Source organism: Pseudoduganella sp. UC29_71, from assembly GCF_042693265.1.
Lineage (GTDB): Bacteria > Pseudomonadota > Gammaproteobacteria > Burkholderiales > Burkholderiaceae_D > Rugamonas.
In genome coordinates this window covers 3583194-3637425 of sequence record NZ_CP170549.1, presented here as the reverse complement: position 1 = coordinate 3637425, position 54232 = coordinate 3583194, and the positions used below count along the sequence as shown (strand labels likewise).

The 54232-nt window shown below is 66.0% G+C and carries 60 protein-coding genes and 1 pseudogene (2 of these 61 only partly in view); 27 read left to right on the top strand and 34 right to left on the bottom strand.

Features of this window, described 5'->3' with window-relative positions:
• From ACFJI2_RS15975 to ACFJI2_RS15950, 6 genes are all read right to left on the bottom strand, one after another.
• Window positions 1–74 carry the 5' portion of a hypothetical protein gene (locus tag ACFJI2_RS15975; RefSeq protein ID WP_377700920.1) on the bottom strand. Its footprint begins 430 nt before the window's first position, so 74 of the gene's 504 nt are visible here — the first part of the coding sequence; the start codon lies at window positions 72–74; its stop codon lies beyond the left edge, outside the window.
• A gap of 176 nt (window positions 75–250) precedes the next feature.
• Complete coding sequence (locus ACFJI2_RS15970) at window positions 251–382, bottom strand: hypothetical protein (RefSeq protein WP_377700919.1); 132 nt, start codon at window positions 380–382, stop codon at window positions 251–253.
• 49 nt (window positions 383–431) lie between these two features.
• Window positions 432–695 (bottom strand): hypothetical protein, encoded by a 264-nt coding sequence (locus ACFJI2_RS15965; RefSeq protein WP_377700918.1) that lies wholly within the window; start codon window positions 693–695, stop codon window positions 432–434.
• A gap of 25 nt (window positions 696–720) precedes the next feature.
• Window positions 721–1296 carry a GNAT family N-acetyltransferase gene (locus tag ACFJI2_RS15960; RefSeq protein WP_377700917.1) on the bottom strand — a complete coding sequence of 192 codons (576 nt, stop codon included), beginning with the start codon at window positions 1294–1296 and terminating at the stop codon, window positions 721–723.
• A complete protein-coding gene (locus ACFJI2_RS15955; RefSeq protein WP_377700916.1) occupies window positions 1290–1895 on the bottom strand; it encodes a YdeI family protein in 606 nt (201 codons plus the stop codon). The genes ACFJI2_RS15960 and ACFJI2_RS15955 overlap by 7 nt, the downstream gene beginning before the upstream one ends.
• A gap of 109 nt (window positions 1896–2004) precedes the next feature.
• Window positions 2005–2826, bottom strand: coding sequence for an outer envelope protein (locus ACFJI2_RS15950; RefSeq protein WP_377700915.1), 822 nt, complete (start codon window positions 2824–2826; stop codon window positions 2005–2007).
• Window positions 2827–2979: 153 nt separating this feature from the next.
• On the opposite strand from ACFJI2_RS15950, the gene uraH reads away from it, so the two are divergent.
• On the top strand, window positions 2980–3333 hold the full coding sequence (gene uraH, locus ACFJI2_RS15945; RefSeq protein ID WP_377700914.1) for a hydroxyisourate hydrolase: 354 nt from the start codon (window positions 2980–2982) through the stop codon (window positions 3331–3333).
• 7 nt (window positions 3334–3340) lie between these two features.
• On the opposite strand, the gene purF is transcribed toward uraH, so the two are convergent.
• Entirely contained in the window at window positions 3341–4768 is a 1428-nt protein-coding gene (gene purF / locus ACFJI2_RS15940) for an amidophosphoribosyltransferase (protein WP_377700913.1), read from the bottom strand.
• 184 nt (window positions 4769–4952) lie between these two features.
• On the opposite strand from purF, the gene guaD reads away from it, so the two are divergent.
• A complete protein-coding gene (gene guaD / locus ACFJI2_RS15935) occupies window positions 4953–6263 on the top strand; it encodes a guanine deaminase (protein ID WP_377700912.1) in 1311 nt (436 codons plus the stop codon).
• 18 nt (window positions 6264–6281) lie between these two features.
• On the opposite strand, the gene ACFJI2_RS15930 is transcribed toward guaD, so the two are convergent.
• Window positions 6282–7199, bottom strand: coding sequence for a LysR family transcriptional regulator (locus ACFJI2_RS15930; protein WP_132137479.1), 918 nt, complete (start codon window positions 7197–7199; stop codon window positions 6282–6284).
• 121 nt (window positions 7200–7320) lie between these two features.
• Between ACFJI2_RS15930 and mdcA the strand changes: the two genes are divergently transcribed.
• The 9 genes from mdcA to acs all read left to right on the top strand — a co-directional run bounded on the left by mdcA (window position 7321) and on the right by acs (window position 16321).
• Window positions 7321–8994, top strand: coding sequence for a malonate decarboxylase subunit alpha (gene mdcA / locus ACFJI2_RS15925; protein WP_377700910.1), 1674 nt, complete (start codon window positions 7321–7323; stop codon window positions 8992–8994).
• Complete coding sequence (locus ACFJI2_RS15920) at window positions 8994–10070, top strand: triphosphoribosyl-dephospho-CoA synthase (RefSeq protein ID WP_377700908.1); 1077 nt, start codon at window positions 8994–8996, stop codon at window positions 10068–10070. The genes mdcA and ACFJI2_RS15920 overlap by 1 nt, the downstream gene beginning before the upstream one ends.
• Window positions 10051–10350 carry a malonate decarboxylase subunit delta gene (locus ACFJI2_RS15915; protein WP_377700907.1) on the top strand — a complete coding sequence of 100 codons (300 nt, stop codon included), beginning with the start codon at window positions 10051–10053 and terminating at the stop codon, window positions 10348–10350. Before ACFJI2_RS15920 ends, ACFJI2_RS15915 begins: the two co-directional genes overlap by 20 nt.
• Window positions 10347–11213 carry a biotin-independent malonate decarboxylase subunit beta gene (locus ACFJI2_RS15910; RefSeq protein WP_377700906.1) on the top strand — a complete coding sequence of 289 codons (867 nt, stop codon included), beginning with the start codon at window positions 10347–10349 and terminating at the stop codon, window positions 11211–11213. The genes ACFJI2_RS15915 and ACFJI2_RS15910 overlap by 4 nt, the downstream gene beginning before the upstream one ends.
• On the top strand, window positions 11210–12118 hold the full coding sequence (gene mdcE / locus ACFJI2_RS15905; protein ID WP_377700904.1) for a biotin-independent malonate decarboxylase subunit gamma: 909 nt from the start codon (window positions 11210–11212) through the stop codon (window positions 12116–12118). The genes ACFJI2_RS15910 and mdcE overlap by 4 nt, the downstream gene beginning before the upstream one ends.
• A gap of 78 nt (window positions 12119–12196) precedes the next feature.
• A complete protein-coding gene (madL, locus tag ACFJI2_RS15900; protein WP_377700903.1) occupies window positions 12197–12598 on the top strand; it encodes a malonate transporter subunit MadL in 402 nt (133 codons plus the stop codon).
• A gap of 10 nt (window positions 12599–12608) precedes the next feature.
• On the top strand, window positions 12609–13373 hold the full coding sequence (gene madM / locus ACFJI2_RS15895) for a malonate transporter subunit MadM (RefSeq protein WP_107870344.1): 765 nt from the start codon (window positions 12609–12611) through the stop codon (window positions 13371–13373).
• 22 nt (window positions 13374–13395) lie between these two features.
• Window positions 13396–14322: a malonate decarboxylase subunit epsilon gene (mdcH, locus tag ACFJI2_RS15890; RefSeq protein ID WP_377700901.1), complete on the top strand. Its 927-nt coding sequence runs from the start codon at window positions 13396–13398 to the stop codon at window positions 14320–14322.
• 16 nt (window positions 14323–14338) lie between these two features.
• Entirely contained in the window at window positions 14339–16321 is a 1983-nt protein-coding gene (gene acs, locus ACFJI2_RS15885) for an acetate--CoA ligase (RefSeq protein ID WP_377705850.1), read from the top strand.
• Between the two features lie 31 nt (window positions 16322–16352).
• Here the strand turns inward: acs and pyk are convergent, their stop codons facing one another.
• The 5 genes from pyk to gcl form a co-directional block, all read right to left on the bottom strand.
• Entirely contained in the window at window positions 16353–17774 is a 1422-nt protein-coding gene (gene pyk / locus ACFJI2_RS15880; protein ID WP_377700900.1) for a pyruvate kinase, read from the bottom strand.
• Window positions 17775–17797: 23 nt separating this feature from the next.
• On the bottom strand, window positions 17798–19066 hold the full coding sequence (locus ACFJI2_RS15875) for a glycerate kinase (RefSeq protein WP_377700899.1): 1269 nt from the start codon (window positions 19064–19066) through the stop codon (window positions 17798–17800).
• Between the two features lie 130 nt (window positions 19067–19196).
• Window positions 19197–20084: a 2-hydroxy-3-oxopropionate reductase gene (locus ACFJI2_RS15870; RefSeq protein ID WP_107979089.1), complete on the bottom strand. Its 888-nt coding sequence runs from the start codon at window positions 20082–20084 to the stop codon at window positions 19197–19199.
• Between the two features lie 27 nt (window positions 20085–20111).
• Window positions 20112–20891: a hydroxypyruvate isomerase gene (gene hyi / locus ACFJI2_RS15865; RefSeq protein WP_377700898.1), complete on the bottom strand. Its 780-nt coding sequence runs from the start codon at window positions 20889–20891 to the stop codon at window positions 20112–20114.
• A gap of 10 nt (window positions 20892–20901) precedes the next feature.
• On the bottom strand, window positions 20902–22644 hold the full coding sequence (gene gcl, locus ACFJI2_RS15860; protein ID WP_377700896.1) for a glyoxylate carboligase: 1743 nt from the start codon (window positions 22642–22644) through the stop codon (window positions 20902–20904).
• A 127-nt stretch (window positions 22645–22771) separates the two neighbouring features.
• Between gcl and ACFJI2_RS15855 the strand changes: the two genes are divergently transcribed.
• Both ACFJI2_RS15855 and ACFJI2_RS15850 read left to right on the top strand, forming a co-directional pair.
• Window positions 22772–23683, top strand: a complete 912-nt coding sequence (locus ACFJI2_RS15855; RefSeq protein WP_107870330.1) for a LysR family transcriptional regulator — start codon at window positions 22772–22774, stop codon at window positions 23681–23683.
• 100 nt (window positions 23684–23783) lie between these two features.
• A complete protein-coding gene (locus ACFJI2_RS15850; protein ID WP_377700895.1) occupies window positions 23784–25724 on the top strand; it encodes a methyl-accepting chemotaxis protein in 1941 nt (646 codons plus the stop codon).
• Between the two features lie 117 nt (window positions 25725–25841).
• Here ACFJI2_RS15850 and ACFJI2_RS15845 read toward each other — a convergent pair whose 3' ends face one another.
• The 8 genes from ACFJI2_RS15845 to ACFJI2_RS15810 form a co-directional block, all read right to left on the bottom strand.
• The gene (locus ACFJI2_RS15845) at window positions 25842–26351 is read right to left on the bottom strand and encodes a Clp protease N-terminal domain-containing protein (RefSeq protein ID WP_377700894.1); all 510 of its coding nucleotides are present in this window, start codon (window positions 26349–26351) and stop codon (window positions 25842–25844) included.
• A 20-nt stretch (window positions 26352–26371) separates the two neighbouring features.
• Entirely contained in the window at window positions 26372–26584 is a 213-nt protein-coding gene (locus ACFJI2_RS15840; RefSeq protein WP_107870324.1) for a helix-turn-helix domain-containing protein, read from the bottom strand.
• A gap of 61 nt (window positions 26585–26645) precedes the next feature.
• Window positions 26646–28364 (bottom strand): PQQ-dependent sugar dehydrogenase, encoded by a 1719-nt coding sequence (locus ACFJI2_RS15835; protein ID WP_377700893.1) that lies wholly within the window; start codon window positions 28362–28364, stop codon window positions 26646–26648.
• Between the two features lie 93 nt (window positions 28365–28457).
• Complete coding sequence (locus tag ACFJI2_RS15830; RefSeq protein ID WP_377700892.1) at window positions 28458–29369, bottom strand: dihydrodipicolinate synthase family protein; 912 nt, start codon at window positions 29367–29369, stop codon at window positions 28458–28460.
• A 15-nt stretch (window positions 29370–29384) separates the two neighbouring features.
• On the bottom strand, window positions 29385–30659 hold the full coding sequence (locus tag ACFJI2_RS15825; RefSeq protein WP_377700891.1) for an FAD-dependent oxidoreductase: 1275 nt from the start codon (window positions 30657–30659) through the stop codon (window positions 29385–29387).
• The gene (locus tag ACFJI2_RS15820; protein WP_377705849.1) at window positions 30656–30856 is read right to left on the bottom strand and encodes a 2Fe-2S iron-sulfur cluster-binding protein; all 201 of its coding nucleotides are present in this window, start codon (window positions 30854–30856) and stop codon (window positions 30656–30658) included. The genes ACFJI2_RS15825 and ACFJI2_RS15820 overlap by 4 nt, the downstream gene beginning before the upstream one ends.
• Window positions 30857–31034: 178 nt before the next feature.
• Window positions 31035–32204 carry an NAD(P)/FAD-dependent oxidoreductase gene (locus tag ACFJI2_RS15815; RefSeq protein ID WP_377700890.1) on the bottom strand — a complete coding sequence of 390 codons (1170 nt, stop codon included), beginning with the start codon at window positions 32202–32204 and terminating at the stop codon, window positions 31035–31037.
• The gene (locus tag ACFJI2_RS15810; RefSeq protein ID WP_377700889.1) at window positions 32201–33133 is read right to left on the bottom strand and encodes a 4-hydroxyproline epimerase; all 933 of its coding nucleotides are present in this window, start codon (window positions 33131–33133) and stop codon (window positions 32201–32203) included. Before ACFJI2_RS15810 ends, ACFJI2_RS15815 begins: the two co-directional genes overlap by 4 nt.
• 112 nt (window positions 33134–33245) lie before the next feature.
• On the opposite strand from ACFJI2_RS15810, the gene ACFJI2_RS15805 reads away from it, so the two are divergent.
• Window positions 33246–33995, top strand: a complete 750-nt coding sequence (locus tag ACFJI2_RS15805) for a helix-turn-helix domain-containing protein (protein WP_377700888.1) — start codon at window positions 33246–33248, stop codon at window positions 33993–33995.
• 82 nt (window positions 33996–34077) lie between these two features.
• Here the strand turns inward: ACFJI2_RS15805 and ACFJI2_RS15800 are convergent, their stop codons facing one another.
• From ACFJI2_RS15800 to ACFJI2_RS15785, 4 genes are all read right to left on the bottom strand, one after another.
• Window positions 34078–35025 carry a hypothetical protein gene (locus tag ACFJI2_RS15800; protein WP_107870310.1) on the bottom strand — a complete coding sequence of 316 codons (948 nt, stop codon included), beginning with the start codon at window positions 35023–35025 and terminating at the stop codon, window positions 34078–34080.
• Window positions 35022–35879: an ABC transporter ATP-binding protein gene (locus ACFJI2_RS15795; protein ID WP_107870308.1), complete on the bottom strand. Its 858-nt coding sequence runs from the start codon at window positions 35877–35879 to the stop codon at window positions 35022–35024. The genes ACFJI2_RS15800 and ACFJI2_RS15795 overlap by 4 nt, the downstream gene beginning before the upstream one ends.
• Window positions 35876–36247 (bottom strand): GntR family transcriptional regulator, encoded by a 372-nt coding sequence (locus ACFJI2_RS15790; RefSeq protein ID WP_107870306.1) that lies wholly within the window; start codon window positions 36245–36247, stop codon window positions 35876–35878. The genes ACFJI2_RS15795 and ACFJI2_RS15790 overlap by 4 nt, the downstream gene beginning before the upstream one ends.
• 89 nt (window positions 36248–36336) lie before the next feature.
• Window positions 36337–37062, bottom strand: a complete 726-nt coding sequence (locus ACFJI2_RS15785; protein ID WP_377700887.1) for a DUF72 domain-containing protein — start codon at window positions 37060–37062, stop codon at window positions 36337–36339.
• Between the two features lie 74 nt (window positions 37063–37136).
• Between ACFJI2_RS15785 and ACFJI2_RS15780 the strand changes: the two genes are divergently transcribed.
• Both ACFJI2_RS15780 and ACFJI2_RS15775 read left to right on the top strand, forming a co-directional pair.
• Complete coding sequence (locus ACFJI2_RS15780; protein WP_107870305.1) at window positions 37137–37730, top strand: DUF1439 domain-containing protein; 594 nt, start codon at window positions 37137–37139, stop codon at window positions 37728–37730.
• Window positions 37731–37817: 87 nt separating this feature from the next.
• Window positions 37818–38561 carry a hypothetical protein gene (locus ACFJI2_RS15775; protein WP_377700886.1) on the top strand — a complete coding sequence of 248 codons (744 nt, stop codon included), beginning with the start codon at window positions 37818–37820 and terminating at the stop codon, window positions 38559–38561.
• Here the strand turns inward: ACFJI2_RS15775 and ACFJI2_RS15770 are convergent.
• Entirely contained in the window at window positions 38549–39076 is a 528-nt protein-coding gene (locus ACFJI2_RS15770; protein ID WP_377700885.1) for a carboxymuconolactone decarboxylase family protein, read from the bottom strand. The genes ACFJI2_RS15775 and ACFJI2_RS15770 overlap by 13 nt on opposite strands.
• A gap of 68 nt (window positions 39077–39144) precedes the next feature.
• On the opposite strand from ACFJI2_RS15770, the gene ACFJI2_RS15765 reads away from it, so the two are divergent.
• From ACFJI2_RS15765 to ACFJI2_RS15755, 3 genes are read left to right on the top strand one after another with little or no spacing between them, the layout of a single operon-like run.
• Complete coding sequence (locus tag ACFJI2_RS15765) at window positions 39145–39486, top strand: helix-turn-helix domain-containing protein (protein ID WP_107870299.1); 342 nt, start codon at window positions 39145–39147, stop codon at window positions 39484–39486.
• Window positions 39483–40061, top strand: coding sequence for a DinB family protein (locus ACFJI2_RS15760; protein WP_377700883.1), 579 nt, complete (start codon window positions 39483–39485; stop codon window positions 40059–40061). Before ACFJI2_RS15765 ends, ACFJI2_RS15760 begins: the two co-directional genes overlap by 4 nt.
• 17 nt (window positions 40062–40078) lie before the next feature.
• Window positions 40079–40741: a glutathione S-transferase family protein gene (locus ACFJI2_RS15755; protein WP_377700881.1), complete on the top strand. Its 663-nt coding sequence runs from the start codon at window positions 40079–40081 to the stop codon at window positions 40739–40741.
• Here the strand turns inward: ACFJI2_RS15755 and ACFJI2_RS15750 are convergent.
• Window positions 40720–41652 (bottom strand): LysR substrate-binding domain-containing protein, encoded by a 933-nt coding sequence (locus ACFJI2_RS15750; RefSeq protein WP_377700880.1) that lies wholly within the window; start codon window positions 41650–41652, stop codon window positions 40720–40722. The two genes, ACFJI2_RS15755 and ACFJI2_RS15750, sit on opposite strands and share 22 nt — an antisense overlap.
• 114 nt (window positions 41653–41766) lie before the next feature.
• On the opposite strand from ACFJI2_RS15750, the gene ACFJI2_RS15745 reads away from it, so the two are divergent.
• A complete protein-coding gene (locus tag ACFJI2_RS15745) occupies window positions 41767–42159 on the top strand; it encodes a RidA family protein (protein ID WP_377700879.1) in 393 nt (130 codons plus the stop codon).
• 41 nt (window positions 42160–42200) lie between these two features.
• Here ACFJI2_RS15745 and ACFJI2_RS15740 read toward each other — a convergent pair whose 3' ends face one another.
• The gene (locus tag ACFJI2_RS15740; RefSeq protein ID WP_377700878.1) at window positions 42201–43250 is read right to left on the bottom strand and encodes a LacI family DNA-binding transcriptional regulator; all 1050 of its coding nucleotides are present in this window, start codon (window positions 43248–43250) and stop codon (window positions 42201–42203) included.
• An 84-nt stretch (window positions 43251–43334) separates the two neighbouring features.
• Between ACFJI2_RS15740 and gudD the strand changes: the two genes are divergently transcribed.
• Window positions 43335–44666: a glucarate dehydratase gene (gene gudD / locus ACFJI2_RS15735; RefSeq protein WP_377700877.1), complete on the top strand. Its 1332-nt coding sequence runs from the start codon at window positions 43335–43337 to the stop codon at window positions 44664–44666.
• Here the strand turns inward: gudD and ACFJI2_RS15730 are convergent, their stop codons facing one another.
• From ACFJI2_RS15730 to ACFJI2_RS15710, 5 genes are all read right to left on the bottom strand, one after another.
• Window positions 44667–45500, bottom strand: a complete 834-nt coding sequence (locus tag ACFJI2_RS15730) for a substrate-binding periplasmic protein (protein ID WP_377700876.1) — start codon at window positions 45498–45500, stop codon at window positions 44667–44669.
• Window positions 45497–46240, bottom strand: coding sequence for a transporter substrate-binding domain-containing protein (locus ACFJI2_RS15725; protein ID WP_165930317.1), 744 nt, complete (start codon window positions 46238–46240; stop codon window positions 45497–45499). The genes ACFJI2_RS15730 and ACFJI2_RS15725 overlap by 4 nt, the downstream gene beginning before the upstream one ends.
• A 121-nt stretch (window positions 46241–46361) precedes the next feature.
• Window positions 46362–47129: a UDP-2,3-diacylglucosamine diphosphatase gene (locus tag ACFJI2_RS15720; RefSeq protein ID WP_377700875.1), complete on the bottom strand. Its 768-nt coding sequence runs from the start codon at window positions 47127–47129 to the stop codon at window positions 46362–46364.
• Between the two features lie 13 nt (window positions 47130–47142).
• A complete protein-coding gene (locus ACFJI2_RS15715; protein ID WP_107870281.1) occupies window positions 47143–47634 on the bottom strand; it encodes a peptidylprolyl isomerase in 492 nt (163 codons plus the stop codon).
• 69 nt (window positions 47635–47703) lie between these two features.
• Complete coding sequence (locus tag ACFJI2_RS15710; protein WP_377700874.1) at window positions 47704–48330, bottom strand: peptidylprolyl isomerase; 627 nt, start codon at window positions 48328–48330, stop codon at window positions 47704–47706.
• Between the two features lie 238 nt (window positions 48331–48568).
• On the opposite strand from ACFJI2_RS15710, the gene cysS reads away from it, so the two are divergent.
• From cysS to tilS (ACFJI2_RS15690), 4 genes and pseudogenes are all read left to right on the top strand, one after another.
• Window positions 48569–49957 (top strand): cysteine--tRNA ligase, encoded by a 1389-nt coding sequence (gene cysS / locus ACFJI2_RS15705; protein ID WP_377700873.1) that lies wholly within the window; start codon window positions 48569–48571, stop codon window positions 49955–49957.
• Window positions 49957–50616, top strand: a complete 660-nt coding sequence (locus ACFJI2_RS15700) for a DNA-3-methyladenine glycosylase (RefSeq protein ID WP_132137516.1) — start codon at window positions 49957–49959, stop codon at window positions 50614–50616. Before cysS ends, ACFJI2_RS15700 begins: the two co-directional genes overlap by 1 nt.
• Before the next feature lie 71 nt (window positions 50617–50687).
• The gene (locus ACFJI2_RS15695; RefSeq protein ID WP_107870275.1) at window positions 50688–51662 is read left to right on the top strand and encodes an acetyl-CoA carboxylase carboxyltransferase subunit alpha; all 975 of its coding nucleotides are present in this window, start codon (window positions 50688–50690) and stop codon (window positions 51660–51662) included.
• Window positions 51663–51879: 217 nt separating this feature from the next.
• Window positions 51880–52866: pseudogene (gene tilS, locus ACFJI2_RS15690) on the top strand (tRNA lysidine(34) synthetase TilS); the annotation flags it as partial.
• A gap of 119 nt (window positions 52867–52985) precedes the next feature.
• Here the strand turns inward: tilS (ACFJI2_RS15690) and ACFJI2_RS15685 are convergent.
• Entirely contained in the window at window positions 52986–53063 is a 78-nt protein-coding gene (locus tag ACFJI2_RS15685; RefSeq protein ID WP_377705848.1) for a hypothetical protein, read from the bottom strand.
• Here ACFJI2_RS15685 and tilS (ACFJI2_RS15680) point away from each other — a divergent pair.
• Both tilS (ACFJI2_RS15680) and ACFJI2_RS15675 read left to right on the top strand, forming a co-directional pair.
• Window positions 53041–53289, top strand: coding sequence for a tRNA lysidine(34) synthetase TilS (tilS, locus tag ACFJI2_RS15680; protein ID WP_377705847.1), 249 nt, complete (start codon window positions 53041–53043; stop codon window positions 53287–53289). The genes ACFJI2_RS15685 and tilS (ACFJI2_RS15680) overlap by 23 nt on opposite strands.
• Before the next feature lie 143 nt (window positions 53290–53432).
• On the top strand, window positions 53433–54232 hold the 5' portion of the coding sequence (locus ACFJI2_RS15675; protein WP_107870271.1) for an aspartate kinase. 448 nt of this gene lie beyond the right edge of the window; only the first 800 of its 1248 coding nucleotides appear in the window; the start codon lies at window positions 53433–53435; its stop codon lies off the right edge, out of view.

Below are 54232 nucleotides of genomic sequence, written 5' to 3'. Positions count from 1 at the left end.
AGGATGCTGAGCAGGCAAGGCTGGTTGGAATAGCGATTTTGACCGGAGATAAAACGTTGATCGATGATTTTCATGCATAAACCTTGGTAACTGAAGCAGGCCACATTATGCAAACGCCAAGATGCAAGCCACATCGGCGCACCCCCTGCCTCCATGTAAGACCAGACTGACACGCAACGCGATAAGCCGGGCCAATGCAAAACGGGCCGGCACTTTGCAGTACCGGCCCGTTTCTCAAGCTACTTGCGGCTTACAGGCAGCAGGCCAGCATCTTCAGGCAGCATTCGAGGCTTGCGCAGCAGTCCATATTGGCTGCGAAAGCGACGGCGGAAGTGGCCAGCAGGGCGGCGGCTGCGGCGGTTTTGATAGCGATGGATTTCATATTGTTTCCTTGATAAATTTGAAAGAAAAAGGGACGAAGCGGCTCGGGTTCAGTCGGGCGGCGTCCAGACTTCTTTTAATGGCAAGGGAAGGGCGATGGCGGGCATGTCAGGGTAATCCGCCGTGGCCGCCGGCAGCGGCAGAAGCGGCGGCGTGGCCGATATCATGGGCTGGGCGGCGGGCAGGCAGCCCATCGTGGCGCACATCGTCGGCGGACACGCATCTTCGCAGCAAGTGCGGATCGACGCGGCGCCAGCCAGGGCGGTCTGGAGCGCGAAGAACAGCATCAGCAGGAAGAAACGGATATTACGCATCCGGTGATTGTAGCGCGATTGCCGCCTACGTGCGCGGTGGGCGTGTCATCAGCCAGTAATCGGCGCCGCTCACGGGTTCGAAGTACTTTGCCGCCACCGCATAGCCCTGGCGCCGGTAGAACGGCAGGCTGCGTTCGTTAAAGGTCTCCAGGAAGCTGACGGCGCCGGCCCGGTCGGCCGCCGCCAGGCCGTGCGACAGCAGCCGCGTGCCCATGCCGCCGCCTTGCGCGCTCGGCTTGATACCCGCGATCGACAAGTACCACGCGGACGCCAGGCCGTGCGCAGCCAGGTTGGCTTCCATATTGGCGACAATGGCCTGGAAGTTGGCAAAGCCCTGTTCGCCCAGCAGCACGGCCAGCGCGCGTTCGCGGTCCGCGTAGGCTGCTGCCTTGCGAGCCGCATCGCCGGGAACGCTCCAGATGGCGGCGCCGCTGCCCTGGCCGTCGGCCAGGTCCACGCGGCCAGCCTGTTCACCCTCAATCAGCGCCAGTTCGACGTAACGCGGCATTAGCCGCTGCACGCCGCCAGCGACACAAACGGTGACGTAAAAAGGATCGTCGGCCAGCGCTTCGGCCACGGCTTGCGCTACAGATGTCAGCATTTCTCGTATTTCCAGTTGCGGGACTTGCCCTCGGCGATCCATTCTAGCGCCTGTTCCAGCCGGCGCAGGCGCGTCGCTTCGGTTTTGGCTTCCTCCATCCACTCTACGTAGTCGCGCTTCTTGCTGGTGCTGAAGGCGTTGAAATGGTCCAGCGCGGGCTGCCGCCGCGCCAGCGCCTCGGTCAGATAATCCGGCACCAGCAGCTCGCGCGGTGCGGCAGGCTTGGCGCGCGCAGGCGCCTTCACACCGTCGTCGTTGAGCTTCATCGCCCTCTTGATGTAGGACTCCAGCGTCTTCTTCGGCGGCAGATCCTTGACGGACGTGATGCGGCCGAACTGGCCCATGGCCTCCCTGGTCTTCGCATCCGCCGCCTCGACCAGCAGCTCGCCCTTCCAGAAGCCAAAGGCGCAATGCGCCTTGAACGACGCCATACTGCACAACATGCCGTTGTACTGGAAATGCGGGAAACTCCACTTCATCGTCTCTTCCACGTCCGGGCAAGCCGCGTGCACGACGGCGCGCAGATGCTCCAGGATAGGCTGGGCGAATTCAGCCGATTTGGCGATATACGCGTCTACGCGCGGGTCCAGGGTAGGCATGGCTGCTCTCGGTGACTTTCGGTACGAGCAATATAACCAAGCGCGCCGTGCTAGTCCAGTGCCGGGGGAGGGGCCAGCCCGTCAGGGCCGGCCGGTTTGCTGAGGAAGATTAGAAGTGGTATTCGGCGCGGACCATCGGGGTCTTGGCGGTGGCGCCGGGGATGTTGTGCGGGGTGCCGAACTTGTTGCGCCAGTATTGGTATTCCAGGCCGATGCGCAGCGTGTTCGGCTTCATGCCGGCGGCGCCGCTCAGGTCATACATCACTTGCGCGTCAAAGTTCACTTCCGGTGCGGTCGGGCCGCCGAATTCGTTCTTGCCCTTGTGGCCGATCCAGTTGGTGTAGCCCTCGAACGAGAAGCCCGACTTGCCCAGCGGGATACCCCAGGCGGCGTTCAGCATGGCGTGCGTGTCGTAGCTGTAGCGGCTCGTTACGCCCAGCGGGTGGTTGCTCTCCCAGACCGCCAGCAGGCTCACGTTCAGGAAGCCCGGCACGTCCAGCATCAGCGTCGGGCCGGCGACGACCATGTGCTTCTTGGAGTCGTAGCTGTGGTCGTTCTTGGTGTTCCAGTCAAAGCCGGCGGTCAGGCCCAGGCCGCGCACCAATCCGTATTTGAAGTCCTTGCCGCTTACCTTGCCCAGGTCCAGCGTGTGGCGGTACAGCACATAGGCTTCCTGCGCGTTGGCGTCGTCGCCGTCGGAGTTCAGGAAGTCCACGTTGAAGTAGTTGCTGCCGTACTTGTAGCCGCTGGCGTGCGTCACGTTCAGGACGTGCTTTTCCAGGTCCTTGCTGTTGTACGGCTCGGCGAAGCGGGTGCCGTAGCGGTAGCCGATCGACGTGTCGCTCCAGTCAGCGGCGCTGGCTTGCTGCATGCCGGTGGCGAAGGCCAGCACGGCCACTGCGCCGGCGGCGCCTACTCGAAATGCGTTCATATTGCGTCTCCCTCTTTTATTGTAATGGAGGCCCGATTATGTCCGCCGAGGTCATGGTTGTTATCCGTTCCCGCGTATATCCGACAGTGCTGTGCCGTATATGATTTTCATACAGGAGTTCCTGTTTCAACCCGATAAAGAAAGCGAGACACTATGGGCAAGCTGAGTACACACGTTTTGGACATCACGCAGGGCAAGCCTGGCGCAGGCGTACAGGTAAAGCTGTACCGCGTGGACGGCGGCGAGAAGGTGTTGTTAAAGGCAGACACCACCAACCAGGATGGCCGCTGCGAGCAGCCCTTGCTGTTCGGTGACGAGGTCAAGATCGGCAAGTACGAGCTGGTGTTCGGCGCGGGCGACTACTTCGCTGCGCAAGGCGTGACCGTGCCAACGCCGCGCTTCATCGATGAAGTGGTGATCGCCTTCGGCATCGCCGACCCAGGCCAGAACTACCACGTGCCTATCGTGGTGTCGCCCTGGGCTTATTCGACTTATCGCGGAAGCTAAGCCGCAGCTAAGCCGCATCAAAGCACGACGTCTCGAGCTGCTGCAGGGCTGGGGACGCGCTGGCGATGGCGGCCTTCAGGGCGGGCAGGGTCTGGAATACCAGCGCGTCGGCCGTCACGGTGCGGCGCATTTCTTCGCGCGTGCCGCCCATGGATGCGGGCTTGCGGCGCGCAGGCCAGTCCACGCCGTACACGTCCGGCTGCAGCACGGGCGGCGCGGTTGACGCCAGCGCCACGTAGCTCGCGCCCGCATTGCGCGCCAGCTGCACCACTTCGCGGCTGCTGGCGCCATCCACGATGGCGTCCTCCACCAGCAGCAGGCGCTTGCCCTTGAATTCAGCCGCGATGGCGTTCAGGCGCTGGCTGACTGCGCGCCTTGCCGCGCCGGCCGGCAGCTCGAAGCTGCGGCCGGGATAGCGGTTCTGGATGAAGCCTTCGCGGTAGTCGATGCCCAGCTTGAGCGCCAGCTGGATGGCGGCGGGACGGGAGATGTCGTCCACCGGCATCACCACATCGATGGCCTCCACATCAAGTTCGCTGAGTATCTGGCCGGCCAGCAGTTCGCCCAGCTTCAGGCGCGCCGCGTAGACCGACGCGCCGTCTATCACCGAATCGGGCCGCGCCAGGCTGACGAATTCGAAGGCGCTGGGACTTGCGGCAGGGTGGCCAGCGCCGGACACGACGCCGGCGGCGCGCCCATCGGCCGCGAGCCGGCGCGCGGTCAAGACGCCAGCCGTATCAATGAAGACCGCTTCGCCCGGCGCCACGTCGCGCAGGAAGCGGAAGCCCATGCCTTCCAGCGCGACCGACTCGCTGGCGACCATGTACTCGTCGCCGCCCGCCGCCGCGCGCGTGCCCAGGCAGAGCGGCCGCACGCCCAGCGGATCGCGGAACGCCAGCAAGCCCAGGCCTGCGACCTGCGCCACGGCCGCATACGACCCCTGCACCCGCGCTTGCAGCGCTCCCACGGCGGCAAACAGCGCATCGGCCGAGAAGGGCGCGCCCTGGCTGGCCGCATGCAGCTCGTGCGCCAGCACGTTCAGCAGTACCTCAGCGTCGGAAGCGGTATTCATGTGCCGCCGCCCGGCCACGGACAACTCGGCGCGCAAGCCGTCGCCATTGCTCAGCCATCCGTTGTGCGCCAGCGTGATGCCAAACGGCGCGTTGACGTAGAACGGCTGCGCTTCTTCGTCGCAAGACGGGCCGTAAGCCGCGCAGCTGCAATGGCCGATGCCCGCGTTGCCGCGCAGCGAGCGCATGTTCCGCGTCCGGAAGACGTCCGTCACCAGGCCGTTCGCCTTATGCATGGCGAACACGCTGTCGTTATCGGTAGCGATGCCGGCGGCCTGCTGGCCGCGATGCTGCAGCAGGAGCAGCGCATCGTAGATGGTTTGATTTGCAGGGGCGTGCGCAAGCACGCCGACGATGCCACACATGGTCGAACTCCTCGAAATTACAGGCGAGACAGTACCGCGCAACGCCGCAAGCAGGCGGGCGCCGCGTGCATAGCGCCCATAACGGCAGCGATATGAATCCGCGCATACCGGGTGATAGCCTTCCATGGCATGTGGTCAGAGTTCGTCTAACCCTGCCGCCAATCCTCCAACTAACAACACCATCATGAATAACAACGAGACAACGAAGGCCTTCCGCGCCAGCATCCTGCACTTCACCGGCGACCCCGCCTTCAGCGACCAGGCCCACAACTGGCACGAGGATGGCCTGCTGGTGATCGCCGATGGCCGCGTACAAGCCGCAGGCGAGTACGACCAGCTCAAAGACACGCTGCCCGAAGGCACGCTGGTGCGCGACTATCGTGGCAAGATCATCATGCCCGGCTTTATCGACACCCACATCCACTACCCGCAGACCGACATGATCGCGTCGCCCGCGCCGGGCCTGCTGCCGTGGCTGGACACCTACACCTTCCCCACCGAGCGCCAGTTCAAGGACCCCGTGCATGCACGCGGCGTGGCCGACTTCTTCCTGGACGAGCTGCTGCGCTGCGGCACCACCACCGCCATGGTGTACTGCACCGTGCATCCGGAATCGGTGGACGCCTTCTTCGGCGCCAGCGAGCAGCGCAACCTGCGCATGGCCGCCGGCAAGGTGATGATGGACCGGAACTGCCCCGACTTCCTGCAGGACACCGCCGAAAGCGGCGCGCGCGAGAGCGAAGAGCTGATCAAGCGCTGGCACAACAAGGGCCGCAATATGTACGCGCTCACCCCGCGCTTTGCTCCCACGTCCACCGAAGCGCAGCTGCAACTGGCCGGCGAACTGGCGCAAGCCTACCCGGACACCTTCGTGCAGACCCACGTGGCAGAGAACACCGACGAAGTGGCTTGGGTCAAGTCCCTGTTCCCGAAAGCGCGCAGCTACCTGGACGTGTACGACCAGTACGGCATGCTGCGTCCGCGCTCCATGTATGCCCACTGCATCTGGCTGGACAACGAAGACCGCGCCCGCATGGCCGCCACCGGCGCCGCCGTGTCCATGTGCGCCACGTCCAACCTGTTCCTGGGCAGCGGCCTGTTCGACTTCGCCGGTGCCGACAAGGCCAAGGTGGCGCTGTCGTTGGCCACCGACGTGGGCGGCGGCACCTCTTTCTCCATGCTGCAGACGATGAACGAAACCTACAAGGTGGCGCGCATGGGCGGCACCTACATGCCTGCGCTGCGCATGTTCTACCTGGCCACGCTGGGCGGCGCGCGCAGCATGCAGCTGGAAGGGACGGTCGGCAACTTCGTCGCCGGCGCAGAGGCGGACTTCATCGTAGTCGATCCGAAAGCGACGCCGCTGCTGGAGCGCCGCAGCACGCGCACCAACAGCCTGGAAGAACTGCTGTTCGCGCTGGCACTGCTGGGCGACGACCGCGCCATCAGCGCCACCTACGCGGCCGGCAAGCAGGTCCACCAGCGCGGCGAATAAGTAGAGGGCAGGCGCCGCCTATTTCAGCGGCGCCTGTTTGCCGTACATGCGGCACTCCGCAGCCAGTGCCAGCAAATTCGGGCTGCGCTCGCGGCTGCGCGGCACCAGCAGCGTAATCTGCTGGTGCGAGGCGTAGCGCGCCTCCAGCGGGATGAGTTGGATGCGCGTGCTGAATTCGGCCACGCGGCGCGGCAGCAGGCTGTAGCCGATGCCGCCGCTGACGAGGTTAATCAGCGAGAAAATATCCCCCACCTGCATCACGGTCTCCGGCACGAAGCCGGCTTGCCGGAACGCGTGCTGGAAACTGTCCGCCGTCACAAAACCTTCGCCCAGGGTGATGAATTTCTCGTTACGCATGGTTTGCAGGTCCACCCGCTCCATGTTGGCGTAGGGCGAGCCAAGCGGCGCGGCCAGCTGCACCTCGTCCTCGAACAGCGGCACAGCCACCAGTTCCTTGTCATCGATGGGCGATTGCACGCCGATCACGATGGCGTCCAGCCGGCCGTCGGCCAGGCTGCGCAGCAAATCCTCATTGGAACCCAGCGTCAGGTCGGGCTGCAGGTCGGGCTTGCGCATCTTGAGCGCGATCAGCAATTGCGGGATACAGCGCAGGGTGAGCGAGTAGAGCGAACCTATGCGGATGCGGCTGGCGTCGAAGCCCGCCAGTTCGCGCACCTTGCGGATGCCTTCCTCGCATTCGCCCACCGCGCGCTGCGCGTGCTTGGCAAAAGCATAAGCCGTGGGCAGCGCAATCAGGTTGCGGCCCTCGCGCTTGAACAAGGGGCAGCGCAGGCCTTCTTCCAGCGTATGCAGCGCGCGATGCACGCTCACCGTGCTCTGGCCCAGCTCCTCGGACACGCGCGCCAGGCTGCCCAGGCGCATAAACGCCAGGAACACTTCCAGCTTCTTCAGCGTGATTTCTTCGTCGATAGCCATGGACCGATTGTAGCGCAATGTTTACTCTGAGAGTAAACGTCAGACGGCCAGGTTGATTGTACGCCCCGGCCGCTCTTCCTATTCTATGGCCTGACACATGTAGAACCGGAGGAGACCAGACATGCAAGCCACCACACCATCCGCAGCCGCGCCCGCCCGGCGCTGGGACACGCGGAGGACCGAAAAGCAGCGCCGCATGGACGCCGTAGCCCACCTGTGCGACGGCCCCGTGCTGCGCAGCGACCGCATCGTCGAGGCGCTGGAACGGCTCGTTGTCAGCGGTGACCGGGTAGTACTTGAAGGTAATAATCAAAAGCAGGCGGATTTCCTGGCCCGTTCCCTGACCAAGGCCGATCCGGACCGGCTCAACAAGCTGCACCTGATCATGCCGGCCGTGAGCCTGCCCGAGCACCTGGACCTGTTCGAGCGCGGCATCGCCCGCAAGCTGGACTTCGCCTTCGCCGGCGCGCAAAGCCTGCGCATCTCGCAGTTCCTGCAGGACGGCCTGCTGGAGATGGGTGCCATCCACACTTACGTCGAGCTGTATGCGCGCCTGTTCGTGGACTTGTCGCCGAACGTGGTGATGGTGGCCGGCTACATGGCCGACCGCCAGGGCAACCTGTACACCGGGCCAAGCACCGAGGATACGCCGACGCTGGTGGAAGCCGGCGCCTTCCGCGACGGCATCGTGATCGCGCAGGTCAACCAGATCGTGGACGATCCGGCCGACTTGCCGCGCGTGGATATCCCCGGCTCGTGGATCGATTTCGTGGTGGAGGCGGACAAGCCGTTTTATATCGAGCCGCTGTTCACGCGCGACCCGCGCCTGGTCAAGCCGCTGCACATCCTGATGGCGATGATGGCCATACGCGGCGTGTACGAGCGCCACCAGGTGCAGTCGCTCAACCATGGCATCGGCTTCAACACCGCAGCCATCGAGCTGATACTGCCAACGTATGGCGAGCAACTGGGTCTGAAGGGCAAGATCTGCCGTAACTGGACGCTGAACCCGCACCCCACGCTGATCCCGGCGATCGAGAGCGGCTGGGTGGAAAGCGTGCATTGCTTCGGCGCGGAGCTGGGCATGGAGGCGTACGCCGCCGCACGGCCGGACGTGTTCTTCACGGGCCGCGACGGGTCGATGCGCTCCAACCGCGCACTGTGCCAGCTGGCCGGCCAGTATGCGGTGGACCTGTTCATCGGTTCCACGCTGCAGATGGACGGCCTGGGGAATGCCTCCACGGTCACGCGCGGCCGCCTGACCGGCTTCGGCGGCGCGCCCAATATGGGCCACGACCCGCACGGCCGCCGCCATCCGACGCCGGCCTGGCTGGACCTGATCGAAACCGACGACCCGCTGGCGCGCGGCAAGAAGCTGGTGGTGCAGATGGTGGAGACCTTCCAGGACGGCGGCCAGCCTTCCATCGTTGAAACGCTGGACGCTGTGGAGGTCGGCAAGGCGTCCGGCATGCCGCGCGCGCCGGTGATGATCTACGGCGACGACGTGACGCATGTACTGACCGAGGAGGGCATCGCCTACCTGTACAAGGCGCATTCGCTGGAGGAGCGCAAGGCCATGCTGGCCGCCGTCGCCGGCGTCACGCCGATCGGCTTGCGGCACAACCCCAAGGATACCGCCCGCCTGCGCAGCGAAGGGCTGGTCGCGCTGCCCGAGGATATCGGCGTGCAGCGCGGCGAGGCTACCCGCTCGCTGTTGGCCGCCAAGAGCGTGGCGGACCTGGTGGACTGGTCCGGCGGCCTGTATGAACCGCCTGCCAAATTTCGGAGCTGGTAATGAAACCCTTGCAACTGTTGAATGACCGCGCGGCCGCCGGGCGAGCTTTCGCCGGTTCGCCGGCAGGCACACCGGCAGATTCTCAGGCTGTTGCGCTGGCCGATGCGCTGGCCGATGCGGCCGTCGAAGCCCTGATCGACGAAGCCACGCTTACGCCCAAGCCCGGCCTGGTGGACCTGCGCGGCAACGGCGCCCACGAGGACTTGAACTGGCTGCTGATGTGCCGCTCGGCGCGTGCGCTGCGCCCAGCCTTCCACGCCATGGCGCTTGCCGGCCAGCGCATCGCTGACCATCAGGCCTTGCGCGAATACATCGGCGCAGCGGGCCGGGACGCAGAGCGCGCCATGATGCAGGCCACTGGCGGCGTGAACACCCATCGCGGCGCCATCTGGGCGCTCGGCCTGATCGTCACCGCAGCTGCCCAGCCGCGCGATCCAGGCGGTGATGGCGCAGCCAACGGCGCCAGCGCGGCAAACGGCGCACACGCCGTGGCGAGCGACGCACGAGCCATGGAGAACGCTGCACAAGCCATAGCGATCGGCGCTCAGGCCGTGGCGAGCCGTGCACAAGCCGTGGCAGCCCGCGCTGGTGCGCTGGCCCGGCTGCATGATCCGCATGCGCCCGCCGTCACCGGCAACAAGGGGGCGCTGGCCTGCCTGCAGCACGGCGTGGGCGGTGCGCGCTTCCAGGCGCAGCAAGGCTTTCCGCAGGTAATGCAGGCGGCGTTGCCGACATTGCGCGCGTCCCGCCTGCGCGGCGACAGCGAGGAGTGCGCGCGCCTGAACGCGCTGCTGGCCGTGATGGCGGAGCTGGACGACACCTGCCTGCTGGCGCGTGGCGGACGCCCCGCATTGGAAGCGACCCAGCGCGGGGCGCGCGGCGTGCTCAACGCAGGCGGCACCGCCAGCAGCGGCGGCAGGGATGCGCTGCGGGCGCTGGACGCCGACTTGCTGGCACTGCGCGTATCGCCCGGCGGCGCGGCGGACCTGCTGGCAGCGGCGCTGCTGCTGGACCGGATTGAAACCCAAAGCATCAACATGGAAGCGGAGTACGAACATGGAACAACTGCAATTTGAATACGCGGCCGGACAGCCGGCTGCGCAGCGCGCGCTGGCCGGCGTGGTCGGCTCGGGCGACCTGGAAGTGCTGCTCGAGCCGGCGGCGGCTGGCCGCACCACCGTGCTGGTGCAAACGTCCGTGAACGGCTTCGGCGCCACATGGCAGGCGGTGCTCGACCGCCTGTTCCAGGCAGCCTCGTTGCCCGCGGCGCGCATCGAAATTCACGACAGCGGCGCAACACCCGGCGTGGTGCGCCTGCGCATAGAACAAGCTTACGAACAAGCGGGGCAGCCATGAACATTTCGACTCCGAACACGGACCAATTGCTGGCGCGCGACAGCTTCATCGAGCGCAACGCGCGCAGCCGCGCGAAGGCGCTGCTGGACGAGAACAGCATGCGCGAACTGGTGGGACCGTTTGACCGGCTGATGTCCCCGTGGCTGGCCATGCAGAACATCGTGGTGCAGGCGGACGACGGCGTGGTGGTGGCCAAGGGAACGCTGGACGGCGTGCCGACCGTAGTGCTGGCCATCGAGGGCGCTTTCCAGGGCGGCAGCATGGGGGAAGTGGGCGGCGCCAAGATCGCCGGCGCGCTAGAGCTGGCGGCCGAGGACAACCGCAACGGCGTGCCGACGCAGGCAGTGATCCTGTTCGAAACCGGCGGCGTGCGCCTGCAGGAGGCCAACCTGGGCCTGGCCGCCATCGCTGAAATCCAGGCCGCCATTGTCGATCTGCGGCGCTACCGTCCGGTTATCGGCGTAAGCGCCGGCACGGTGGGTTGTTATGGCGGCATGTCTATTGCGGCGGGGCTGTGCTCCTACCTGGTGCTGACCGGCGAGGCGCGGCTCGGATTGAACGGCCCGCAAGTGATCGAGCAGGAAGCCGGTGTGGCCGAATTCGATTCACGCGACCGGTCATTGATCTGGAACCTGACCGGCGGCGTGCAACGCCACCAGGCGAGCCTGGTGGACCTATGCGTCGCGGACGACACCGCCGCCATCCGCGCAACGCTGGTGGACCTGTTCCGTCAGGGCGTGCCGGCGCAACCGCGCAGCGCCCAGTATCGGCACTTCCTGGCCAGCCTGGATCAGGTGGACACGTCGGCGCAAGCCAGCGCCCAGCAAGTGCGAACCATTTATGCGAAAGGAGGCATGCAATGAATATCCATGCAATACAGGAGTTCGCCGAGGCTGAGGCCATCGCCACGGAAGCCGCCGCACGATCCGCCGCTGCCCAGGGCGGGCGGGACCACAGCCGTGGCGCACGGTGGCTGGCGGCGCTGACCGACGGCACGCCACTGGTGCCGGGCTATTGCCCAGCGGTGCAGGTGGCCGACGCCCCGCTGGCCGGCCAGCCTGCGCGCTACATCGCAGTGGTGCCCGATCCGGACAACCGCTTCCCCCGTGCCCGCAACGGCGAAATCGGCCTGGTGGAGGGCTGGCAGCTGGCACGGGCCGTTCATGCAGTCATGCGGGCCGACCGCGACACCCCGCGCAAGCGTCCCATCGTGGCGGTCATCGACGTGGCCAGCCAGGCCTATGGCCGCACCGAGGAGGCCTACGGCATCCACCAGGCCCTGGCCGGCGCGGCGGGCGCCTACGCGGAAGCGCGGTTGACGGGCCACCCGGTGATCGGCCTGATCGTTGGCAGCGCCATGTCGGGCGCCTTCCTGGCGCACGGCTACCAGGCCAACCGCCTGATCGCGTTCAGCGACCCGAAAGTGATGGTGCACGCCATGGGCAAAGCCTCCGCCGCGCGCATCACGCTGCGCTCGGTGGAAGCGCTGGAGGCACTGGCCGCCAGCGTACCGCCCATGGCCTACGACATCCAGAACTATGCCTCGCTCGGCTTGCTTTGGCGCCTGCTCGCTCCGGCCGCGCCGGACCAGCCAGGCGCGCAGGACCTGGCCATGGTGCGCGAAACGCTGGAGCACGCCCTGGCCGACATCGCGGCAAACGGCCACCGTGGCCTGGAAGGGCGCCTGGACGCTCCGCACCGTGCCGCATCGAAGCACGCGAGGGAGCTGCTGCGCAGGCAATGGAGGAGAGAACAAGAAGTCATGTAAGCACGCAGTAAAACAGCGGCGGCCATCACAACAATCACAAGCGGCCGCCACACCCAACTTTGAATCGGAGGAGACATCATGATTATCTACGGTACCGCATTGCTGGCTGTTTGCCACTTGCTGGGCATATTCCTGGGCGACCTGCTGGGCGCACTGATCGGCGTGAAAACCAATGTGGGCGGGGTCGGCATCGCCATGATCCTGCTGATCTGCGCGCGCCTCTACATGCACAAGCGCGGCCTGATGCCGCAAACGACGGAACTCGGCGTCACCTTCTGGGGCGCGATGTACATCCCCGTGGTGGTGGCCATGGCGGCGCAGCAGAACGTGGTGGCGGCCCTGCGCGGCGGCCCCGTGGCGCTGCTGGCGGCGATGGGCGCGCTGGCGCTGTGCGCCTGCACCATTGCGCTGATCAACCGCACCGAAAAGCCGGCCCGCAGCACCGCGTCCGGGCCGCAAGCCGTCGCCACCACCGCCTGAGGAGAACATCATGATTGAAATGCTCGAGAAAACCGTGCTGCACAACGGACTGGTGACGGCCTTCGCCGTGGTCGGCCTGATCATGTACGTATCCATGCAGCTATCGCGCCGCCTCACCTTTGGCCGCGTGCATGGCTCGGCCATCGCCATCCTGATCGGCCTGGGGCTGGCCTACTGGGGCGGCACCCACACCGGCGGCCAGAAGGGGCTGGCCGACATGTCGCTGTTCAGCGGCATAGGCCTGATGGGCGGCGCCATGCTGCGCGACTTCGCCATCGTCGCCACCGCCTTCGAGGTACAGGCCACGGAGGCGCGCAAGGCAGGGCTGATCGGCGTAGTGGCGCTGGTGCTCGGCACCGTGCTGCCCTTCATCGTCGGCGCGGCCGTGGCCTATGCCTTCGGCTATACCGATGCCGTGAGCATGACCACCATCGGCGCGGGCGCGGTAACGTATATCGTCGGCCCCGTAACCGGCGCGGCCATCGGCGCCAGTTCCGAGATCATGGCGCTCAGCATCGCCACCGGCCTGGTGAAAGCCATCCTGGTGATGATAGGCACCCCGATCGCCGCAGGCTTCCTGGGCCTGAAGACGCCGCGCTCCGCCATGGTATTCGGCGGCCTGGCCGGCACGGTCAGCGGCGTATCGGCCGGCTTGGCCGCGACCGACCGCGCCCTCGTGCCATACGGGACGCTGGTGGCTACCTTCCACACCGGCCTTGGCTGCCTGCTCGGCCCATCGCTGCTGTACTTCGCCACCCGCTCGCTGGTTGGCTGAAGCGCGGCCCAAGGAGCGGACAGTGAGCGTGCTGTACACCTTCCCCGGCCAAGGCGCGCAAAAGGCCGGCATGCTGCATGCGCTGCCGGCGCACGCGGAGACTGCGCGCACGCTGGCGGAAACCGCCGCCGCACTGGGCAGCGACCCGCTGGCACTGGACACCCCGGCCGCCCTCGCGTCCACCGTGGCGACCCAGCTTTGCCTGCTGGTGGCCGGCGTGGCGATGGCGCGCGTGCTGGCGGCGCAGGGCGGGGTGCCGGACATGGTGGCCGGCCTGTCGATCGGCGCCTATCCCGCCGCCGTCGCTGCCGGCGTAATCGCCTACCCGGACGCAGTACGGCTGGTGGCGCGCCGCGCGCAGTTGATGGAGCAGGGCTATCCGCATGGCTACGGCATGTGGGCCATCAGCGGGATCGATCAAGGCCAGCTGGAAAGCGTGATCGCGCGGGTCCACGCGCCGGCCACGCCGGTGTACCTGGCCAACCTGAACGCCCCGCGCCAGCAGGTGATTGCCGGTTTGGACGAAGCCTTGCGCCAGGCCGGCGCGCTTGCGCTGGCTGCTGGCGCCACCCGGGCGGAGCGGCTGGCGGTCAGCGTGCCGTCGCATTGCGCGCTGCTGGCGGGCCAGGCGGAGGCGATGCGCGCCGCATTCGATGGCGTAGCGCTGTCGCGGCCCAGGGCGGTGTACCTCAGCGGCAGCCGCGCACGCGCCCTGTTCGACCCGGCCGAGATACGCGACGACCTGGCCGGAAACATGGCGCGCCAGGTGCACTGGCACGACACCGCCCGCCATGCGTGGGAACGCGGCGCCAGGGTGGCGCTGGAAATGCCGAGCGGCGCCGTACTGACCTCGCTGACGGCGCCCGTATTCGAAGGCGGCCTGGCCTTGAGCTGCGAAGGCAACCGGATAGACACCGTGCTGGCGCTGCTGGCGCGGGAACATGGATAAAACCAAGGAGATCAACATGGCTGAGAACGACATCAATGCGCGCGAAGAGCGCAGCTTCCCGCCGCCTGCGGCGTTCACGTCGCAAGCGAACGTGCCAGGCATGCAAGCCTACCTTGCCCTCTGCGGCGAGGCTGAACGCGACTACGAAGGGTACTGGGCGCGCCTGGCGCGCGAAAACCTCGACTGGAAAGTGCCGTTCACGCGCACGATGAACGAAGACGACGCCCCATTCTACAAATGGTTCGAAGAGGGCAAACTGAACGTGTCCTACAACTGCCTGGACCGCAACCTTGAAAACGGCAACGCCGACAAGATCGCCATCATCTTCGAAGCGGACGACGGCGCCGTCACCAACGTCACCTACAAGCAGCTGCACGAAAAGGTGTGCAAGTTCGCCAACGGCCTGAAGTCGCGCGGCATCAAGAAGGGCGACCGCGTCATTATCTACATGAGCATGTCGGTTGAAGGCGTGGCCGCCATGCAGGCCTGCGCGCGCATCGGCGCCACGCACTCGGTGGTGTTCGGCGGCTTCTCCGCCAAGTCCCTGCAGGAGCGCATCATCGACGCCGGCGCCGTGGCCGTGATCACCGCCGACGAACAGCAGCGCGGCGGCAAGCGCCTGCCGCTCAAATCCATCGTCGACGAAGCGCTGGCCATGGGCGGCTGCGACACCATCAAGGACGTCATCGTCTACCAGCGCACCGGCGGCGACGTATCGCACGTGGCGGGCCGCGACATCTGGCTGCACGAACTGGTGGACGGCCAGTCCGCCGACTGCGAACCGGAATGGGTGGAAGCGGAGCACCCGCTGTTCATCCTCTACACCTCCGGCTCCACCGGCACCCCGAAAGGCGTGCAGCACTCGTCCGCCGGCTACCTGCTGTGGGCCGCGCTGACGATGAAATGGACCTTCGATATCAAACCATCCGACGTGTACTGGTGCACCGCCGACATCGGCTGGGTCACGGGCCACAGCTACATTGCCTACGGCCCGACTGCCGTCGGCGCCACGCAGGTGATCTTTGAAGGCGTGCCAACCTATCCGGATGCCGGGCGCTTCTGGCAGACTATCGCGCGCCACGGCGTCAGCATCTTCTACACCGCGCCGACAGCGATCCGCTCGCTGATCAAGGCCGCTGACGTCGATCCGGCAGTCCATCCGAAGAACTACGACCTCAGTTCGCTGCGCCTGCTCGGCACAGTGGGCGAGCCGATTAATCCCGAGGCCTGGATGTGGTACTACAAGAACGTTGGCCACGAGCGCTGCCCCATTGCGGACACGTTCTGGCAGACCGAAACGGGAGGCCACATGATCGCACCGCTGCCGGGCGCCACGACGCTGGTGCCGGGTGCCTGCACCTTGCCGCTACCGGGCATCATGGCCGCCATCGTGGACGAAGCCGGGCAGGACGTGCCGGATGGGGAGGGCGGCATCCTGGTGGTCAAGCGCCCGTGGCCGTCGATGATACGCACCATCTGGAACAACCCGGAGCGCTACAAGGCCAGCTACTTCCCCGAGGAGCTGGGCGGGCGCTACTACCTGGCGGGCGATGGCGCCATACGGGACAAGGACACCGGCTACTTCACCATCACCGGCCGCATCGACGATGTGCTGAACGTGTCGGGGCACCGCATGGGCACGATGGAAATCGAATCCGCGCTGGTGGCGAACCCGCTGGTCGCCGAAGCGGCCGTGGTGGGCAAGCCGGACGATACGACGGGCGAATCGATCTGCGCCTTCGTGGTGCTGAAGCAGGCCCGCCCGACCGGGGAAGAGGCACGCAAGCTGGCGCTGGAGCTGCGCAACTGGGTGGGCAAAGAGATCGGCCCGATCGCCAAGCCGAAAGAGATCCGCTTCGGCGATAACCTGCCCAAGACGCGTTCGGGCAAGATCATGCGCCGCCTGCTGCGGGTGCTGGCCAAGGGGGAGACGGTGGCGCAGGATGTCTCCACGCTGGAAAATCCCGCCATCCTCGACCAGCTGAAGGACGTCGCCTGAGCGGCGGCGGCCTCCGGCAATCCGGAGCGGATTACTGCGGCCAGATCTCGGCCAGGCGCAGCAGGTTGGTGGTGCCCGGCTGGCCGAACGGCGTGCCGGCCGCGATGGCGATCTGGTCGCCGACCTTGACGAAGCCTTCGCGCAGCGCGGTGCGGCAGGCGGCGGCAACCATTTCGTCCACGCTGTGCACGTCCGGGCTGATGGTGCTGTGCACGCCCCAGGCCAGCGCCAGGCGGCGCGCGGTGTCGCGGTTGGGCGTGATGCTGACGATGGGCGCCGCCGGCCGCTCGCGCGCGGCGCGCAGGCTGCTGTGGCCGGAGGTGGTGTAGGTGACGGTGGCCACCACGCCGATAATCTGCGTCACGTCGCGCAGCGCGGCGCAGATGGCGTCGCCCTTGGTTGGCAGCGGCGCTTCATGCTGGGCGTCGATCAGCGCCTGGTACGATGGATCACGCTCCACTTCCGAGATGATGCGGTTCATGATGGCGACCGCCTGCACCGGGTAGGCGCCGCTGGCCGATTCGGCCGACAGCATCACCGCGTCCGCGCCTTCGTAGATGGCATTGGCGACGTCGGACGCTTCGGCGCGGGTCGGCACCGGGGCGCTGACCATGGACTCCAGCATTTGCGTTGCCACCACCACCGGCTTGCCGTGCTTGCGGCACATGCGCACGATGCGCTTCTGCACGCCGGGCACGCGCTCGGGCGGCAGTTCCACGCCCAGGTCGCCGCGCGCCACCATCACCGCGTCCGACGCGGCGACGATTTCTTCCAGCCGGTCCAGCGCGGCCGGCTTCTCCAGCTTGGACAGCACGCCGGCGCGGCCCTGGACGATGGCCTGCGCTTCCTTCACGTCCTCGGGACGCTGCACGAAGGACAGCGCAATCCAGTCCACGCCCAGGTCGAGCGCGAATTCCAGGTCCTGGCGGTCCTTGACGGTCAGCGCCGGAATCGGCAGCACCGCGTCCGGCACGTTCACCCCCTTGCGGTCCGACAGCACGCCGCTGTTGACCACGCGGGTGCGGATGGCTGTGTCGCTGCTGGCCAGTACTTCCAAACGGATCTTGCCGTCGTCCAGCAGCAGGGATTGGCCGGCCGTCACGGCGGCGAACAGTTCGGGATGGGGCAGGCACACGCGCGTGGCGTCGCCCTGGTCGGGATTCTGGTCCAGCACGAACTCCGCGCCGGCCTGCACGCTGACCTTGCCGCCGCTGAACTGGCCGATGCGCAGCTTGGGGCCTTGCAGGTCGGCCAGGATGGCGATCGGGCGGCCCAGTTCCTGTTCGATGTCGCGCACGATATCGTGGCGGCGCCGGTGGTCGGCGTGGCTGCCGTGGCTGAAGTTGAAGCGGAATACGTCGGCGCCTGCTTCGAACAGCGCCTTGATGGTGCTGCGTTCGGAGCTGGCTGGACCCAGGGTGGCCACTATTTTGGCTTTACGTTCACGGCGCATGGTTTGGTCTCTTTTTGTGGATACTACAGGATGAGGATGGCGCGGAAGTCGTTGACGTTGGTGCGGGTCGGGCCGCTCACCACCAGGTCGTCCAGCGCGCTGAAGAAGCTGTAGGCGTCGTTGTTGGCCAGCAGCGCCTTGCCGCTCACGCCTTTCGCTTCGGCGCGGGCCAGCGTGCCCGGCGCGTACAGCGCGCCGGCGTTGTCTTCGGAACCGTCGATGCCGTCGGTGTCGCAGGCGATGGCATGCACGCCGGGCGCGGACTCCAGGGCCAGCGCGAGGCTGAGCAGGAATTCCACGTTGCGCCCGCCACGGCCGTTGCCGCGCACGGTCACCGTGGTTTCGCCGCCGGACAGGATGACGCAGGGACGCTGGAAGGGCTGGCTGCGTGCGATGACCTGGCGCGCCAGGGCGGCGTGCATCAGGCCGATGTCGCGCGCTTCGCCTTCAATGCCGTCGGACAGGATGTAGGGCGTGATGCCGGCGTCGCGCGCCTTCTCGGCGGCCGCCTCCAGCGCGTCCTGCGCGGTGGCGATCACGTAGTGGCTGTTGCGCTCGAAGCGCGGGTCGCCCGGCTTGGGCGTTTCGCTGGCGGGCGATTCGAGATGCGCGTGCACGCTTTGCGGGATCTCGATCTTGTACTTGCGCAGGATGGCGAGCGCTTCGGCGCTGGTGGTGGCGTCCTGCAGCGTGGGGCCGCTGGCGATCACGCGCGGGTCGTCGCCCGGCACGTCGGAGATCAGCAGCGTGACCACGCGGGCCTTGCCGCAGGCCAGCGCCAGGCGGCCGCCCTTGATGGCGGACAGGTGCTTGCGCACGCAGTTCATTTCGCCGATGGTGGCGCCGCTGCGCAGCAGGGCCTTGTTCAGGGCCTGTTTCTCGGCCAGGGTGATGCCTTCGGCGGGCAGCGCGAGCAGGGCGGAGCCGCCGCCGGAGATCAGGCACAGCACCAGGTCGTTCTCGGTGAGGCCTTGCACCATCTCCAGCATGCGCGCGGCGGCCTTCTGGCCGGCTTCGTCGGGCACCGGGTGGGACGCTTCCACCACTTCGATCTGTTCGGTCCTGGCGCCGTGGCCGTAGCGGGTGACCACCAGGCCGGACAAGGGGCCGTTCCAGTTGCGCTCCACCGCTTCCGCCATCGCCGCCGCGCCTTTGCCTGCGCCGATGACGAGGGTCTTGCCGTTGACGGGAGGCTGCGGCAGGAATTCCTGGAGCAGCGTGCGCGGATGGACGGCGCTGATGGCCGCGTTGTACAGGTCGAGCAAGAACTGGCGAGGGTCTGGAACGGACATGATGGGGCTTCTTTCTTCGTTGATTCTGTTTCGGGCGGAGCTGGCGGGTTACGCGCTGCGCGCTAACCCGCCCTACAGGATGTCGATTGCGTAGGGCGGGTTAGGCGGAACGCCGTAACCCGCCATGGCATCAACCCTGCGCGATCTTATGGTTGGACATCAGCTCGATGGCCTGGCACAGCGCGGAGTGGTCGAGGCCCGACAGGCCGTTGGCGGCGCAGGCGTTCATCAGTTCCTGGGTGGCGGCGGTGTTGGGCAGCGATACGCCCAGCTGCTTGGCGCCTTGCAGGGCCAGGTTCAAATCCTTCTGGTGCAGCTGGATGCGGAAGCCCGGGTTGAAGGCGCGCTTGACCATGCGCTCGCCGTGCACTTCCAGGATGCGCGAGGAGGCGAAGCCGCCCATCAGCGCTTCGCGCACCTTGGCAGGGTCTGCGCCGGCCTTGGAGGCGAACAGCAGCGCTTCTGCCACGGCCTGGATGTTCAGCGCCACGATGATCTGGTTGGCCACCTTGGTGGTCTGGCCGTCGCCGTTGCCGCCGACCAGGGTGATGTTCTTGCCCATCAGGTCGAACAGCGGCTTGACAGTGTCAAACGCTTCTGCCGGGCCGCCCACCATGATGGTCAGCGAGGCCGCCTTGGCGCCGACTTCGCCGCCGGACACCGGCGCGTCCAGGTAGGCGCAGCTCTTCTTGTTGATCTTCTTGGCGAACTCCTTGGTGGCGATGGGCGAAATGGAGCTCATGTCGACCACGATCTTGCCCGCCGTGAGGCCTGCTGCCACGCCGTTTTCGGCGAACAGCGCTTCTTCCACGTGCGGGGTGTCCGGCACCATCAGGAAGATGATGTCGGCGCGCTTGGCCACTTCGGCGGCCGAAGTGCACACGGTGGCGCCGCCGTCGATCAGGTTGGCCGGCGGGTTTTTGATGTCGTGCAGGTACAGCTTGTGGCCGCCGGCCTGCAGGTGGCCGGCCATAGGGGCGCCCATGATGCCCAGTCCGATGAATCCGAGGTTTGCCATGCTATGTTCTCCTAGTGGTTTTTAAAATTACGCGGCCAGCTTTTCAATCCAGCCCAGGCCTTCTTCGGTGCCGTTTTGCGGCTTGTATTCGCAGCCCACCCAGCCGTCGTAGCCGATCTGGTCCAGGTAGTTCAGCAGGTAGCGGTAGTTGATCTCGCCCGTGCCCGGTTCGAAGCGGCCCGGGTTGTCCGCCAGCTGGATGTGTTTGATGACGGACTGGTTGGCCTTGATGGTGTTCGCCAGTTCGCCTTCCATGCGCTGCATGTGGTAGATGTCGTACTGCAGGAACAGGTTGTCCGAACCCACCGCTTCGATCAGCTCCAGGCCCTGGCGGGTGCCCGACAGGAAGAAGCCCGGGATGTCGAAGGTGTTGATCGGTTCGATCAGCAGCGGGATACCGGCTTTCTTCAGCGCGGCGGCCGCGAACTTCAGGTTTTTCACCAGCGTGTCCTGCGCCCTGGCGCGTTCCACGTTGGGCGGCAGGATGCCGACCAGGCAGTTGATGCGCTGCGTGCCCAGTGCTTTCGCGTAGCGCAGCGCGTTCTCCACGCCGTGCTCGAACTCGGCCACCCGGTCCGGATGGCAGGCGATGCCGCGCTCGCCGCTGGCCCACTGGCCGGCCGGCAGGTTGTGCAGCACCATCTCCAGCTGGAACTGGTGCAGTTTCTCGGACAGCTGTTCCGCTTCGAAGTCGTAGGGGAACAGGAACTCCACGCCCTTGAAGCCGGCGCGCGAGGCGGCGCCGAAGCGGTCCAGGAAGTGCAGTTCGTTGAACAGCATGGTGAGGTTGGCTGCGAATTTAGGCATGGTCTGCTCCTTACGCGACATCCAGGATGTCGTTGAATTCATTGATGGCGTTGATCTCGGTGCCCATGGCGATGTTGGTCACGCGCTCCAGGATGATCTCCACCACCACCGGCACGCTGAATTGCGCCATCAGTTCGCGCGCCTTTTCGAACGCGGGGATGATGTCGTCCGGCTTGTGCACGCGGATCGCCTTGCAGCCCAGGCCTTCCACCACGGCCACGTGGTCCACGCCGTAGCCGTTCAGTTCCGGCGCGTTCACGTTCTCGAAGGCCAGCTGCACGCAGTAGTCCATGTCGAAGCCGCGCTGCGACTGGCGGATCAGGCCCAGGTAGCTGTTATTCACCAGTACGTGGATGTAAGGCAGCTTGAATTGCGCGCCCACGGCCAGCTCTTCGATCAGGAACTGGAAGTCGTAGTCGCCCGAGATTGCGACGATGTCGCTGGTCGGATCGGAAGCCCGGACACCCAGCGCGGCAGGGATGGTCCAGCCCAGCGGACCGGCCTGGCCGCAGTTGATCCAGTTGCGCGGCTGGTACACGTGCAGGAACTGCGCGGCGGCGATTTGCGACAGGCCGATGGCGGACACGTAGCGGGTATTGCGGCCGAAGTAGTTGTTCATTTCTTCGTACACGCGCAGCGGCTTGACCGGCACCTCGTCGTAGTGGGTCTTGCGCAGCATGGTGCGCTTGCGTTCCTGGCACTGGTGTACCCAGCCGGTGCGGTCCTTCAGCTTGCCGGCGGCTTTCCATTCCTTGGCCACTGCCACGAACAGTTCCAGCGCGTAGCCGGCGTCGGAAACGATGCCCAGGTCGGGGCCGAACACGCGGCCGATCTGGGTCGGTTCGATGTCCACGTGGACGAAGGTGCGGTCGGCGGTGAACACGTCCACCGAGCCGGTGTGGCGGTTGGCCCAGCGGTTGCCGATGCCGATCATGAAGTCGGACGCCAGCACGGTGGCGTTGCCGTAGCGGTGCGAGGTCTGCAGGCCGGCCATGCCGGCCATCAGCGGGTGGTCGTCGGGAATGGTGCCCCAGCCCATCAGGGTAGGGATGACAGGCACGTTGACGATTTCGGCGAACTCCTGCAACAGCGCGGACGCATTGGCGTTGATGATGCCGCCGCCGGCGGTGATCAAAGGCTTGTCGGCGTCGTTCAGCATGCCCAGCGCCTTTTCCACCTGGGCGCGCGAGGCGCGCGGCTTGTACACCTCCATCGGGGTGTAGGTGTCAGGATCGAACTCGATCTGTGCCATCATCACGTCGAACGGCAGGTCGATCAGCACCGGACCCGGACGGCCGGAGCGCATCAGGTGGAAGGCTTGCTGGAACACGCGCGGCACCTGGGCCGGCTCCAGCACGGTGGTGGCCATCTTGGTGACCGGCTTGGCGATGGACGAGATGTCGACCGCCTGGAAGTCTTCCTTGTGCATGCGGGCGCGAGGCGCCTGGCCGGTAATGCACAGGATGGGAATCGAGTCCGCCTGGGCCGAGTACAGGCCGGTGATCATGTCCGTGCCGGCCGGGCCGGAGGTGCCGATGCACACGCCGATATTGCCGGCGGCGGCGCGGGTGTATCCTTCAGCCATGTGCGAAGCGCCTTCGACGTGACGGCCAAGGATGTGCTTGATGCTGCCATTCTTTTTCAGCGCCGCGTACAGGGGATTGATGGCTGCGCCCGGTACGCCGAATGCGACCGAGATGCCTTCTTTTTGCAGTACGTGGACCGCCGCTTCGGCTGCCGTCATCTTTGCCATGGTGTTCTCCTTGTGTGTATGTGCAAATACCGTTGTTGATGTTTTGTATGCTATAGGCGATCTCCTCGCTTGATAAGACAACAAAATATCGGTTTATTCGATACTCTGAGTATGGAATAATGTTCGGATGGATAAACTCAAACAAATTGAAGCTTTCGTGGCGGTGGTGGAGAAGGGCAGCCTGGCGCGCGCGGCGCTGGTGCAGAACATCACGCCGGTGATGCTGGGTCGCCGCATCGACGCGCTGGAGAAGCGTCTGGGCGTGAAACTGATGCACCGCACCACGCGCCACCTGACGCTCACCGAGCAGGGCAATGTCTTCCTCGACGACTGCCGCAAGCTGCTGTCGGATTTCGAGGTGGCGGAGCGCAATATCTCGGAAGGGCGGCACAAGGCCACGGGCCACCTGATCGTGTCCGCGCCGGCCTCGTTCGGGCGCCAGCATGTTGCACCGCACGCGCCAGCCTTCCTGGCGGCCAACCCGGACGTGCAAGTGTCCTTCAACCTCACCGACCAGGTGATCGACCTGGTGCGCGAGGGGTACGATCTGGGCATCCGCATCGGCGGCGTGATCGACCCCAGCTTCGTGGCGGTCAAGCTGGCCAAGAACCGCCGTGTTGTCTGCGGCACGCCGGATTACTTCGACCGCCACGGCATTCCGCGCACGCTGGACGACCTGGCGCACCACAACTGCCTGGCGTTTAACCTGCAGGGCGGGCAGCAGCGCGGCTGGTATTTCCAGCAGGGCGGCAAGCCGGTGACCATCAAGGTGCAGGGCAACCTGGACTGCAACGACGGCGAATTGCTGCACCGCTGGGCCTGTGAAGGCCTGGGCCTGGCGTGGCGCTCCACCTGGGAGATCCAGGCGCAACTGGCCGAGGGCAGCCTGATCACGGTGCTGGACGACTTCGCACTGCCGGATTACGACATCATGGCCGTTTATCTACAGCAAAGGCACCTTCCTGCCAAGATCCGTTTCTTTATAGATGAGTTAAAGGCGGTATATGCGCAACCAGGGTACTGGACACGCAACAGATAGTGGAAAATGGTTTTGACCGGGAAACGGTTGTAGGTACACTGAAATGCTGCTCACAGCGCCGCGCAAAGACGGCGCTCATTCATATCCGCGGAGAGTTCATATGCCATTGTTAAGCCGGCTGTCGATCAAAAACAAGCTCATGCTGAGCATGGGCCTTTGCCTGCTCCTGTTCATCATCATTTCTTCCACGCTCAGCATCGTCATGAGCAGCCAGAACAGCCGCGAGCGCGTGGTGCAGCAGGAGCTGCCGGCGCAAATCGGTGAGATCCGCAACGACATCCTGCGCCAGATCGCCCAGCCGCTGTCGGTCTCGCTGACGCTGGCCAACAACACCTTCCTGCACGACTGGGAGGAGGCGGGCGTGCCGGACGAGGGCGTGCCGGCCTGGCAAAAGTACGCGCAGCAGCTCAAGGCCAAGAACCAGGCGGCCACCGTGTTCTGGGTGTCGCACAGCACCGGCAAATATTTCGTCGACAAGGGCTACGACCGTACGCTGAGCAAGGACAAGGCCAGCGACCAGTGGTTCTACGACTTCCTGAACAGCGGCAAGCCCTATACGCTGGACCTGGACAAGGACGTGAGCGCGGACAGCTATATGCTGTTCATTAATACCCGCGTGCAGACGGCCAACGGCAAACTGGGCGTGGCCGGCCTGGGCCTGAGCGTCAATTCGCTGGCGCAAACCATCCGCGCCTACAAGCTGGGCAAGTCCGGCTTCGTGTACCTGGTGCGCGCCAACGGCACGCTGGTGGTGCACCGCGACCCGGCGCTGGCGGACGGCAAGCATCTGCTGAAAGACGTGCCGGGCTTCACGCCGGAGCTGAGCAAGACGCTGCTGAGCGGCGAGAAGTTCGCGCACGGCACGTACAAGGGCGCCGGGGGCACGCAGTTCGCGGCCTCGTCCTTCATTCCGGAGTTGAACCTGTACGTGGTTGCTGAAGTGCCCGAAGCCGAAGTGCTGGGCAATATCGTACGCTCGGCCACCATCTCCTCGCTGATCGCGGCGCTGGTGGGCGGCGGCATCGGCCTGTTCGCCATCTACCTGATTGCCCGCGCGATTGCCGCGCCGGTGATGCGCGCAGCCGAAATGCTGGGCGATATCGCCAGCGGCGACGGCGACTTGAGCCGCCGCATGCCGGTCGAGTCCGAGGACGAAATCGGCGCGCTGGCGTCGGCCTTCAACCGCTTTGTCTCGTCGCTGAACGGCACCATCCTCAAGGTGCGCGACAGTACACACCTGATCGCCAGCGCATCGAGCGAAATCGCCACCGGCAATTTCGACCTGTCCGCGCGTACCGAACACCAGGCCTCCAACCTGGAGGAAACCGCGGCGGCGATGGAGCAATTGACCTCCACCGTGAAGCAGAACACCGCCAACGCGGAAGAGGCCAACAAGCTGGTGTCGGCCACCACGTCGGCCGCAGTGAAAGGCGGCACGGTGGTGACGCAGGTGGTGGACATGATGGGCGAGATCACCGAAAGCTCGCGCAAGATGTCGGACATTATCGGCGTGATCGACGGCATCGCCTTCCAGACCAATATCCTGGCACTGAATGCGGCAGTGGAAGCGGCGCGCGCCGGCGAGCAGGGGCGCGGCTTTGCGGTGGTGGCGTCCGAAGTGCGCAACCTGGCGCAGCGTTCGGCCGCTGCTGCCAAGGAGATCAAGGAGCTGATCGTCGATTCGGTGGGCAAGGTGGAAGCGGGCGGCAAGCTGGCCGACACCGCAGGCGCCGCCATGACGGAGATCGTCGCCTCGGTGCAGCACGTGGCCACGCTGATGGTGGAAATCACCTCGGCCAGCCACGAGCAGAGCGACGGCATCGGCCAGGTCAACCAGTCCATCATCCAGATGGACGACGCCACGCAGCAGAACGCCGCGCTGGTGGAGCAAGCCGCCGCCGCCGCGCAATCGCTGCAAGAGCAGGCCGCGCGGCTCGACCAGGTAGTCGGCATCTTCAAGCTCGACGAAACCGGCAGCGGCGCTCCCGCCCCCGCTTCCGCCCCAGCCCGCAGCCCCGGCACCGCCCTCGCGCTGCGCTAACCCCAGCGCCCCGTTGCGGCCACGTTACGCTGCATGTTACATGTTACACGTAGGGCGGGTTAGACCGGGGCAACGCCCCGGCCGTAACCCGCCGGCGCCGCCCGCGCCCCACCGGTTTCAGGCAAACGTGGCGCCCAATTCCTCCTCAGCCGCCCGCACCAGCGTGGCGGGTTCCACACCCATCCCCCGCAGCGCCCGCCCCGCCAGGCTATGCTGCATGCCCGCCGCCACCAGCAGCACATGCGCGCCGCACAGCGGCGCCGCCGACCGCTTCGCCACTTCCGGCAGCACCCGCATCAGCGCCTGCCCCGACGGCTGCGAATCAAACAAGGCGGCCGGCTTGCCCCCGGCAGGCATCGGCTGCCCGAGCCCGCCCGCGTCAATGCCCACCTTCCTCAGCGCCTCCGCATGCAGCCCGGCCAGCACGGTGCGGTAGGTATCCGCGTCCATCCCCAGCCGGGCAAACACCCGTCTTGCCGACCCCTCATCCAGCTCCAGCGCCGACAGCACATAATGCTCCGCCCCCGGCAGCTCCTGCCCCGCCCGGCGCGCCGCTCCTTCCGCGCCCTCGCATAGACGCTTAACCGTACCCATATCCTGCAACCGCTGCTTAACCTTGGCAAACATCGAAAGCCTCCTGAAGTCGATCAATCCCGCGCCAGGCTGCCCGCGTGCTTCTTGTGCGCGGCTTGCCTGGAGACGCCGAGCGCCTCCGCAACCTGAGCCCATGTCCAGCCATCCTCGATGGCTTGCCTGACCGCCTTGCGCTCGAGTTGATCGGCCATCGCGCGCAGGGCTACCACTGCGGCCAGCGCATCGGATGGTTCTTCCGGAAGAGTGAGTGTGTGGAGATCAGGCATGCGTCAACTTTAGTTGACAAAGCCGGAGCTGTCAACCCAAGTTGACGAGCGCGTGCCGAGGCTATTTCGGCGCCACGCGCCAGATCTCGCCCGTTACGTCATCGTCCACCAGCAGCGAACCGTCGTCCCGCACGACGACGGAAGACGGGCGTCCCCATACCTCCTTGTCGCTGACGACAAAGCCGGTCATGAAGTCCTGGTACTTCCCGGTCGGCACGCCATCCTTCATGAACACGCGGACGACTTTGGAGCCGGTGCGCGTGGCGCGGTTCCATGAACCGTGCAGGGCCAGGAACAGGTCGCCCTCATAGCCGGCCGGGAAGGCCGCTTTCGCCGTGCCGGGCGCCTGGTACATGACCATGCCGAGCGGCGCGGAGTGCGCGGTGAGCAGCACGTCCGGCGGCGTGACCTTGGCCTTGAGGTCCGGCCGGTGCCCTTGCAGGCGCGGCTCCTCGTGGCTGCCGATGTAGTGCCACGGCCAGCCGTAATGGGCGCCGGCCTTGACGCGCGTGAGATAGTCGGGCGGCAGGTTATCGCCCAGCATGTCGCGCTCGTTCACGCTGCACAGCAGATCGCCCGTGCGCGGATACAGGTACATGCCCACGCAGTTGCGCAGGCCGGTGGCGAAGGTGCGCTTGTTCCTGCCGTCCGCATCGAAGGCCAGCACCAGGGCGCGGTCCAGCTCCGTGCCCCAGGCCGCGCCCAGGCCGTGCTTGGCCTCCCATTGCGCCAGCGGCTCCGGCGGCGTTGCGCCTATCCCCTCCGCCACGTTGGAGGCCGAGCCGATGGACAAATACATGGTCTTGCCGTCCGCCGAGAACACCAGCGTGCGCGACGAATGGCTGCCTGTTTCCGCGGTAAGCGTGGGGACAACCACCTCCGGCGGCGCGCTCGCCACCAGGTCGCCGTTGCGGTAGGGGAAGCGGACGATCGAATCCACGTTCGCCACGTACAGGTATTGCGGACTCGGTCCCGCCGGCCAGAACGCGAAGCCGAAGGGGCGGTTCAGGTCGGAGGCGAACACCGTCACCGTGTCGGCCTTTTCGCCGGTCGAGGAGCGGAAGACCTTGATGAGCCGTTTCGTGGTCGATGAAATGAAGATGTCGCCGTTCGGCGCCTTGGCCATCACCCGGCCCCGGTCCGGATCGGTGGCCCACAGGTTGACGGCGAAGTTGTCCGGCACGGACGGCTGCATGCCTGCCGGCCGTGGCACGGTGCGCGGGCTGTTGCCGGCGCTGGCGCTGGCGAACGGCGGCGGCAGGTCCGCCACGCGCACTTCGTGGATGCGTCCGGGCTTGTCGTCGCTCCAGTGCTCCTCTGCGGATGCGGTCCGGTTCTGTGCCGGCGCAGGTGCAGCTGCAGGCGCAGGTGCAGCGGACGCCGCCTGCACAGCTTTGCCCTTCACGGACGCCAGGTAGGCCGTCAGCGCGCGGCGCTCATCCGGCTGCGTCACGGCGACGGGCATGGCGGTGCCTGGTGCGTAGGAAGCGGGGTCTTTCAGGAAGAGGTCCAGCTCCTGCCCGGTCCACTGTCTGCCCTTGTTGCCCAGGGTGGTCAGTGCTGCGGAATAGGCGAAGCCGGCGGCGCCGCCGATTTTGCGGCCGATCAGGTTGAACAGCGGCGGGCCGGCCAGCGCGGCCATGTCGGGCGACACCGAATGGCACATGGCGCAGTTGTTCTTGAAAATGCGCTGGCCATCGGGTGCGGCCCCGTAAGCGTGCATGGTCAGCGGCATGACCAGAACGGAGAAGGCAAGCCTGGTGGCGGTGTGGGACGGCATGGCTTGGCTCTCTCCGGTTCAGTATGGATTGGCCATCATTTCATAATTCTGCTGCCTCGCCTATGTGCGGCAAGGCTTTAGTCAAGAATATGATCAGAACAGGCGGCTCAGGTCCGGACGGGTGGCCAGCGCCTTTTGCACGATGGCGGTCACCTTCTCGCGCTCGGCGCCTTGCAGCGGCTGGCGCGGACGGCGCACGTTCTCGTTGCCTACGCCGGCCAGCATTTCCACGAGTTTGAGGTTCTGTACCAGCTTGGTGGACACGTCCAGGTGCAGCAGCGGCATGAACCACTGGTACAGCTTGAGCGCATCGTCGTAGCGCTTGGCCTTCATCAGCTTGTACAGCGCAACGGTTTCTGCCGGGAAGGCCACCACCAGGCCGGCCAGCAGGCCGTCCGCGCCGACAGCCAGGCCCTCGAAGGACAGGTCGTCCACGCCCATGAACAGCTGGTAGCGCGTGCCCACTGCGTTGCGCAGGTCGGTGATGCGGCGGATGTTGTCGGTGGACTCCTTGATGGCGACGATATGCTCGCAGTCCGACAATTCCTGGAAGTCTTCCGGCGTCAGGTCCACCTTGTAGGTGACCGGGTTGTTGTACACCATGATGGGCAGCTTGGCGGCGGCCGCAATGGTGCGCAGATTGTCCTTGGCTTCGCGCGCGTCGGCCGCGTACAGCACCGACGGCATCACCATGAAGCCGTCCACGCCCAGTTCGCGCGCCTGCTCAACGAAGCGGATGGCGTTGGCGGTGCGGGTTTCGCTCACGTTGGCCAGCACCGGCACGCGGCCGCTGCTCACCTTGATGGCAGTCTTGGTCACGGCCAGCTTCTCCTCGAAGGAGAGGGTGCTGGCTTCGCCCAGCGAACCGCAGGTGACCAGGCCGTGCACGCCGTTCTGGATCTGGAATTCGAAGTGCTTTTCCATCTCGGCGTGGTCGAGTTCCTCGTTGGGGTGGAACTTGGTGGTCACTGCCGGGAATATGCCCTGCCATTTTGCTGCGCTCATACTGATCTCCTGTGGTTATGAGTGGATGATGCTATCGACGCGTGCCGGTGTAATCGGAACGCGTACCGATTCGGGCCGCCAGCCGTAGAGGGTGGCGGTGGCGCTGCCGCAGATACGGCCCTGGCAAGGGCCCATGCCGCAGCGGGTGTGAAGCTTGGCACTGCGCCAGCTGTGGTGCTGGCGCAGCTCGCCATGGCAAACGTCTTCGCAGCGGCAGACGATGGTGTCGTCGTCTGCCAGTGCGTGGATTTCGGGGCGCAGGGCAAAGGCGCGCGCGAGGCGGCGCGCGAATGCCTGCCAGCGGCTGCGGGCGCTGATATGGGGAAGGGCGAGGTCCTGCCGGCCGGCGGCGGCCAGGCCTGCGATGCGGCCCTCCGCCAGCGCCTTGTCCACGCCGCCCACGCCGGTGCCTTCTCCGGCGCAGTAGATGCCGGGGACGGTGGTCTGCTGCCAGGTGTCGGTCTGCACCGCCTGGCTGCCTGGCGCGACGGCGCAGCCGAGGGCTATCGCCAGCTCGGGGTTGGGGACCAGGCCGTAGCCGCATGCCAGGTAGTCGCAGGCGATGGTCTGCGTTCCGCCGCCGCGCTGCAGCGTGACGCTGCGCAGGCATGCGTCGCCGCTGGCCGCAGTGACGTAGCTATTACGGAGGTAAGGAACGCCTCGCAAGGCGGCACGTAGTTGCAGCGCCTGCGCTATCTTGGACGGCGTGGCGAGCAAGCCCAATGCGAAGCGCACCAGTTGCGGTGTGGCCGCCTGCTCTGCGATGGCGACGACGTGCGCGCCGCGCTCCGCCAGCGTCGCAGCGACGGCCAGCAGCAACGGCCCGGACCCCGCGACCACAACGCGCTTGCCCGCCACCGGATAGCCGCCCTTGGCGAGCGCCTGCAGGCCGCCCGCGCCGGTCACGCCAGGCAGCGTCCAGCCGGGGAAGGGCAGCAGCAGCTCGCGCGCGCCGGTGGCGATGATCAGGCGCTGGTAGTGTAGCAGGACGGCGCTGGCGGGCGATTGCACGAGCAACTGGCCCGTCGCAGGCGCGTACAGCACGCGATGCTGGTGCATGAAGCTGACGTTGGGCGCCGCCTGCAAAGCCCTCCACAGTTCGCGTGCGCGCTGGTCCGGCTGCCGGTCCGCGCCGCCGCGCCAGATCTGGCCGCCGGCCAGCGGATTGTCGTCCACTACGCCGATGCTGGCGCTGGGCGCTGCCGCCGCTGCCGCATGCGCCGCCGCCAGCCCGGCCGGTCCCGCGCCGATGATGAGGATGTCGAACAGCTTGCCGCCAGACTGGGTCATGCCGCGTCCTCCACGAGTGCGGTTCGCACCTGCATATTGGGCGCGCACAGCGTCTGGCAGGCCAGTTGGTGGGCGCGGCCGTCTATCGTCACGCGGCATTCGTGGCAGACGCCCATGCCGCACAAGGGGCCGCGCAGCATGCCGCTGACCGAGCGGCGGGTTACGGCGGCGCCGGCAGCATGCGCAGCGGCGCGCATCGCCAGTGCCGCAGAGGGAGAATCGGCTCGCCCGGCCGGCGCGGAGGCCGGCGCGGAGGCCGGCGCGGAGGCCGGCGGATTGGCGGCCGTGGTGCGCACGGCGGCGGCGACTGCGGCCACCACGCTGCTGCCGGCCGGAACCGTGACCGTCTGGCCATCTATCGAAAGGCTGATCAGCTCAGGCATGGGCGGTCCTCATTTGCGCAAAGCGGCTCGGCAGATAGGGCGCTGCGGGGATGGCGGCGGCTTCGTCCAGCATCTGCGCGGCCAGCAGTTGGGCGGTGGCGAGCGAGGTGGTGATGCCGAGGCCTTCGTGGCCGGTGGCCAGCCACAGGCCGGGGCGTGCGGGGTGCGGGCCGATAATGGGCAAGCCGTCCGGGCTGGCGGCGCGCAGGCCGGTCCAGCAGCGCAGCACGTTCATGCCGGCCAGGGCGGGCGTGAAGGCGGCGGCGTGGCGCAGCATGCGGGCCATCGTGGCGTGGTCCACGGCGAGGTCGGTGGTGCCGAATTGGCGCGACGAGCCGATCAGGATCTGGCCGGTGGGGCGGGGCTGCAGGTTGAATGCCACCGAGTCGCCGCTGGCGGCGTGGGCGCTCTTGATGTAGCCCAGTTCCACCAGCTGGTGGCGGATGAAGCCGGGATAGCGGTCGGTGATGGCGACGTGGCCCTTTTTCGGCTCCACCGGCAGCTCCGCCAGCAGCGCCGACGAGCGCGATCCCGCAGCCAGCACGATGCGGCCGGCCTGCAGGCGCGTGCCATCCGCCAGGACGACGCAGTTGCCGCCCGCGCCCTCGCCACCGCAGCCTCCGATGCGCTGGACGGTGCCGCTAACCAGCTTGGCGCCGCGTGCGATGGCGCGGTCCATCAGGATGCGGGCGCTTTTGGGCGGGTAGACCAGCCCGTCGCCGTCCACCAGCAAGCCGCCCGCCAACCCGGGGCGCAGCTGCGGTTCGCGTTCGTACAGCTCGCGCGCATCCAGCATCCGGCACGGCAGGCCGTGCGCCGCCATGGTCTGCGCCTTGACGCGCGCTGCGGCCATTTCCTCGTCGTCCGCAGCCACCCAGATGGTGCCGCACCGGCTGTACTCATGCCGTGCAGGCTGATCGCCCACAAATCTGCGCCACAGTTCCAGCGACCACGCCGACAACGCCAGTTCAGCCTCGTTGTCATCCATGACCACCAGATGCCCCATGCCCGCCGCCGTCGCCCCCGAGCCAACAACCTCCTGCTCGACCACCGTCACGCTCAAACCGCGCGCCGACAGCGCATCCGCGCAAGCCGCGCCGATGATGCCCGCGCCGACGATCAGCACGTCCGGCACGCCGCCAGGCTGGGGAACGAAAGTCACCGTATGCCCCACACCAGCGGGTCCGACGGATCGAGTATCAGCGTGGCCCGCGAGTTCACCCATGCCTGGCCGCGTATGCTCGGAATCAGCTTGCCGCCGTCGTAGCGGTAGGAGCCCTCGAACACGCTGCCGACGATGCTCTCCTGCCGCCACACCGCGCCTTCGGCCAGCTTGCCGTCGGCCGCCAGGCAGGCCAGCTTCGCGCTGGTGCCGGTGCCGCATGGCGAGCGGTCGTATGCATTGCCGGGGCAAAGCACGAAATTCTGGCTGTCCGCGCCGCTGCGCGAGGGCGCAAACAGCTCGATATGGTCGATCTCCGCGCCGTCCGAGCCGGTAACGCCCGCTGCGGCCAGGGCCTTGCGCACGGCCGACGTGAACGCAGTCAGCGCGCCCGCATTGGACACGTGCAGCTCCATGCCATGGTCCGCCACCAGGAAGAACCAGTTGCCGCCCCAGGCCACGTCGCCCGTTACGCTGCCGTGGCCCGGCACCTGCACAGTCACCTGGTGCTGCGCGCGGTAAGCCGCCACGTTTTCCACGGTGACGCTGCCGTCCGCGTGCAGCTCGGCTTCCACCACGCCCACCGGCGTATCGATGCGGTGCCTGCCGGCGCCGATGCGGCCCATATAGGCCAGCGACGCCACCAGCCCAATGGTGCCATGCCCGCACATGCCGAGATAGCCCACGTTGTTGAAGAAGATGACGCCTGCTGCACAATCCGGCGCATGCGGGTCGCACAGCAGCGCCCCCACCAGTACGTCCGAGCCGCGCGGCTCGCACACCACGGCGGAGCGGAAGTTGTCATGCTCGCGGCGCAGCAGTTCGAGGCGCTCATTCAGCGGCCCGCTGCCGAGTTCCGGCCCGCCGGCGGTAACCAGGCGGGTCGGTTCGCCGCCGGTATGGGAATCGATAATGGAGATGGTTTTCATACCGAAATCATATGCCTTCCACGGCGCAGCGTCTTGCGGGCGCTGCGCATCAAAGATGACGAAATCGGCACAATCGCTGCCCGCCGGCGGCGCCTCGTGCGAGAATGTGGCCATGGATACCGCTAAAAAGGGAGGCGCCCGCCTGGCACTGGGCGCAAACATCGCCGACGTGTTCTTTGCCGAGCCGTTGTTCGACGCGCTGCCGGACGTGGTGTTTTTCGTGAAGGATGCGCAGGGCCGCTACGTGGTGGTGAACCAGACCCTGGTCAAGCGATGCGGCTTGAAGCACAAGGATGCGCTGCTGGGGCGCACCTCGGCGGAGGTGTTCGCGCGGCCTTTCGGCCAGAATTACCTGGCGCAGGACGAGGCGGTGCTGGCAGGCGGGACGGAGATCGCGGATCAGCTGGAATTGCACCTGTACCCGAACCGCGACCCGGGCTGGTGCCTGACCCGCAAGATGGCGTTGCGCGACGCATCGGGCGTCATCGTGGGGCTGACCGGCATTTCGCGCGACCTGGCAATGGAGGACAGGAAGAATTCGGCCTACCAGAAGGTGGCGGCGGCAGCGCGGCTGATACAGGAACGCTACGATCAGCCCTTGCCGCTACCGGAGCTGGCGCGCACCGCGAATATGTCGGTGGCGCAGCTGGAACGCTATTTTTTGCGCATCTACCAGCTCACGCCGCGCCAGGTCATCATCAAGACCCGGCTGGACGCGGCGTCGCGCATGCTGGCGGGGGAGGGCAGCGTGGCGGAGATTGCCCTGGCTTGCGGCTATGGCGATCACAGTGCCTTCACCCGCCAGTTCCGGGCCACCGTTGGGGTGACGCCGACGCAGTATCGGCGGATTACGCTGCGCTAATCCGCCCTACGCCGTCACGTGCCGTCACGTGACGTCGGGCCGTAGGGCGGATTAGGCGCCAGCCGTAATCCGCCGCACACCGTCACCCTTCCTCGCGCCAGCGGCGCAGCCACACGGCGCCGGCGATCATGGCCACGCCGGCCGCCACGCCCACCCACAGCGTCGGATTGCCCAGCGTGCTCCAGGAAGCGGTGAACAGGTCCGCATTGCGCACATGATCGGCGCCGTGCTGCACCAGCTGGTTCGGCTCGATCCGGCTGTGCATGAACCAGTTGCCCGGCGCGACGCCCAGTAGCAGGCGGCTGACGACGTTCTCCATGAACCATCCCTGCGGCATGCCCAGCGCGAAGATCTTGTTGGCCCAGGCAACCAGCATGGCTGTCACCAGCGGCGCGCCCACGGCCCACAGGAACACCTTGGAGCGCGCCCAGCTCGACACCAGCAGCAGCCAGCCCACGGTCGGCAGCGCCCAGAGCATGTACACCGGCATTAGCCCCAGCAGGCGCAGCGGCGACAGGTAGAAGGACGGCGACGACAGCACGGGGCCGAGCAGGTTCAGGCCGTGCATCGCCATGCTGATGCCGAGCAGCAGGGCGACCGTCACCGACAGCGCGATGCCGATCAGCACACTGACCAGCGGTATCGCCACGAGTGCCAGCACCACCTTGGACAGCACCGTCATCTGGTCCGATACGGGCAGCGATTTCCAGAACAGCAGGCTGCGGTCGCGGCGGTCGTCATGCAGGGCGCCGAGGCAGTAGAAGAACACCAGGATGCCCAGTATCAGCAGGATGGGCACCGAGAACGCCATGTAGATATCGGCCAGCATGGCGATGGTGGTGTCGCGCGCTTCGCCGCCCAGCTCCACGCTGAGCTTGCCGGCGCTGCCCTCGAAAGCCATGTTGCGGCCCAATAGCAGGCCGCTCAGGGTCAGCAGGATAATCAGCCCTGCCACCACGGCCGGCGTCCACACCACCATGCCCTTGTGCTCCCAGAACTCGCGCTTGATCAGCCATTTCATCGTTTTCATTCGTAGCTCCCTTTCATGGTGGCGACAAACAGGTCCGCAACGCTCGGGGTGCGGGTCTCGCCGAATTTTTCAAGCTGCGCGCGAGAGGCGCCGTCGAACAGCATCACCGCCTTGCCGAACACGCTGCGCTGCGTCATCGGCGCCAGCGCGGTGGCCGCGCTGATGTACTGCGGCTCCACCATCACCTCCGTGTAGCGGTCGCCGATTTCTTCCATCGACGCCGCCAGCGTGATCTTGCCGTCGCGGATGAACATCAGGTCCGTCAGGATGTTCTCCACTTCCTCGATCTGGTGGGTGGTGATGATGATGGTCTTGTTCTCGTCGAAGTAGTCTTCCAGCAGGTTGTGGTAGAACTGCTTGCGGTACAGGATATCCAGGCCCAGCGTGGGTTCGTCCAGCACCAGCAGCTTGGCGTCGATGGCCATCACCAGCGCCAGGTGCAGCTGCACGATCATGCCCTTGGACATGGCCTTGACCTTCATCTCCGGTTCCAGTTTGGTATGCGCGATGTAGCGTTCGGCCTTCTCGCGGTTAAAGCGCGGGTGCACGCCTTCCACGAAATCGATCGCGTCCTTTACCTTCAACCAGCGCGGCAGGATGGCCACGTCGGCGATGAAGCACACCTCGTTCATCAGCGCGTCGCGCTGCTTGCTCGGGTCCAGGCCCAGCACCGACAGCTCGCCCTCGAACTGGGTCAGGCCGAGGATGGCTTTCAGCGTGGTGGTCTTGCCCGAGCCGTTGGGGCCGATCAGGCCGACGATGCGGCCGGGCTGGATCTCGAAACTGGCCTGGTCCAGCGCCAGTTTCTTGCCGTAGCGCTTGCTCAGGTTGCGGGCGGTGATCAGGGCGCTCATGCCGGCGCTCCCGGCGAGCCGCCAGCCTGCGTGGCGCGCAGCAGCTGCTCCAGGTCCAGCCCCAGGCGGCGGATGCGTTCCACCATCGCGGGCCACTCTTCGCGCACAAACCGTTCGCGTTCGGTGGCCAGCAGTTTTTCGTGAGCGCCTTCGGTAACGTACATGCCTAACCCCCTTCGTTTTTCAACCAGGCTTTCGTCCACCAGTTCCTGGTAAGCCTTGGATACGGTAATCGGATTCAATTGGTAGTCTGCGGCAATCTGCCGCACTGACGGCAGGGCGTCGCCCGGCTTGAGCAAGCCGTCCAGCATCATGCCGAGCACCCGCTCCTTGAGCTGGCGATAAATCGGCGTGTTGTCATTCCACATACATGCGTCCTCCGGTGATGTGATGAAGTGGTGTTGTAGTGAACTATAACACTAGATTTGAGTGCCGCAAGTGTTTTTTTTGCACGGCTTTATCGGGACAGGCGCTGCAGCAGGGCGAGGGCGTTGGCGGCAGCGGCGCCGGAGGCGGTGTTGTCGAAGATGCACCACGCGTCATGGCCATCGCCGACGCGGCCTGCCAGGCTGGCGGCGGCCTGGTCCAGGTAATCGTCGTCGTAGGAGGAGAAGTAGACGCGCGGACTGCCGTGCAGGCGGGCGTAGGTTGTGGCGGTGGTGGCCACGTGCGGGCCGGGCTGGCCCTTGGGCGGATCGGCGATCACGCGGGTGACGGCGGCATCGCCCAGCACGGCGCTGGCGGCGTCGCCGAACCAGCTGGGGTGGCGCGCTTCGCAGGCGATCATGCAGCCGAAGTGCGCGCGGGCCAGCGCGAAGAACGCGGCGGCGGTGGCGGCGTCGAATTGCAGGCTGGGCGGCAATTGCGCCAGCACGCAGCCCAGCTTCCCGCCCAGGCTCGCCGCCTCGGCGGCGAAGCGCTGCATGGCTTCGGCGCAGTCCTGCAGGCGCTGCTCGTGCGTCATGAGCTTGGGCGCCTTCACGGCGAAACGGAATTCATCCGGCACGCTGGCGGCCCAGCGTTCATAGGTCTGCGGCTGGTGCGGGCGATAGAAGGAGGAATTGATTTCGGCGGCGTTGAAGACGGCGGCGTAGCGCTGCAAACTGCTGCCTTCAGTGGGAAATGCATCGCTGGATGCGCGTGGGATGGACCAGCCCGCGCATCCGATTCTCGCTACCGCCATGGCGCCTCCGTCGTAGATGAAATACACTCTACGGCACCCGGGCGCAGCATGTCGCCCGCTTTACGGAAATCAAGATGACCTTTACGCCAAACCGCCGCCGGCTGCTCGCCTTCGCCACCGCTGCCGTTGCAGCTTCCGCCGCCGGCCTGCTGGTCTCGTGCGCCGGCCTGATCGGCCCGCGCCAGTTCGAGGTGCCGCTGGAGCGCCTGCAGAAAAACCTGGGCCAGCGTTTCCCCGTCAACCACCGCGTGCTGGGTGTGTTCGACGTCCAGTTGAGCAATCCGCAGTTGAGCAGCGTGGGGCAGAACGACCGCATCGCCTTGTCGGCGGATCTGGCCGTGTCGCCCATGCTGATGCGGCAATCATGGCGCGGCAGCCTGGCGCTGTCCGGGCGGCTGGTGGTGGACAACGTGCGCAACGCGGTCTTCCTCAGCGATGCGCAGGTGGACCGTTTCGCCATCGACGGCGTAGCCGAATCGCAGCAGCGGCAGATTGCCGGCGCCGCCAACATCCTGGCGGACAAACTGATACGCGACGTGCCGCTCTACAGTTTCAAGCCGGAAGACCTGCGCTACGCCGGCGTGCAATTTGTCCCCACCGGCATCCGCACCACGCCCACCGCGCTGGTGATCATGCTGGAGCCGGCCACGCAGACCGCGCAGCGCTAAAGCCCGGCGCGATCCGGCGTGACATTCCGCGTACATTTTCAGGGCTGCGGGCGGCGATAATGCAGCCTTTCGTTGACTGAGGTAGCTATGCCGTACATTGGTGCCGGACTCCATATTGCCATTGCGCTGTTCTTCGCCGTGCACGCCGTGCGCTCGCGGCAGCAGACCTACTGGCTGTTCATCCTGTTCTCCTTCCCGCTGCTGGGCAGCATCGTCTACTTCCTGGCGATCTACCTGCCGGATTCGCGCCTCGAGCACGGCGCGCGCAAGGTTGTCGCTGTCGCGGCGCGCACGCTGGACCCTGGCCGCGAACTGCGCGAAGCGCGCGCCGCCTTCGACTACACGCCCACCGCCCAGAACCAGATGCGCCTGGCGCAAGCCCAGCTCGAAGCCGGCGCCGCGGCGGACGCCGCCGCCACCTACGACGCCTGCCTGAGCGGCGCCTTCGGCACCGACCTCGAAATCCGCCGCGGCGCCGCGCGCGCCAACCTGGCCTGCGGCCGCGTGGCCGAAGCCATCGCCCACCTCGACTTCATCATGCGCGCCAACCCCGGCTTCCGCGCCGAAGAAGTGGCGCTGCTGCGCGCGCAGGCGCTGGGCGCGAGCGGCCGCAAGGACGAAGCGCGCGCCGCCTTCGAAGACGCGCTGGCCCGCTTCGGCAGCTTCGCCGTGCGCGCCGAATTCGCCATCTGGGCCGCCTCAGTGGGCGACACCCAGCTGGCCGCCGCGCAGCGCCCCGAACTGGAGCGCGTCATGCAACGCTGGAATCGCCACAACCGCGACCTCAACGCAGACCTCATCCGCCGCTTGACCGCCGCTTACTCCGCTTGAGCGAAGGCCTCCGGCGCCACGCGGCAGGCGTTGGCGATGAAGGAGACGGAGTGGTAGTAGCCGCACAGGGCGAGGATTTCCAGGATCTGGTCCGGCTGGTAGCTGGAGCACAGTTCTTGCCATGTTGCGTCCGTGATGGTGGCGCTGTCGTGCAGTTCATCGACGGTGCGCAGCAGCAGGGTGGTGGCGGCGGTGGTGGCGGCAGCTTGTGTGGCGGCGATGTCGTCGGCGCTCAGGCCGGCCGCGCGCGCGAACAGCGCCTGGTGCACGCCCGATTCGTAGTCACAACCGCAGCGCGCGCAGGTGCGCAGGATGACCAGCTCGCGCTCGCGCAGCGTAATGGCGCCGGGATCGAGCAGGTTGCCGGCGAACAGGCGCTGCAGCACGCGCGGGCTGTGCGCCAGGGTGCGGAACAGTGCCAGCGGCGCCATACCCGGCGGCATGATGCAGTCGAACGATTGCTGGATAGCGGGTGCGTAGGGCGCGTCCAGCGGGGCAATTCTTGGTGCGTGCATGACAGTCTCCTGGTTGGGTGGTACACTCCGATGCTACGGATAACGTAGCATAATTCAAGGAGGCTTTCATGGCAACGCCGAAACCGGGCATGCCGGTGCGCGGCTCGCGCAGCGGGCGGCCCATCATGGCTGCGCTCGACCTGCTGGGCAGGCGCTGGGTGATGCGTATCATCTGGGAACTGCGCGCCGAGCCGCTGACCTTCCGCGAGCTGCGCGCGCGCTGCGACGACATGTCGCCCACGGTGCTGAATCAGCGGCTACACGATTTGCGCGAGGCCGCTATTATCGAGCTGGCCGAGGAGGGCGGCTATGCGCTGAGCGTGCTGGGCGCGGGGCTGCTGGAGTCCATGGGACCGCTGCTGAACTGGTCGGAGAAATGGCAGCGCGCACTGAACAAGGAAACGACATGACCACACTTTCGCATCACTTGCTGACGGAGGCCTACAACAACGCCTGGGCCAACCACCGCCTGCTGGAGGCCTGCGCGCAACTGAGCCAGGAGGAATTCGAGGCGCCGCGCACGGGTTTCTTCCCGTCGATCCGGGCCACGCTGAACCATATCCTGACGGTGGACTGGTTCTACATCGACGCGCTGGAACGCGAAATGCGCGGCGCCGAGCCGCATCCGAATTACCTGAGCTTCTTCGAGCGCGACCAGCCTTGCGGCACCTGCGCCGAATTGCGCGCCGCGCAGAAGGATGCGGACCGGCGCCTGATAGAGTACTGCCAGCAGTTGAAGGACGATGAGCTGGGCCGCGTGGTGACCATCCTGCGCATCGGCTCCGTGCAGCGCGACAAGCGCTACCGCCTGCTGGCGCATGTGTTCGGGCACCAGACCCACCATCGCGGACAGGTGCACGCCATGCTGTCCGGCACCAGCGTGGCGCCGCCGCAGCTGGACGAGTTTTTCAGCGCTGGGGAAGCGGACCTGCGCGAACAGGATTTCAAGGAACTGGGCTGGACCGAGAAAATGATCTGGGGCTGATCCCCGAGGAGACCGCAATGACCATCACCATTACTGCTTTCGAATGTTCGCCCGACCGCGGCCAGGGCCTGGCGCGCGACACGCGCGTGCGCTGGGCGCTGGAAGAAGTGGGCCTGCCATACCAGGTGCGCCACCTGACGTTCCAGACCATGAAGGAGGCGGCCCACCTGGCGCTGAATCCCTTCGGCCAGATCCCCACCTTCGAGGAAGGCGAGCTCGCCATCTTCGAAACCGGCGCCATTATTTTCCACATCGCGCAGAACCACGCCGGCCTGCTGCCGGACGAAGCCAACGCCCGCACGCGCGCGGTCACCTGGATGTTCGCCGCGCTCAACACCGTCGAGCCTCCCATCCTGGAGTTTTCCGGCATGCGGATCTTCGAGCGCGACAAGCCCTGGTACCAGGACCGCATGCCGATGATAGAGGACCGCGTGCGCACCCGCCTGGACCAGCTCTCCGCCCGCCTCGGCGACGCTGAATGGCTGGACGGCCCGTTCAGCGCGGCCGACCTGCTGATGATATCGGTGCTGCTGCGGCTAAAGCCATCGGGCATGCTGAACAACCACCCGGTGCTGGCCGCCTACGTCGCGCGGGGCGAGGCGCGGCCCGCGTACCAGCGCGCTTTCGAGGCGCAGCTGGAAGACTGGCGCATGGGATCTCAGCGCGCCGCGGCGTCGTAGGCCGCCACCGGCGCGTGCTGCGCCATCAGCTCGGCCACCCAGTCGATAAACACGCGTAGTTTTTTGCTTACGTGCCGCCGGGGAGGATAAGCCACGTACAGTGGCATCGGATCGCTGCGCCAGTCCGCGAACAGCGGCATCAGCGCGCCGCTGGCAGCGTGCGCCTTGGCCATGTACTCCGGCAGCCACAGTACGCCCAGCCCGGCCAGCCCGGCCGCCAGGTAGGCGTTGCCGTCGTCGATGGTGAGGATATGGCGGCCCTGCATTCTCACGCTCTCGCCGCCCTTGTGCATGGCGTAAGGGAAGCCGTCGTCGCTGCCGGACCAGCGGTACTTCACGATGCGGTGGCCGCCGTCCTGCAATTCGGCCGGATGCCGTGGCGTGCCAGCGCGCGCCAGATAGGCCGGCGCCGCATACACGCCCAGCTGCAAATCGCCCACATGCCGCGCCGCCAGCGACGGGTCGGCGATGGCGCCGCCGCGCACCACGCAGTCGACGTTCTCCCCAATGAGGTCCACCTTGCGGTCGCTGGCGCCCATGTCGAACTGGATCTCCGGGTAGCGCGCGTGGAATTGCGGCAGCGCCGGCATCAGTATGATCGCGGCGAAAGGGCTGGGCACGTCCACCCGCAGCACGCCGCCTGGCGCAGCGGACGCGCCGGGCAGGCTGGATTCGACGTCTTCCAGCTCGGCCAGCACGCGCACGATGCGGTCGTAGTACACGGCGCCGTCTTCGGTCACGTTCACCCTGCGCGTCGTTCGGTTCAGCAGTTTCAGGCGCAAGCGCGCTTCCAGCTGCTGCACCAGCTGCGTCACCGTGGTCCTGCTCATGTGCAGCGTCTGCGCCGCCTTCGTGAAACTGCCTGCTTCCACCACCCGAACGAAAGCTTTCATTGCGTCGAACCTGTCCATGCACGCCTCCTTGATTGTTTGAATTATACAAACAGTCTTGGTGCGGAATGCTGGTTTATCCGTGAGGCGCATGCAGGTAAAGTCCTGCCTACACCCTTCCTGATGGAGTTTCACATGACTGCACGTGACGTAGTTTTCGCGCCGGGGCGCCAGGCCCTGTATGAAAAAAACCGCTATTCCCCGGCCGTGCGGGCCGGCGGCTTGCTGTTCGTGTCCGGCCAGGTCGGCAGCCGCGAGGACGGCTCGCCGGAGCCGGAACTGGAAGCCCAGGTGCGGCTCGCGTTCAAGAACCTGAACGCCATCCTCGACGCCGCCGGCTGCACGTTTGATGACGTGCAGGATGTCACCGTTTTCATCGTCGATCCGGAGTCGAAGTTCGAGCGCATCTGGAGCGTGGTGCAGGAGTTCTGGGGCGAGGCACCGCATCCTACCGTTACCGCCGTGGGCGTAACCTGGCTGTACGGCTTCCAGTTCGAGATCAAGGTGGTCGCCAGGCTCCCGGACTGACGGCGAGCGCCTAGGCGGCTAGCTTGTTAGCTGTTAGCTTGTTAGCTGCTGCCGCGCTGCACCAGCTCGAAGCCCGTGTTGACGGACCTGGCGCCCGCCGCGCTGGTGCCGTCCATGCGCGCCAGGATGGCCTGCGCCGCCAGCGCGCCTATCCGGGCGCCGTCCACGCGGATGGTCGACAGCGGCGGCACGGTGTGGCTGGAAAAATTCAGGTCGCCGAAGCCCACCACCTTTAACTGCTCCGGCACCTTCACGCCGCGCGCGGCCGCTTCGATCAGCGCGCCGTGCGCCAGCGTGTCCGAGCTGCACACGATGGCGTCCAGGTCCGGGTGCACCTGCAGCAACTGCGCCAGGCCTTCGCGGCCCAGGGGCAGGGTGCCGGGCACCGGCGCCGTATGCGTGGCCACCACGCCCACGCCTTGCTTGGCCAGCGCCACCTGCAAGCCCTGGTTGCGGCGCGCCGCGCGCGGGTCGCTGGCGGTGAGAATGGCGAAGCGGCGGCAGCCCTGCTGCAGCAAATGCGTGGCCGTGGCGTGGCCCACTTCCTCGTGCGAGAAGCCGATCACCATGTCGATCGGCGTCGGCGTCATGTCCCAGGTCTCCACCACCGGCGTGCCGGCCTGCTGCAGGCGGCGGCGCGTGCTGTCCGTGTGCAGCGTGCCGGTAAGGATGATGCCGTCCGGGCGCCGGCTCAGGATGGTCTCCACCAGGATCTCCTCGCGCCACTCCTCGTAGCCCGAAAAGCCCAGCAACAACTGGTATCCCGCCTCGGTCAGCTTGTCGCTGGTGCCTTGCACCATGTCGGCGAAGATCTGGTTGGAGATGGTGGGCAGCACCAGCGCCACCAGCTTGCTGCGGCTGGCCGCCAGGCCCCCCGCCTGCAGATTTTTCGCATAGCCGGTTTCCTGCACCGCCGCCTGCACCTTGGCCAGCGTGTTGGGCCGCACCAGGTGCGGCTGGTTCAGCGCGCGCGACACCGTGATGGGCGACACGCCCGCCACGCGCGCCACGTCCACCAGCGTGGCGCCGCTCACGTGCAGCTGCGCCGTGGGCGTGGAGAGCAAACGAAGTTCCGCTTTGTCTTTTTTCATGTTGTACGACGACCACCTTATTATGGTAGGATTTGATGTAACTGGACTGAACTATATATCATTTTCAATCATTTGGAGTGCAAGATGCAAAACCCGACCCCGCTGATCACTGCCATGCGTGTCATTCCCGTGGCCGGCCGCGACAGCATGCTGCTGAACCTGAGCGGTGCCCACGGCCCTTATTTCACACGCAACATCGTGCTCATCACGGACAGCGCCGGCAACACCGGCGTGGGTGAGGTGCCGGGCGGCGAGGCCATCCGCAAGACGCTGGAAGATGCGCAAGCCATGGTGGTGGGGCAGTCCATCGGCAACTACAAGGCCATCCTGAACGCCGCCCGTGCCGCCTTCGCCGGGCGCGACGCCGGCGGCCGCGGCTTGCAGACCTTCGACCTGCGCATCGCCGTCCACGCCGTCACGGCGCTGGAATCGGCGCTGCTCGATTTGCTGGGCCAATTCCTGAACGTGCCGGTCTGCGCCCTGCTGGGCGACGGCCAGCAACGCAGCGCGGTGCCGGTGCTGGGCTACCTGTTCTACATCGGCGACCGCAGCAAGACCGACCTGCCGTACAACAGCGAGCCGAATGCCGCCGACGCCTGGTCGCGCCTGCGCCATGAAGTGGCGATGACGCCGGAAGCGGTGGTGCGCCTGGCCGAAGCGGCCTACGAGCGCTACGGCTTCAAGGACTTCAAGCTGAAGGGCGGCGTGCTGCGCGGCGAGGAGGAGATCGAAGCGGTGACGGCGCTGGCCGAACGTTTCCCGGACGCGCGCATCACGCTCGATCCGAACGGCGCCTGGTCGCTGCAGGACGCGATCCGCCTGTGCCGCGACCAGCACCACGTGCTGGCCTACGCGGAAGACCCGTGCGGCGCCGAAAACGGCTACTCCGGCCGCGAAGTGATGGCTGAATTCCGCCGCGCCACCGGCCTGCGCACCGCCACCAACATGATCGCCACCGACTGGCGCGAAATGGGTCATTCCATCCAGCTGCAATCGGTGGACATCCCGCTGGCCGACCCGCACTTCTGGACCATGGAAGGCTCGGTGCGCGTGGCGCAGATGTGCAGGGAATGGGGCCTGACCTGGGGTTCGCATTCGAACAATCACTTCGACATTTCGCTGGCCATGTTCACCCATGTGGCGGCCGCCGCGCCGGGCAACATCACTGCCATCGACACGCACTGGATCTGGCAGGACGGCCAGCGCCTGACCAAGGCCCCGCTGCGGATCGAGGGCGGCCAGATCCAGGTGCCCGCCAAGGCCGGGCTGGGCGTGGAAGTGGACGTGGACGCCATTGATGCGGCGCACCAGGTCTACCTGGGCATGGGCCTGGGTGCGCGCGACGACGCGGTGGCGATGCAGTTCTACTTCCCCGGCTGGAAGTTCGACAACAAGCGCCCGAGCTTCGTGCGCTGATTATTTTTCGGCTGGAACGGGCTTCGGCGTTACGCGGATAGCCTGGTTCAACTTCTCCATCGTGGCGGCCGGGATATCCAGGCTGCACACGATGTGGCGCTTCAGGCCGGGCGGCACGTCCGGTACTTCATACTGCACCACGCTCTCCAGCGACTTGCTGCGGCTGCGCGAGTAGTGCCAGTCGGTGCGGTCGGACAGCATGTAGGAAACCCGGTCCGCCGCCACCATCTGTATCATGCCCGCGCTGTTGACGTTGCTGAGCATCTTGCGGTTCGCGCTTTGCCTGATGCGCGCGTCCAGTTCCGCCCCGTAGGAGGAGCCGTCCAGCAGGCCGATGGTCAGCGCGGGGTCGGCCAGCATGGACGCCAGCGTGGCGTGCGCCCGGACCTGCGCCACCGCCTTCGGCGCGATCAGCACCAGCTGCGTGGGGTCGGTATAGACCGGCAGTGAGTATTGCGCAATGGCGGCCCGCTCGGGCAGGTAGTACCAGCCTATCGAACAGTAGTTGCGCATGCCGGTGCGGAAGCGCGACCAGATGCGCTTCTGCGGCTCGCGCACGAAAGTAGCATCGATGCCGGCGGCGGCAAACAGCGCCTTGCCGTAGGCGAGCATGAAGCCCTTTTCGAGTCCGTCTTCAATGTAGTAGTAGGGCGGCTTTTCGGACCAGGCCACCGTGATGGCCGGGGCCGGGGCCGGGGCGGCGGCCAGCGCTGGCGCCAGTGCCGGGACCAGCAGCGCGAGCAGCGGTAGCAGCGCAGGGAGTGCAGAAGGGGCAGGAAGGGCAGCAAGGGCAGCAAGGGCAGCAAGGGCAGGGGCCGCGCGTCGTCTGTTCATTTTTCTTGCATGACGGGTTTTGCGGTGGTGCGTATCGCCTGGTTCAACTTGTCCATCACGGCGGCGGGCACGTCGCGGCTGCACAGTACGTAGCGCTTGAGGCCGGGCGGCAGGTCCGGCACTTCGTACTGCACCAGCCCGGCCAATTGCTTGTTACGCGGCCGCATGTAGTTCCAGTCATTGCGGTCGGTGAGCAGGTAGGAGGCGCGGCCGGCGGCCAGCATCTGCACCATGTTCGACGTGGGCACCGTGCGGCGCATGATCTGGTTGGCGCTTTGCTTGATGCGGGCGTCCAGTTCAGGGCCGTAGGACACGCCGTCGATCACCCCCAGCGTCAGCGTCGGATCGGCCAGCAGGGAGGCCAGCGTGGCGTGCGTGCGCACGCGCTCCACGGCGCCCGGCGCCACCAGGATGGTTTGCGGCGGATCGGTGTAAATCGGCTGGGAATACTGGGCGATCTCCTCGCGTTCCGGCAGGCGGTACCAGGCGATGGAGCAGTAGTTGCGGGTGCCGTCGGCGAAGCGGCTCCAGATGCGCTTGTGCGGCTCGCGCACGAATTGCGCATCCACGCCGGCATTGGCGAACAGCTGCTTGGCGTAGGCCAGCATGAAGCCCTTTTCGAGGCCGTCCTCCAGATAGTAGTACGGCGCCTTGTCGCGCCACGCCACCGTGACGGGCTGCGCGGAGGCTAGCGTGGCGGCCAGCAGCAAAGGCGTAGCCAGTAGTAAGCCTGGATTCATCGGACCGCACATTTCACATTGATAACTGATTATACGCGGGGACCTGCGCCAGGTTCCATATGAAGAATGTAGCGGTGTGTAACATAACCACCGATAATCACCGCGATGATCGGGGCCGAAGTCAGCCGATCACCGCACCGTCCAGGCCGTGGCGGGTGATGGCGCCGTCGGCGGCGATGGCGATCCAGCCGCCGCGCGGCGGCGCGGAATGCGGTTCCCAGTCCGGCAGCACGTAGCGGCGCTTGCCGTCCACTTCGTGCAGTGCGGGGCGGTGCGTGTGGCCATGGATCATGATGCTGGCGCCGGTCTGCTCGAAGATGTCGGCAATGGCCTGCGGCGTGACGTCCATGATTTCATAGGACTTTTCGGTATGCGCCTTGCGGCTGTTGTCGCGCAGGCCGGCGATGATGGCCTTGCGCTGGGCCAGCGGCATGGCCAGGAACTGCTGCTGCCACGCGGGCTGGCGCACCTGGGCGCGGAATTCCATGTACTTCACGTCATCGGTGCACTGCGCGTCGCCGTGCAGCAGCACCACGCGCTGGCCTGCGATGTCGGCCACCCAGGTTTCGGGCAGGATGGTGGCGCCGGATGCGGCGGCAAAGCCGTCGCCGGCCAGGAAGTCGCGGTTGCCGGCGATCCAGTACACGGCCACGCCGGCGTCGCTGACGCGGCGGATGGCGGAAGTGATCTCTTGATGGAACGGTTCGGCGAGGTCGTCGTCGCCCGCCCAGTACTCGAACAGGTCGCCGAGCAGATAGAGTGCTGCGGCAGCCGGCGCCTGCTGCTCCATGAAGGCATGGAACGCCGCCGTGATGGCGGGTTGGGCCGGCTGCAGATGCAGGTCGGAGATAAAGAGCGCGCTGATGCGCTTGGTGCTGTCGGCCTGCATCGGGTGCTGCGGATTAAACGGCTTCGACTTTCTCGATGATGATGTCTTCCACCGGCACGTCGGCGAACATGCCGCTGCGGGTGGTCTTGACTTTCTTCATCGCGTCCACGACTTCCTGGCCTTCGGTCACTTTGCCGAATACGGCGTAGCCCCAGCCGTCCTGGCCTGGGTAGTCCAGGAAGGAGTTGTTCTTCACGTTGATGAAGAACTGGGCCGATGCCGAGTGCGGCGCCGAGGTGCGGGCCATGGCCAGGGTGTACGGCTCGTTTTTCAGGCCGTTCTTGGCTTCGTTTTCCACGGTGGTGTCGGCCGGCTTTTGTTTCATGCCTGGCTCGAAGCCGCCGCCCTGGATCATGAAGCCGTCGATCACGCGGTGGAAGATGGTGTTGCTGTAGTGGCCGGCGTTCATGTAGGCCAGGAAGTTCTCCACCGTTTTCGGCGCTTTTTCAGCGTCCAGCTCAGCGGTGATCTTGCCCATGTTGGTGGTGATGACGATAGTGGTCATGATAATCCTTGAGGTTATGTGTTCGGTACAGGGCCGCGACTATACAGCAGGCGCGGCCAAAGCGCTATTTTACTGCGTCACCGGAACGGGCGTTTTGAGCACCGTAGCGGACGTGATGACGATGGGTTTCACGGGGATGTTCATGAAGATGCCCTTGTCGTCCACCAGCACGCCCTTGATCTTGTCCACCACTTCCTGGCCCTTCACCACCTTGCCGAACACGGTGTAGCCGTAGCCGTCCTGGCCCGGGTAATCGAGGCCGGTGTTGTCCACCACGTTGATGAAGAACTGGGCGGTGGCCGAGTTCGGGTCGCCGGTGCGGGCCATGGCCACGCTGTAGGTTTCATTCTTCAGGCCGTTCTGCGATTCGCTCACCACCGGCGGCTTGGTCGGCTTGCTCTTCAGGTCCACGGTGTAGCCGCCGGCCTGGATCATGAAGCCGTCGATCACGCGGTGGAAGATGGTGCCCTTGTAGTGGCCGCTCTTCACGTAGGACAGGAAATTGGCCACCGACTTGGGCGCTTTTTCCTGGTTCAGCTCCAGCACGATTTCACCCTCGGTGGTCTTCAGCGACACTTGCGGGGTGGGATTGGGGACGCGCGTCGCGGCGGCGGGGGCCGCTGCCACGGCGCCCGACAGGGCCACGCCGGCGAACAAGCTCATGAATTTGGCCAGCAGGGTCTTGGTGTCTTGCATTTGGTCATCCTTTTTATGTATGTTCTGATAAAACCTGACCAAGATCGGGGCAGTCCGGTTTTTATCAATGCTATACTAAGCGTTGACGTTTCATTCTAGCAAACTAGAACAACAAGATACCGAGGGTCTGTCAGTCTCCACGGACTATGCTTGAGAGCCCGGTGCGGCACCAGAAGTGCCCGCGCCCGGTTTTCGTATTGTCTGGCTGGCTTGCACTTAACAAAAACGCAAGAGTCCGATGAGCAATTTAAAGATTTACAACACGCTGGCGCGCGAGAAGCAAACATTCGTACCGATGGAAGCGGGCAAGGTCCGCATGTATGTCTGCGGCATGACGATCTACGATTACTGCCATATCGGCCACGGCCGCATGATGATGGCGTTCGACGTGGTCTACCGCTGGCTGAAGGCATCCGGCTACGAAGTCACCTACGCCCGCAACATCACGGACATCGACGACAAGATCATCAAGCGCGCGGTGGAAAACGGCGAAACCATCGGCCAGCTCACCTCCCGCTTCACCAAGTACATGGACGAGGACACCGCCGCGCTGGGCATCCAGCCGCCGACGCTGGTGCCGCGCGCCACCGAATACGTGCCGCAGATGCTGGCGCTGATCGAAAAGCTGGAAGCGAAGGACCTGGCCTATCAGGGCGAGGACGGCGACGTGAACTACGCCGTGCGCAATTTCGCCGGCTACGGCAAGCTGTCCGGCAAGTCGCTGGACGACCTGCGCGCCGGCGAGCGCGTGGACGTCAACACCGGCAAGCGCGATCCGCTGGACTTCGTGCTGTGGAAGGCCTCCAAGGAATCGGAGCCGGAAGAAGTGAAGTGGGATTCCAAGTGGGGCAAGGGCCGTCCCGGCTGGCACATCGAGTGCTCGGCCATGTGCGCGTCGTTGCTGGGCGACCAGTTCGACATCCACGGCGGCGGCGCCGACCTGCAGTTCCCGCACCACGAGAACGAGATTGCGCAGTCCGAAGGCGTGACCGGCCATGCGCTGGCCAACTACTGGGTGCACAACGGCTTCGTGCGCGTGGATAACGAGAAGATGTCCAAATCGCTGGGCAACTTCTTCACCATCCGCGACGTGCTGAAAAAGTACGACGCCGAAGTGGTGCGCTTCTTCATCCTGCGCGCCCACTACCGCAGCCCGCTGAACTACTCGGACGCCCACCTGGACGACGCCAAGGGCGCCCTGACGCGCCTGTACACCGCGCTGGACGGCGTGCAGGGCGACGGCCAGCCGCTGGACTGGACCGAAGCCAACGCCAGGCGTTTCGCCGAAGCTATGGACGACGACTTCAACACGCCGATGGCCGTGTCGGTGCTGTTCGACCTGGCCACGGAGCTGAACAAATCGAAGTCGCCCGCCGTGGCGCGCCAGCTGAAAGAGCTGGCCGCCGTGCTGGGCCTGCTGGAGCGGGCGCCGCAAGCCTTCCTGCAAGCCGGCGTGGGCGAAGCCGGCGGCGACGCTGCCGCCATCGAGCAGCAGATCGCCGCCCGCGCCGCGGCCAAGAAGGCGCGCGACTTCGCGCTGTCGGACAAGATCCGCGCCGACCTGCTGGCGGCCGGCATCGTCCTCGAAGACAAGCCTGACGGCACCACCAACTGGCGCCGCGCATAATGGTGAAGGCCACGGACATGATGGGGGCGCAGTCCCCAGCGGTAGCAGTGCCGCCGTACTGGGAAGAAGCCAAGCAGGAGCTCATGAAGCGCGACCGCATCATGAAAAAGCTCATCCCGCAGTTTGGCGACCTGCACCTGGTCGGCCACGACGACCCGTTCACGACCCTGGCCCGTTCCATCGTCAAGCAGCAGGTCACGCCCAAGGCTGCCGCTGCCGCCTGGCAGAAGTTGCTGGCGGCCTGTCCGAAGTTCACCCCGGCCGCCGTGCTGAAAGCCGGCGCCGAGGAACTGTCCGCCTGCGGCCTGTCCAAGCGCAAGACCGAATACATCCTGGACCTGGCCGACAACTTCAAGGCCAAGAAGGTCCACGCCAACCAGTGGGACCAGATGGATGACGAAGCCGTCATCGCCGAACTGGTGCAGATCCGCGGCATCACCCGCTGGACAGCGGAGATGTTTTTGATATTTAATCTGCTCCGCCCCAATGTCTTGCCGCTGGACGACCCCGGTCTGATCCAGGGCATCAGCCAAAATTATTTCTCCGGCGAGCCCGTTTCCCGCAGCGATGCGCGCGAAGTGGCTGCCAACTGGGAACCCTACCGGACCGTCGCCACCTGGTATTTATGGCGTAGTCTGGACCCGGTTCCGGTAGAATAGCGAAAAATTCGCCCTGCGCGAGGCTGGCCCCTGGGCCGCGCCCGCCATCCGGGCCATAACACGGAGGTACAATGACCAAGACAACTTTCCTCAATTTTGAGCAACCGATTGCGGAACTCGATTCCAAAATTGAAGAACTGCGTTTCGTGCAAGACGACTCGGCCGTCGACATCTCCGAGGAGATCGACCGCCTGGCCAAAAAGAGCCAGCAGCTGACCAAAGACATCTACGCCAAGCTGACCCCCTGGCAAGTGGCGCAGATCGCGCGCCACCCGCAGCGTCCCTACACCATGGACTATGTGAACGAGATCTTCACCGACTTCCATGAACTGCACGGCGACCGCAGCTACGCGGACGACCAGTCCATCGTCGGCGGCCTGGCGCGCTTCAACGGCCAGGCTTGCATGGTGATCGGCCACCAGAAGGGCCGCGACACCAAAGAGCGCGCCATGCGCAACTTCGGCATGCCCAAGCCGGAAGGCTACCGCAAGGCCATGCGCCTGATGAAGCTGGCAGAGAAGTTCAACCTGCCTATTTTCACCTTCGTCGATACGCCCGGCGCCTTCCCCGGCATTGACGCCGAAGAGCGCGGCCAGTCCGAGGCCATCGGCCACAACCTGTACGTGATGGCGGAACTGAAAGTGCCGCTGATCGCCACCATCATCGGCGAAGGCGGCTCCGGCGGCGCGCTGGCGATTGCCGTGGGCGACCAGGTGCTGATGCTGCAATACGCCACCTACTCGGTGATTTCGCCGGAAGGCTGCGCATCGATCCTGTGGAAGACCAGCGAGCGCGCGGCCGACGCCGCCGAAGCGCTGGGCCTGACCGCGCACCGCCTGAAAGCCATCGGCCTGATCGACAAGATCGTGTCCGAGCCGCTGGGCGGCGCCCACCGCGACCCGAAAGCCATGGCCACCATGCTCAAGCGCGCGCTGGCCGACTCGCTGCGCCAGTTCCACGGCATGAAGACCAAGGACCTGATCGCCGCCCGCCATGAGAAGCTCATGAGCTACGGCAAGTTCAAGGAAACCACGCCGCAAGAGTAAGCAGCGCCGCTTGCTGAGACCAGACCGGAGCCGGCGCCAGCCTGCTCCGGTTTTTTGCATTACGGCGGCGCACGACCGGCGGGTTACGGCTGCGCCTAACCCGCCCTACGCGCAGCCCGCAGCACGCGGCCCGCAGTCCGTATCCCGAATCCCGTATCCTGTAGGGCGGGTTAGCGCAGCGTAACCCGCCGTGATCCGCCCGCCCCCCGGAGTCCCCATGAAAAAGCAGCAAACCGCCACCCTCGCCAGCACCTTCGCCGGGGCGCTCGCCACCGCGCAGCACGGCGGCCGCATCGCCATCGCCCTGAGCGGCGGCCTCGACTCCTCCGCGCTGCTGCACCTGGCGCACGCGTGGTCGCAAGCGCAAGCGCAGGCGGAGCAGGGCGCCGCCACGAACCTGTACGCCTTCCACATCCACCACGGCCTCAGCCCCAACGCTGACGCCTGGCTGGCGCACTGCGCGCAGCAATGCGCCGCCCTCGGCATCACCTTCGAAGCGCGCCGCATCATGCTGGAAAACGCCCGCAAGAGCGGCATCGAAGCGGCCGCGCGCAAGGCCCGCTACGCCGCCCTGGGCGCCCTGTGCGCCGAACACGGCGTGAAGCTGCTGCTCACCGCCCACCACCAGGACGACCAGGCCGAAACGGTGCTGCTGCAGCTGCTGCGCGGCTCCGGCACCGCCGGACTGTCCGGCATGGACGCCGCCAACACCGCGCCCGAGCTGCTGGCCAACCCCGAGCTGGTGATGATGCGCCCCCTGTTGCCCGCCTCGCGCAAGCAGCTCGAAGCCTATGTGGCGCAGCACGGCATCGCCCACATCGAAGACGAATCGAACGACGACCCGCGCTATGCCCGCAACGCCCTGCGCCACACCGTCATGCCCGCCCTGGCGCAATACTTCCCCGGCTTCCAGGAACGCTTCGCCCGCAGCGCTCAGCACGCCCAATCCGCGCAGCGCCTGCTGACCGAACTGGCCGAACAGGACCTGGCCGCCGCCCTGGACGGCGATTGCCTGCAAGTGGCCAGGCTGCGCGAGATGAGCACCGACCGCGCCTACAACCTGCTGCGCCACTGGTTCGCGCTGCGCGGCCTGAGCATGCCGTCCACCGCCTGGCTGGCCGAAATGCTGGCCCAGCTGCTCGAAGCGCGCCACGACACGCAAATGCTGGTGGTGCATCCCGAAGTGGACGTGCGCCGCCACCGCGACCGCCTGCACCTGATCCCCAAGCTGCCCGACATCGCCGGCACCCGCGAAGACCAGTTCGACGATTCCCCCGGCCAGGACTTCCGCTGGAACGGCGAACCATCGATCGACTTCCCCGACTACGGCGGCGTGCTGCACATCGCGCCGGCGGAAGAGGGCATAGACGCCGCCTGGCTGCGCAGCCAGTACCTCACCATCGAGTTCCGGCGCGGCGGCGAGCGCCTGAAACCGGCCGACAACCGCCCCACGCGCGCCCTCAAGTACCACTACCAGGCGCTGGGCATCCCGGCCTGGGAGCGCGGCCGCCTGCCGGTGGTGAAAACCCCGGGGCAATTGCTTTTTGCGGCCGGTATCGGCATGGACTGCCACCAAATGGGGCGGGGCGGCGGCGAACGTGTGGTTTTCCGCTGGGAAGCCAAATAAAATCCGGTACTGTGCCGAAATCGTATGTCCATATGCCAATACTGTATGACGTCATAACTTTTTTGGCTTGTCGTTTCGCACTGCAACATGTAGAGTAACAAGCCCTCCCTTTTATTCAATCTTCGAGCGGAAACATCACTGTTATGGCTTTAATCGTTCACAAATATGGCGGAACGTCGATGGGATCGACCGACCGCATCAAGAACGTCGCGCGCCGCGTCGCCAAATGGCACGACGCAGGACACCAGATTGTCGTGGTACCGTCGGCCATGTCCGGCGAGACCAACCGTCTGATCGCGCTGGCAAAGGAAATTCAAAACCCGCCCGACCCACGTGAACTGGACATGATCGCCTCCACCGGCGAGCAAGTGTCCGTGGGTCTGCTGTCGATGGCGCTGCAAGCCATTGGCAAGGACGCGGTTTCCTACGCTGGCTGGCAAGTGGCGATTAAAACCGACTCCGCCTTCACCAAGGCCCGCATCCAATCGATCGACGACGAGCGCGTGCGCAAAGACCTCGACGCCGGCAAGATCGTCATCATCACCGGCTTCCAGGGCGTGGACGACAACGACAACATCGCCACGCTGGGCCGCGGCGGTTCGGACACCTCGGCCGTGGCGATTGCCGCCGCGCTGAAGGCGGCCGAATGCCTGATCTACACCGACGTGGACGGCGTGTACACCACCGACCCGCGCGTGGTGTCGGAAGCGCGCCGCCTGAAGGCGATCACGTTCGAAGAAATGCTGGAACTGGCCTCGCTGGGCTCGAAAGTGCTGCAGACGCGCTCCGTCGAATTCGCGGGCAACTACCGCGTGCCGACGCGCGTCCTGTCGTCGCTGACCGATCCGCTGATGGATCTCGCCACCGAAGCCAACTCCGGCACCCTGATTTCGTTTGAGGAAGACACCAACATGGAACAAGCAGTCATCTCCGGCATCGCCTT

Coding starts and splice junctions, on each gene's coding strand:
- ACFJI2_RS15910 (WP_377700906.1), top strand. CDS start 10,347: ATGAACATTTCGACTCCGAACACGGACCAATTGCTGGCGCGCGACAGC.
- purF (WP_377700913.1), bottom strand. CDS start 4,768: ATGTGTGGCATCGTCGGCGTGCTTGCGCACGCCCCTGCAAATCAAACC.
- uraH (WP_377700914.1), top strand. CDS start 2,980: ATGGGCAAGCTGAGTACACACGTTTTGGACATCACGCAGGGCAAGCCT.
- ACFJI2_RS15810 (WP_377700889.1), bottom strand. CDS start 33,133: ATGAAAACCATCTCCATTATCGATTCCCATACCGGCGGCGAACCGACC.
- ACFJI2_RS15965 (WP_377700918.1), bottom strand. CDS start 695: ATGCGTAATATCCGTTTCTTCCTGCTGATGCTGTTCTTCGCGCTCCAG.
- ACFJI2_RS15790 (WP_107870306.1), bottom strand. CDS start 36,247: ATGTGGAATGACAACACGCCGATTTATCGCCAGCTCAAGGAGCGGGTG.
- ACFJI2_RS15750 (WP_377700880.1), bottom strand. CDS start 41,652: ATGGACAGGTTCGACGCAATGAAAGCTTTCGTTCGGGTGGTGGAAGCA.
- mdcE (WP_377700904.1), top strand. CDS start 11,210: ATGAATATCCATGCAATACAGGAGTTCGCCGAGGCTGAGGCCATCGCC.
- ACFJI2_RS15700 (WP_132137516.1), top strand. CDS start 49,957: ATGGTGAAGGCCACGGACATGATGGGGGCGCAGTCCCCAGCGGTAGCA.
- ACFJI2_RS15855 (WP_107870330.1), top strand. CDS start 22,772: ATGGATAAACTCAAACAAATTGAAGCTTTCGTGGCGGTGGTGGAGAAG.
- hyi (WP_377700898.1), bottom strand. CDS start 20,891: ATGCCTAAATTCGCAGCCAACCTCACCATGCTGTTCAACGAACTGCAC.
- madM (WP_107870344.1), top strand. CDS start 12,609: ATGATTGAAATGCTCGAGAAAACCGTGCTGCACAACGGACTGGTGACG.
- pyk (WP_377700900.1), bottom strand. CDS start 17,774: ATGCGCCGTGAACGTAAAGCCAAAATAGTGGCCACCCTGGGTCCAGCC.
- mdcA (WP_377700910.1), top strand. CDS start 7,321: ATGCAAGCCACCACACCATCCGCAGCCGCGCCCGCCCGGCGCTGGGAC.
- ACFJI2_RS15960 (WP_377700917.1), bottom strand. CDS start 1,296: ATGCTGACATCTGTAGCGCAAGCCGTGGCCGAAGCGCTGGCCGACGAT.
- ACFJI2_RS15950 (WP_377700915.1), bottom strand. CDS start 2,826: ATGAACGCATTTCGAGTAGGCGCCGCCGGCGCAGTGGCCGTGCTGGCC.
- madL (WP_377700903.1), top strand. CDS start 12,197: ATGATTATCTACGGTACCGCATTGCTGGCTGTTTGCCACTTGCTGGGC.
- ACFJI2_RS15770 (WP_377700885.1), bottom strand. CDS start 39,076: ATGCACGCACCAAGAATTGCCCCGCTGGACGCGCCCTACGCACCCGCT.
- ACFJI2_RS15805 (WP_377700888.1), top strand. CDS start 33,246: ATGGATACCGCTAAAAAGGGAGGCGCCCGCCTGGCACTGGGCGCAAAC.
- ACFJI2_RS15725 (WP_165930317.1), bottom strand. CDS start 46,240: ATGAATCCAGGCTTACTACTGGCTACGCCTTTGCTGCTGGCCGCCACG.
- ACFJI2_RS15915 (WP_377700907.1), top strand. CDS start 10,051: ATGGAACAACTGCAATTTGAATACGCGGCCGGACAGCCGGCTGCGCAG.
- acs (WP_377705850.1), top strand. CDS start 14,339: ATGGCTGAGAACGACATCAATGCGCGCGAAGAGCGCAGCTTCCCGCCG.
- ACFJI2_RS15780 (WP_107870305.1), top strand. CDS start 37,137: ATGACCTTTACGCCAAACCGCCGCCGGCTGCTCGCCTTCGCCACCGCT.
- ACFJI2_RS15850 (WP_377700895.1), top strand. CDS start 23,784: ATGCCATTGTTAAGCCGGCTGTCGATCAAAAACAAGCTCATGCTGAGC.
- ACFJI2_RS15830 (WP_377700892.1), bottom strand. CDS start 29,369: ATGAGCGCAGCAAAATGGCAGGGCATATTCCCGGCAGTGACCACCAAG.
- gcl (WP_377700896.1), bottom strand. CDS start 22,644: ATGGCAAAGATGACGGCAGCCGAAGCGGCGGTCCACGTACTGCAAAAA.
- ACFJI2_RS15955 (WP_377700916.1), bottom strand. CDS start 1,895: ATGCCTACCCTGGACCCGCGCGTAGACGCGTATATCGCCAAATCGGCT.
- ACFJI2_RS15740 (WP_377700878.1), bottom strand. CDS start 43,250: ATGAAAAAAGACAAAGCGGAACTTCGTTTGCTCTCCACGCCCACGGCG.
- gudD (WP_377700877.1), top strand. CDS start 43,335: ATGCAAAACCCGACCCCGCTGATCACTGCCATGCGTGTCATTCCCGTG.
- ACFJI2_RS15755 (WP_377700881.1), top strand. CDS start 40,079: ATGACCATCACCATTACTGCTTTCGAATGTTCGCCCGACCGCGGCCAG.
- ACFJI2_RS15685 (WP_377705848.1), bottom strand. CDS start 53,063: ATGGTGAGGTACTGGCTGCGCAGCCAGGCGGCGTCTATGCCCTCTTCC.
- ACFJI2_RS15720 (WP_377700875.1), bottom strand. CDS start 47,129: ATGCAGGCCGACAGCACCAAGCGCATCAGCGCGCTCTTTATCTCCGAC.
- ACFJI2_RS15785 (WP_377700887.1), bottom strand. CDS start 37,062: ATGGCGGTAGCGAGAATCGGATGCGCGGGCTGGTCCATCCCACGCGCA.
- ACFJI2_RS15775 (WP_377700886.1), top strand. CDS start 37,818: ATGCCGTACATTGGTGCCGGACTCCATATTGCCATTGCGCTGTTCTTC.
- ACFJI2_RS15695 (WP_107870275.1), top strand. CDS start 50,688: ATGACCAAGACAACTTTCCTCAATTTTGAGCAACCGATTGCGGAACTC.
- ACFJI2_RS15875 (WP_377700899.1), bottom strand. CDS start 19,066: ATGTCCGTTCCAGACCCTCGCCAGTTCTTGCTCGACCTGTACAACGCG.
- ACFJI2_RS15870 (WP_107979089.1), bottom strand. CDS start 20,084: ATGGCAAACCTCGGATTCATCGGACTGGGCATCATGGGCGCCCCTATG.
- ACFJI2_RS15730 (WP_377700876.1), bottom strand. CDS start 45,500: ATGAACAGACGACGCGCGGCCCCTGCCCTTGCTGCCCTTGCTGCCCTT.
- ACFJI2_RS15760 (WP_377700883.1), top strand. CDS start 39,483: ATGACCACACTTTCGCATCACTTGCTGACGGAGGCCTACAACAACGCC.
- ACFJI2_RS15715 (WP_107870281.1), bottom strand. CDS start 47,634: ATGACCACTATCGTCATCACCACCAACATGGGCAAGATCACCGCTGAG.
- guaD (WP_377700912.1), top strand. CDS start 4,953: ATGAATAACAACGAGACAACGAAGGCCTTCCGCGCCAGCATCCTGCAC.
- ACFJI2_RS15800 (WP_107870310.1), bottom strand. CDS start 35,025: ATGAAAACGATGAAATGGCTGATCAAGCGCGAGTTCTGGGAGCACAAG.
- ACFJI2_RS15765 (WP_107870299.1), top strand. CDS start 39,145: ATGGCAACGCCGAAACCGGGCATGCCGGTGCGCGGCTCGCGCAGCGGG.
- cysS (WP_377700873.1), top strand. CDS start 48,569: ATGAGCAATTTAAAGATTTACAACACGCTGGCGCGCGAGAAGCAAACA.
- ACFJI2_RS15845 (WP_377700894.1), bottom strand. CDS start 26,351: ATGTTTGCCAAGGTTAAGCAGCGGTTGCAGGATATGGGTACGGTTAAG.
- ACFJI2_RS15835 (WP_377700893.1), bottom strand. CDS start 28,364: ATGCCGTCCCACACCGCCACCAGGCTTGCCTTCTCCGTTCTGGTCATG.
- ACFJI2_RS15825 (WP_377700891.1), bottom strand. CDS start 30,659: ATGACCCAGTCTGGCGGCAAGCTGTTCGACATCCTCATCATCGGCGCG.
- ACFJI2_RS15795 (WP_107870308.1), bottom strand. CDS start 35,879: ATGAGCGCCCTGATCACCGCCCGCAACCTGAGCAAGCGCTACGGCAAG.
- ACFJI2_RS15920 (WP_377700908.1), top strand. CDS start 8,994: ATGAAACCCTTGCAACTGTTGAATGACCGCGCGGCCGCCGGGCGAGCT.
- ACFJI2_RS15840 (WP_107870324.1), bottom strand. CDS start 26,584: ATGCCTGATCTCCACACACTCACTCTTCCGGAAGAACCATCCGATGCG.
- ACFJI2_RS15930 (WP_132137479.1), bottom strand. CDS start 7,199: ATGGCTATCGACGAAGAAATCACGCTGAAGAAGCTGGAAGTGTTCCTG.
- ACFJI2_RS15820 (WP_377705849.1), bottom strand. CDS start 30,856: ATGCGCGCCGCTGCGCATGCTGCCGGCGCCGCCGTAACCCGCCGCTCG.
- ACFJI2_RS15970 (WP_377700919.1), bottom strand. CDS start 382: ATGAAATCCATCGCTATCAAAACCGCCGCAGCCGCCGCCCTGCTGGCC.
- ACFJI2_RS15710 (WP_377700874.1), bottom strand. CDS start 48,330: ATGCAAGACACCAAGACCCTGCTGGCCAAATTCATGAGCTTGTTCGCC.
- ACFJI2_RS15745 (WP_377700879.1), top strand. CDS start 41,767: ATGACTGCACGTGACGTAGTTTTCGCGCCGGGGCGCCAGGCCCTGTAT.